Origin of the sequence: Streptomyces sp. 2-1 (assembly GCF_048564895.1) — a bacterium.
Taxonomy (GTDB): Bacteria; Actinomycetota; Actinomycetes; order Streptomycetales; family Streptomycetaceae; genus Streptomyces; species Streptomyces phaeochromogenes.
Window position 1 is genome coordinate 7,091,448 of sequence record NZ_CP183383.1, and the last position, 57,075, is coordinate 7,148,522.

Annotated in this window: 53 protein-coding genes (2 of these 53 running past the window's edge); 34 read left to right on the forward strand and 19 right to left on the reverse strand. The window is 69.9% G+C overall.

Annotated features, from left to right (window positions below):
- From ACN20J_RS31310 to ACN20J_RS31320, 3 genes are all read left to right on the forward strand, one after another.
- Positions 1-858: the 3' portion of an anti-sigma factor RsbA family regulatory protein gene (locus ACN20J_RS31310; protein ID WP_419667325.1), read on the forward strand. Its footprint begins 30 nt before the window's first position; 858 of the gene's 888 nt are visible here — the last part of the coding sequence; its start codon lies off the left edge, out of view; it ends in the stop codon at positions 856-858.
- Between the two features lie 151 nt (positions 859-1,009).
- Positions 1,010-1,495: an ATP-binding protein gene (locus ACN20J_RS31315; RefSeq protein ID WP_246575259.1), complete on the forward strand. Its 486-nt coding sequence runs from the start codon at positions 1,010-1,012 to the stop codon at positions 1,493-1,495.
- A gap of 191 nt (positions 1,496-1,686) precedes the next feature.
- Positions 1,687-3,147, forward strand: coding sequence for an Nramp family divalent metal transporter (locus tag ACN20J_RS31320; protein WP_419667326.1), 1,461 nt, complete (start codon positions 1,687-1,689; stop codon positions 3,145-3,147).
- 93 nt (positions 3,148-3,240) lie between these two features.
- Here the strand turns inward: ACN20J_RS31320 and ACN20J_RS31325 are convergent, their stop codons facing one another.
- Entirely contained in the window at positions 3,241-4,929 is a 1,689-nt protein-coding gene (locus ACN20J_RS31325; protein WP_419667327.1) for a chitinase, read from the reverse strand.
- A 377-nt stretch (positions 4,930-5,306) separates the two neighbouring features.
- Between ACN20J_RS31325 and ACN20J_RS31330 the strand changes: the two genes are divergently transcribed.
- From ACN20J_RS31330 to ACN20J_RS31400, 15 genes are all read left to right on the forward strand, one after another.
- Positions 5,307-6,182, forward strand: a complete 876-nt coding sequence (locus ACN20J_RS31330; protein ID WP_245697309.1) for a hypothetical protein — start codon at positions 5,307-5,309, stop codon at positions 6,180-6,182.
- Positions 6,183-6,373: 191 nt separating this feature from the next.
- A complete protein-coding gene (gene cpaB / locus ACN20J_RS31335; protein ID WP_364194842.1) occupies positions 6,374-7,087 on the forward strand; it encodes a Flp pilus assembly protein CpaB in 714 nt (237 codons plus the stop codon).
- 155 nt (positions 7,088-7,242) lie between these two features.
- The gene (locus tag ACN20J_RS31340) at positions 7,243-8,862 is read left to right on the forward strand and encodes an AAA family ATPase (RefSeq protein WP_419667328.1); all 1,620 of its coding nucleotides are present in this window, start codon (positions 7,243-7,245) and stop codon (positions 8,860-8,862) included.
- Entirely contained in the window at positions 8,862-9,236 is a 375-nt protein-coding gene (locus ACN20J_RS31345) for a TadE/TadG family type IV pilus assembly protein (RefSeq protein WP_362000261.1), read from the forward strand. Before ACN20J_RS31340 ends, ACN20J_RS31345 begins: the two co-directional genes overlap by 1 nt.
- Positions 9,237-9,277: 41 nt before the next feature.
- Complete coding sequence (locus tag ACN20J_RS31350) at positions 9,278-10,618, forward strand: CpaF family protein (RefSeq protein WP_359937574.1); 1,341 nt, start codon at positions 9,278-9,280, stop codon at positions 10,616-10,618.
- A gap of 67 nt (positions 10,619-10,685) precedes the next feature.
- The gene (locus ACN20J_RS31355; protein ID WP_189837393.1) at positions 10,686-11,627 is read left to right on the forward strand and encodes a type II secretion system F family protein; all 942 of its coding nucleotides are present in this window, start codon (positions 10,686-10,688) and stop codon (positions 11,625-11,627) included.
- Between the two features lie 16 nt (positions 11,628-11,643).
- Positions 11,644-12,534: a DUF5936 domain-containing protein gene (locus tag ACN20J_RS31360; protein ID WP_189837394.1), complete on the forward strand. Its 891-nt coding sequence runs from the start codon at positions 11,644-11,646 to the stop codon at positions 12,532-12,534.
- Between the two features lie 12 nt (positions 12,535-12,546).
- Complete coding sequence (locus ACN20J_RS31365) at positions 12,547-13,980, forward strand: sensor histidine kinase (protein ID WP_419667329.1); 1,434 nt, start codon at positions 12,547-12,549, stop codon at positions 13,978-13,980.
- Positions 13,973-14,734, forward strand: a complete 762-nt coding sequence (locus ACN20J_RS31370; protein WP_189837396.1) for a response regulator transcription factor — start codon at positions 13,973-13,975, stop codon at positions 14,732-14,734. Before ACN20J_RS31365 ends, ACN20J_RS31370 begins: the two co-directional genes overlap by 8 nt.
- Before the next feature lie 135 nt (positions 14,735-14,869).
- The gene (locus tag ACN20J_RS31375; protein ID WP_362000302.1) at positions 14,870-15,079 is read left to right on the forward strand and encodes a hypothetical protein; all 210 of its coding nucleotides are present in this window, start codon (positions 14,870-14,872) and stop codon (positions 15,077-15,079) included.
- Between the two features lie 41 nt (positions 15,080-15,120).
- The gene (locus tag ACN20J_RS31380; protein ID WP_419668998.1) at positions 15,121-15,684 is read left to right on the forward strand and encodes a pilus assembly protein TadG-related protein; all 564 of its coding nucleotides are present in this window, start codon (positions 15,121-15,123) and stop codon (positions 15,682-15,684) included.
- A gap of 15 nt (positions 15,685-15,699) precedes the next feature.
- Complete coding sequence (locus ACN20J_RS31385; RefSeq protein WP_419667330.1) at positions 15,700-16,296, forward strand: hypothetical protein; 597 nt, start codon at positions 15,700-15,702, stop codon at positions 16,294-16,296.
- Between the two features lie 2 nt (positions 16,297-16,298).
- Entirely contained in the window at positions 16,299-16,925 is a 627-nt protein-coding gene (locus ACN20J_RS31390) for an OmpA family protein (RefSeq protein ID WP_079053226.1), read from the forward strand.
- Between the two features lie 26 nt (positions 16,926-16,951).
- On the forward strand, positions 16,952-17,824 hold the full coding sequence (locus tag ACN20J_RS31395; RefSeq protein WP_190229663.1) for an LLM class flavin-dependent oxidoreductase: 873 nt from the start codon (positions 16,952-16,954) through the stop codon (positions 17,822-17,824).
- Positions 17,825-17,960: 136 nt separating this feature from the next.
- Entirely contained in the window at positions 17,961-18,773 is an 813-nt protein-coding gene (locus tag ACN20J_RS31400) for a class I SAM-dependent methyltransferase (RefSeq protein WP_190229664.1), read from the forward strand.
- A gap of 98 nt (positions 18,774-18,871) precedes the next feature.
- On the opposite strand, the gene ACN20J_RS31405 is transcribed toward ACN20J_RS31400, so the two are convergent.
- The gene (locus ACN20J_RS31405; RefSeq protein ID WP_419667331.1) at positions 18,872-20,032 is read right to left on the reverse strand and encodes a winged helix DNA-binding domain-containing protein; all 1,161 of its coding nucleotides are present in this window, start codon (positions 20,030-20,032) and stop codon (positions 18,872-18,874) included.
- A 67-nt stretch (positions 20,033-20,099) separates the two neighbouring features.
- On the opposite strand from ACN20J_RS31405, the gene ACN20J_RS31410 reads away from it, so the two are divergent.
- From ACN20J_RS31410 to ACN20J_RS31430, 5 genes are all read left to right on the forward strand, one after another.
- Positions 20,100-20,498: a winged helix-turn-helix transcriptional regulator gene (locus ACN20J_RS31410; protein ID WP_190229665.1), complete on the forward strand. Its 399-nt coding sequence runs from the start codon at positions 20,100-20,102 to the stop codon at positions 20,496-20,498.
- A 777-nt stretch (positions 20,499-21,275) separates the two neighbouring features.
- Entirely contained in the window at positions 21,276-22,049 is a 774-nt protein-coding gene (locus tag ACN20J_RS31415) for an isoprenyl transferase (RefSeq protein WP_189837403.1), read from the forward strand.
- 321 nt (positions 22,050-22,370) lie between these two features.
- Entirely contained in the window at positions 22,371-23,696 is a 1,326-nt protein-coding gene (locus ACN20J_RS31420) for a PhoH family protein (protein ID WP_189837404.1), read from the forward strand.
- Positions 23,697-24,115: 419 nt separating this feature from the next.
- On the forward strand, positions 24,116-24,832 hold the full coding sequence (locus tag ACN20J_RS31425; protein ID WP_361916685.1) for a transglycosylase SLT domain-containing protein: 717 nt from the start codon (positions 24,116-24,118) through the stop codon (positions 24,830-24,832).
- A 135-nt stretch (positions 24,833-24,967) separates the two neighbouring features.
- Positions 24,968-26,365, forward strand: a complete 1,398-nt coding sequence (locus ACN20J_RS31430) for an AI-2E family transporter (protein ID WP_419667332.1) — start codon at positions 24,968-24,970, stop codon at positions 26,363-26,365.
- A gap of 174 nt (positions 26,366-26,539) precedes the next feature.
- Here the strand turns inward: ACN20J_RS31430 and ACN20J_RS31435 are convergent, their stop codons facing one another.
- The 6 genes from ACN20J_RS31435 to ACN20J_RS31460 form a co-directional block, all read right to left on the reverse strand.
- The gene (locus tag ACN20J_RS31435) at positions 26,540-27,073 is read right to left on the reverse strand and encodes an alkyl hydroperoxide reductase (protein ID WP_189837407.1); all 534 of its coding nucleotides are present in this window, start codon (positions 27,071-27,073) and stop codon (positions 26,540-26,542) included.
- 157 nt (positions 27,074-27,230) lie between these two features.
- On the reverse strand, positions 27,231-29,564 hold the full coding sequence (locus tag ACN20J_RS31440) for an ABC transporter permease (protein WP_419667333.1): 2,334 nt from the start codon (positions 29,562-29,564) through the stop codon (positions 27,231-27,233).
- Complete coding sequence (locus tag ACN20J_RS31445; RefSeq protein WP_189837409.1) at positions 29,561-30,247, reverse strand: ABC transporter ATP-binding protein; 687 nt, start codon at positions 30,245-30,247, stop codon at positions 29,561-29,563. Before ACN20J_RS31445 ends, ACN20J_RS31440 begins: the two co-directional genes overlap by 4 nt.
- Positions 30,244-30,768 (reverse strand): PadR family transcriptional regulator, encoded by a 525-nt coding sequence (locus tag ACN20J_RS31450; protein ID WP_143636691.1) that lies wholly within the window; start codon positions 30,766-30,768, stop codon positions 30,244-30,246. The genes ACN20J_RS31445 and ACN20J_RS31450 overlap by 4 nt, the downstream gene beginning before the upstream one ends.
- A 294-nt stretch (positions 30,769-31,062) precedes the next feature.
- Entirely contained in the window at positions 31,063-31,314 is a 252-nt protein-coding gene (locus tag ACN20J_RS31455) for a hypothetical protein (protein ID WP_189837410.1), read from the reverse strand.
- Positions 31,311-32,246 (reverse strand): SPFH domain-containing protein, encoded by a 936-nt coding sequence (locus ACN20J_RS31460; RefSeq protein ID WP_419667334.1) that lies wholly within the window; start codon positions 32,244-32,246, stop codon positions 31,311-31,313. Before ACN20J_RS31460 ends, ACN20J_RS31455 begins: the two co-directional genes overlap by 4 nt.
- A gap of 285 nt (positions 32,247-32,531) precedes the next feature.
- On the opposite strand from ACN20J_RS31460, the gene ACN20J_RS31465 reads away from it, so the two are divergent.
- Positions 32,532-34,901 carry a transglycosylase domain-containing protein gene (locus ACN20J_RS31465; RefSeq protein ID WP_419667335.1) on the forward strand — a complete coding sequence of 790 codons (2,370 nt, stop codon included), beginning with the start codon at positions 32,532-32,534 and terminating at the stop codon, positions 34,899-34,901.
- Positions 34,902-34,960: 59 nt separating this feature from the next.
- Here the strand turns inward: ACN20J_RS31465 and ACN20J_RS31470 are convergent, their stop codons facing one another.
- The 5 genes from ACN20J_RS31470 to ACN20J_RS31490 all read right to left on the reverse strand — a co-directional run bounded on the left by ACN20J_RS31470 (position 34,961) and on the right by ACN20J_RS31490 (position 43,255).
- Complete coding sequence (locus tag ACN20J_RS31470; protein ID WP_190229668.1) at positions 34,961-36,424, reverse strand: catalase; 1,464 nt, start codon at positions 36,422-36,424, stop codon at positions 34,961-34,963.
- Positions 36,425-36,593: 169 nt separating this feature from the next.
- On the reverse strand, positions 36,594-38,804 hold the full coding sequence (locus ACN20J_RS31475; protein WP_419667336.1) for a SpoIIE family protein phosphatase: 2,211 nt from the start codon (positions 38,802-38,804) through the stop codon (positions 36,594-36,596).
- Between the two features lie 366 nt (positions 38,805-39,170).
- Complete coding sequence (locus tag ACN20J_RS31480; RefSeq protein ID WP_361921676.1) at positions 39,171-39,863, reverse strand: DUF402 domain-containing protein; 693 nt, start codon at positions 39,861-39,863, stop codon at positions 39,171-39,173.
- Positions 39,864-39,936: 73 nt separating this feature from the next.
- Positions 39,937-41,322 carry a class II fumarate hydratase gene (locus tag ACN20J_RS31485; protein ID WP_419667337.1) on the reverse strand — a complete coding sequence of 462 codons (1,386 nt, stop codon included), beginning with the start codon at positions 41,320-41,322 and terminating at the stop codon, positions 39,937-39,939.
- A gap of 265 nt (positions 41,323-41,587) precedes the next feature.
- Positions 41,588-43,255 carry a fumarate hydratase gene (locus tag ACN20J_RS31490; protein ID WP_189837417.1) on the reverse strand — a complete coding sequence of 556 codons (1,668 nt, stop codon included), beginning with the start codon at positions 43,253-43,255 and terminating at the stop codon, positions 41,588-41,590.
- A gap of 156 nt (positions 43,256-43,411) precedes the next feature.
- Here ACN20J_RS31490 and ACN20J_RS31495 point away from each other — a divergent pair, with 156 nt between their 5' ends.
- On the forward strand, positions 43,412-44,113 hold the full coding sequence (locus tag ACN20J_RS31495) for a DUF1707 SHOCT-like domain-containing protein (RefSeq protein WP_189837418.1): 702 nt from the start codon (positions 43,412-43,414) through the stop codon (positions 44,111-44,113).
- A 163-nt stretch (positions 44,114-44,276) separates the two neighbouring features.
- Entirely contained in the window at positions 44,277-44,654 is a 378-nt protein-coding gene (locus ACN20J_RS31500; protein WP_055615018.1) for a WhiB family transcriptional regulator, read from the forward strand.
- A 210-nt stretch (positions 44,655-44,864) separates the two neighbouring features.
- On the opposite strand, the gene glpX is transcribed toward ACN20J_RS31500, so the two are convergent.
- Positions 44,865-45,896 (reverse strand): class II fructose-bisphosphatase, encoded by a 1,032-nt coding sequence (gene glpX, locus ACN20J_RS31505; protein ID WP_189837419.1) that lies wholly within the window; start codon positions 45,894-45,896, stop codon positions 44,865-44,867.
- Positions 45,897-46,074: 178 nt separating this feature from the next.
- On the opposite strand from glpX, the gene ACN20J_RS31510 reads away from it, so the two are divergent.
- Positions 46,075-46,593: a DUF4245 domain-containing protein gene (locus ACN20J_RS31510; RefSeq protein ID WP_189837420.1), complete on the forward strand. Its 519-nt coding sequence runs from the start codon at positions 46,075-46,077 to the stop codon at positions 46,591-46,593.
- A 68-nt stretch (positions 46,594-46,661) separates the two neighbouring features.
- Here the strand turns inward: ACN20J_RS31510 and ACN20J_RS31515 are convergent, their stop codons facing one another.
- The 4 genes from ACN20J_RS31515 to ACN20J_RS31530 form a co-directional block, all read right to left on the reverse strand.
- A complete protein-coding gene (locus tag ACN20J_RS31515) occupies positions 46,662-47,252 on the reverse strand; it encodes a malonic semialdehyde reductase (RefSeq protein ID WP_189837421.1) in 591 nt (196 codons plus the stop codon).
- A 188-nt stretch (positions 47,253-47,440) separates the two neighbouring features.
- On the reverse strand, positions 47,441-47,704 hold the full coding sequence (locus ACN20J_RS31520; protein ID WP_189837422.1) for an exodeoxyribonuclease VII small subunit: 264 nt from the start codon (positions 47,702-47,704) through the stop codon (positions 47,441-47,443).
- Between the two features lie 21 nt (positions 47,705-47,725).
- On the reverse strand, positions 47,726-48,934 hold the full coding sequence (gene xseA, locus ACN20J_RS31525; RefSeq protein WP_419667338.1) for an exodeoxyribonuclease VII large subunit: 1,209 nt from the start codon (positions 48,932-48,934) through the stop codon (positions 47,726-47,728).
- Between the two features lie 204 nt (positions 48,935-49,138).
- Positions 49,139-50,518 (reverse strand): APC family permease, encoded by a 1,380-nt coding sequence (locus ACN20J_RS31530; RefSeq protein WP_189837424.1) that lies wholly within the window; start codon positions 50,516-50,518, stop codon positions 49,139-49,141.
- Positions 50,519-50,624: 106 nt separating this feature from the next.
- Between ACN20J_RS31530 and ACN20J_RS31535 the strand changes: the two genes are divergently transcribed.
- Together ACN20J_RS31535 and ppgK are read left to right on the forward strand one after the other, a co-directional pair.
- Positions 50,625-51,641 (forward strand): 4-hydroxy-3-methylbut-2-enyl diphosphate reductase, encoded by a 1,017-nt coding sequence (locus ACN20J_RS31535; protein ID WP_189837425.1) that lies wholly within the window; start codon positions 50,625-50,627, stop codon positions 51,639-51,641.
- A 29-nt stretch (positions 51,642-51,670) separates the two neighbouring features.
- Positions 51,671-52,417, forward strand: coding sequence for a polyphosphate--glucose phosphotransferase (gene ppgK, locus ACN20J_RS31540; protein WP_419667339.1), 747 nt, complete (start codon positions 51,671-51,673; stop codon positions 52,415-52,417).
- A gap of 30 nt (positions 52,418-52,447) precedes the next feature.
- Here the strand turns inward: ppgK and ACN20J_RS31545 are convergent, their stop codons facing one another.
- Complete coding sequence (locus tag ACN20J_RS31545) at positions 52,448-52,861, reverse strand: DUF6542 domain-containing protein (RefSeq protein ID WP_308437136.1); 414 nt, start codon at positions 52,859-52,861, stop codon at positions 52,448-52,450.
- 309 nt (positions 52,862-53,170) lie between these two features.
- Here ACN20J_RS31545 and ychF point away from each other — a divergent pair, with 309 nt between their 5' ends.
- The 5 genes from ychF to ACN20J_RS31570 form a co-directional block, all read left to right on the forward strand.
- Positions 53,171-54,259 carry a redox-regulated ATPase YchF gene (ychF, locus tag ACN20J_RS31550; protein ID WP_055614036.1) on the forward strand — a complete coding sequence of 363 codons (1,089 nt, stop codon included), beginning with the start codon at positions 53,171-53,173 and terminating at the stop codon, positions 54,257-54,259.
- Between the two features lie 209 nt (positions 54,260-54,468).
- Positions 54,469-55,629 (forward strand): sensor histidine kinase, encoded by a 1,161-nt coding sequence (locus ACN20J_RS31555; protein ID WP_259333328.1) that lies wholly within the window; start codon positions 54,469-54,471, stop codon positions 55,627-55,629.
- The gene (locus tag ACN20J_RS31560; RefSeq protein ID WP_189837429.1) at positions 55,626-56,294 is read left to right on the forward strand and encodes a response regulator; all 669 of its coding nucleotides are present in this window, start codon (positions 55,626-55,628) and stop codon (positions 56,292-56,294) included. The genes ACN20J_RS31555 and ACN20J_RS31560 overlap by 4 nt, the downstream gene beginning before the upstream one ends.
- A gap of 143 nt (positions 56,295-56,437) precedes the next feature.
- The gene (locus ACN20J_RS31565) at positions 56,438-56,653 is read left to right on the forward strand and encodes a hypothetical protein (protein ID WP_189837430.1); all 216 of its coding nucleotides are present in this window, start codon (positions 56,438-56,440) and stop codon (positions 56,651-56,653) included.
- A 5-nt stretch (positions 56,654-56,658) separates the two neighbouring features.
- On the forward strand, positions 56,659-57,075 hold the 5' portion of the coding sequence (locus ACN20J_RS31570) for an MMPL family transporter (RefSeq protein WP_419667340.1). It continues 1,800 nt past the right edge of the window; only the first 417 of its 2,217 coding nucleotides appear in the window; the start codon lies at positions 56,659-56,661; the stop codon falls past the right edge of the window.

Here is a 57,075-nt window from a genome sequence, read left to right on the forward strand (position 1 = left end):
GTCGCGGCGGCGCTCCCCTTCCTGGCGGAGGGCCTGGCCGCCCCGGACGAACCGCCGCCCGTGGCCATCGCCGACCCCGGGAGGCTCGCCCTCCTGCGGGACGCGCTGGGCACGGACGCGAAGAGCGTCACCTTCGTGCCGCACACCGAGTGGTACACGGGCTCGGCGGCCAACGCCGTTGCCCAGAGCGCCGGTTACCTCGCCGCGAACGCGGGACCCGGCGGCCGTATCCACCTCCTCATGGAGCCGCACTGGGCCGGCCGCGCCGGGCGTTCGGCGCGCGAGACCACCGAGTGGATCCGCTACGAGTCGCTCGCCAACCTCCTCTTCGCGCCGTTCGCGACGACTGCCCTGTGCGCGTACGACACCCGTACCGCGGGCCCCGCGATCATCGACGCCGCCCGCCGAGCGCACCCCGACACCCCGGTGTACGAGCAACCGGCTCGCCTGGTCCACGAGTTGGACTCCGTCCCCCTGCCCCCACCGCCACCGGACGCCGAGCGCCTCACCGCCCCGGACCGCGACACCCTCCGCGAGCGGGCCCGGGCACGCAGGCTCGCCCCCGAGGACGCAGACCTGTTCGCGACGGCGGTCACCGAGGCGGCGACCCCGTACGCACCCCTGATCCCCGCCTCATCCCTCCCCGAGGTCCTGCTCTGGGGCGAGGCGCCCGCCTGTGTCTGCGAGCTGCGCGTCCCCGAGCGGATCACCGACCCGCTCGCGGGCTTCGTCCCGCCGCAGGCCGAGGGTCCGGCGCCGGGCCAGGGCCTGTGGTTCACCCGCCAGGTCTGCGCGTACGTGGACATCCGGGAGGCGGAGCCCGGCGAGGGCTCACTGATCCGGGTCCAGTACGCGTAGGACACCGGGGCCGCATGGTTCCCGTACGAGCGCGTACGGCGAAGGCACCCGCATGCTCCTGCCCCATAACCGGTGCGAACGCACGTTTTCAGGTAGGTATTCAGGTAGTCCTCCCCGTGTCGACGAGCCGCGGGGAGCCGAAGCTTTGGACATGCTGGAACTCTCCGGAGGACATCTTCCGGATCCCGACGCCGCGTACGGCTGGTACCCCCAACCACCCTTGGGGGCGGGCCACTCGAGCGTCGTGTACGACCCCCGTCCCGTCGCGGCGGCCGAGGCGCGCGCGGAGGTCAGGCGGCGGCTGGAGGGCTGGGGGCTCGCGGAACAGAGCGACACGGCGGAGCTCCTCGTCAGCGAACTCGTCACCAACTCCCTGATACACGCGGCGAGTCGCCTCCGCCTCACCCTCTCGGCCGCGCACGGAGTCCTGCGCTGCGAGGTCTCCGAGGCGGGCCGCCGCCCCGCGGAGGTGCCCCGGGAGGGCGCCGTGGCGGGCACCGCGGTGGGCGGCTGCGGGATGTTCCTGGTGGATGCGCTCGCGAGGCGCTGGGGCTGCCACCAGGACGGGCCGGGCCGGACCCTCTGGTTCGAGCTCGGCACGTGCGGGTCCGACGGCTGTGGTCGGCGACAGCCGTAGTGCCCCGCGAGTTCCGGACGAACCGTTGTCAACCTCCGGAACCACAGCCCGGGCCCCGGTGGCACGCGCTGCCGCCGGGGCCCGCCCGAACACCTTCTCGTCCCTGTGCACACTCCTCACCTGTGCACATCGGGTGGGGATCGCCGCACGCCCTCTTGTGCGCCCGTTCTCTTTACGCTTTCTTGATCCGCATGGCTGACACCTCTGGGAACGCGGACACCACTGGAAGCACGGCCACGGGGAACACGGGAGAGACGGGGAAGGCCCTCTCCGGTCCCCGCAAGTCCAGTTGGAAATACATCGGCCCCGGCATCGTGGTGGCCGCGACGGGTGTCGGCGCCGGCGACCTCGTCGCCACGCTCATCGCGGGCTCGAACTTCGGCTACACGCTCCTGTGGGCCGCCGTCATCGGCTGTCTCGTCAAGATCTCGCTGGCCGAGGCGGCGGGCCGCTGGCACCTGTCCACCGGCCGCACGCTCTTCGACGGCTGGGCGAGCCTGGGCCGCTGGACGTCGTGGTTCTTCGTCGTGTACGTCGTGATCTGGGGCTTCGTCTACGGAGCCGCGGCCATGTCCTCGTCGGGCCTGCCGCTGCAGGCGCTCTTCCCGGACGTCATGGACCTCGAATGGTGGGCCGTCCTGACGGGTCTGGTCGGCCTGGTCTTCGTCTGGTTCAACAAGTACGAGGTCTTCGAGAAGGTCATGACCGTCCTGGTCGGCGTGATGTTCGTCGTCACGGTCTACCTGGCGATCCGCGTCACCCCGAACCTCGGCGACGCCTTCGCGGGCCTGCTCCCGGTCCTTCCCGACGAGAAGGACTCGATCCTCAACACGCTCGGTCTGATCGGCGGTGTGGGCGGCACGATCACGCTGGCCGCGTACGGCTACTGGGTCAACGCGAAGGGCTGGACGAACACCGGCTGGATGAAGGTGATGCGCCTGGACAACCGCGTCGCGTACATCACCACCGGCATCTTCGTCATCTCGATGCTCTTCGTCGGCGCGGAACTGCTCCACTCCTCCAACGTGGCCATCGCGAGCGGTGACAAGGGCCTCATCCAGCTCGGCGACATCCTGGAGGACGAGTACGGAACGGCGACCGCCAAGTTCTTCCTCATCGGTTTCTTCGCCACGTCCTTCACATCCCTGATCGGCGTCTGGCACGGCGTGAGCCTGATGTTCGCGGACTTCGTGGAGCGCTACCGCAAGGACAGGGCAGACCGCGCGACCGGCGAAGGAAAGCCCCCGGCCGGAAAGACGACGTCCGGCGAGGGGCCGACGTCGAGCGAGGGGTCGGTGTCGGGCGAGGGGTCGGCGCCCAGCGAGGGGTCGACATCCGGCGAGGAGGTGGCCTCCGGCGCCCGCGAGCGCTCCTGGCCCTTCCGCGCCTACCTCCTCTGGCTGACCTTCCCGCCCATCGTCCTGCTCTTCCAGGGCGAGCCCTTCCGCCTGATCATCCTGTACGGAGTCCTGGGCGCGGCCTTCCTCCCCTTCCTCGCCCTCACCCTGGTCTGGCTCCTCAACTCCTCCCGCACCCCCACGGAATGGCGCAACGGAATCCTCAGCAACTCCATGCTGACGATCGCGGGCCTGATCTTCGTCATCCTGTGCGTGAAGCAGATCTGGGACCAGCCCTGGTCGGAGTTCTTCTAGCCGCGGCCGTGCCCGGGCGGACACACGGAAGCGCCGCCGCCGGATCGGCGGCGGCGCTGGCCCGTTGACGAGCCGGACGTACTCCAGACGTACCTACGGAAGCCCGTGCACGTGCGGCCCCACCGCGTTCGACCAGGCGTTGCCGGCCGTCGCGTCCCAGTTTGTTGACCAGGTCATCGCGCCGCGCAGGTCCGGGTAGGTCCTGGAGGGCTTGAAGGAGCCGCAGTTGGTGGCCTTGGTGAGGCAGTCGAGGGCGTTGTTCACGATGGTGGGGGAGACGTAGCCGCTGCCCGCGCCCCTCGTCGAGGCCGGCAGGCCTAGGCCCACCTGGGACGGGGCGAGGCCGCCCTCCAGCTGGATGCAGGCGAGGGCGGTGAGGAAGTCCACCGAGCCCTGGGAGTACACCTTGCCGTCGCAGCCGAGCATCGAACCGCTGTTGTAGTACTGCATGTTGACGACCGTGAGGATGTCCTTGATGTTCAGGGCCGTCTGGAAGTAGCCGTTCGACGTCGACTGCATGTCGATCGTCTGCGGGGCCATCGTGATGATCAGCGAGGAGCCCGCCTTCGAGGACAGCGACCGCAGCGCCTGCGTCATGTACGTGGCGTTGATGCCGTTCTCCAGGTCGATGTCGACGCCGTCGAAGCCGTACGTCTGCATCAGGGAGTGGACGGAGTTGGCGAAGTTCGTCGCGGAGGCGGAGTCGTTCACCGAGATCGTGCCGCGCTCGCCGCCGATCGAGATGATCACCTTCTTGCCCGCGGCCTGCTTGGCCCGGACGTCGGCCTTGAACTGGTCGACGGTGTAGCCGCCGAGGCCCGCCGAGTCGAGGTTGAAGGCCACCGCGCCGGGAGTGGTCGTGGCGTCGGCGAAGGCCACCGCGATGATGTCGTACTGGGACTGGACGTCGGAGATCTTCTGGACGGCCGCGCCGTTGTTGAAGTTCTGCCAGTAGCCGGTCACCGCGTGCTTGGGCAGCGCGGTCCCGCCGCCCGAGTTCGCCTTGGTCGTCCCGGTGACCGCCGTCGACTTCACCGACTCACCGGCCGAGTTCGTCGCGGTGACCTGGAAGGAGTACGAGGTGGAGGCGGCGAGGCCGGTGACCGTCGCCGAGGTGCCGCTCACTGCGAGCACCTTCGTACCGGCGCGGTAGACGTTGTAGCCGGTCGCGCCCGAGACCGTGTTCCAGGCGAGGGAGACGGAGGAGGAGGTCGTGGACGCCACGTTCAGACCGGCCGGTGTCGAGGGGACGACCGGATCGGGGTCGCCGCCCCCGCCCCCGTCGGGCCCGAACACGGACACGTCGTCGGCGAAGTAGGCCGCCTGTCCGTACCAGCCGTGCGTGTAGACGGTCACGGACGTCGTGGACGAGCCCGTCGTGAAGGACGTCGTCAGCTGCTTCCAGGAGGAGGAGTCCGGGGTCCAGGTCGACACGTCCGTCGTACCCGTGCCGCTCGCCCCGAGGTACGCGTACCCGCCCTGCACCCACGCGCTCAGCGTGTACGTCGAGTTGGGCTTCACCGCCACGGTCTGGCTGCACCGGGCGTTGTCCTGCCCGGCGGGCGTGGCCTTGAGGGCGGACGCACCGCCGTGCACGGGGGAGGAGACGGCGGCGCCGCTGCCCGCCGAGCAGGTCCAGTTGGAGAGCCCCGACTCGTAGCCGGCGTTCTTGGTGTTGTTGACGTCGGCGGCCGAGGCCTGGCCGGCTCCGGCGAGGGAGAGGACGGACGCCGCGAGCGCGGTGGCGAGGGCTGCCGCCCAGGTCCGTCTGCGTCTGGGCATGCCTGGTACGCGGTCCACTGGGGCCTCCGGTGGGGGAGTGGGAGTCAAAAGTGGGGGACGACTACGGTGGCCACCGCTGGAGGTCCAAGGTGGTCCAGACCAATCCGGTTGTCAAGACCTCTGACGGAGGTCAACGCCCTTGCCGTACCGTCGAGTTGAGGCATATGCGCCTCACTCTGTGTGGATCACCTACGCACCTTGTGTGAGGTGATCTCGCGGATCCGGTGTTGAGCGGCCCATGCCGTGGATAAGGTGCAGTTGCAGAAGGGCGCACAGTGACAAATTCGCGTTCTTCCGTGAAGGTTTGATGGCGAAATCAGGGGCGATCTGAGGCGGTGGTTGACCACCCCGCCGCAGTGAACGGGGTGGTGTGCAGCGTGCCGACCGCGATAGCCGTCACCAGTTCCGATCTGGTGCTCCCACCGCACGACCGGCAGACCCCGCCCGCCGCCGTCCAGCCCCTCGAAAGCCTCGAAAGCTCCCTCACGGGAATGCACGCGCTCATCGAGCAGCACGGGTATGTGATCGCGCTGTACCCGGCCTCCACGCCGGGTGACGTCACCCGGCGGCTGCACGCCGTGCGCTCCGTCCTGGAGAGCGACCGCATCGCGCTGCTCGGTCTGGACCTGCCGCCGCTCGGACTCGCCCTGCTCGCCCAGCAGTTGCGCCAGCTCTCCGTCTGCGACTTCAGCCCCGGCGTGCTCGCCTCCTCCGCGCGGCTGCTCGCCCACTACATCTACGCGGGTGCGCTGCTCGGCTCGGTCGCCAAGCTGGATCGCATCCCCGTCTCCCTGAAGTCGCACGCCAAGTCATGGGTGCCGGGCGCCCAGTTCGCCGTACTGGCCAATCCGCGGCCCCAACTGGTCCGCGTCGGCCAGGAGGAGCTCACCGGGCCCGAGTTCGGGACACGGATGCTCGTCGCGGCCGGACAGCTGCCCGCCGAGTGGCTCACCGGGACGCTCGCGCCCGCCTGGCGCGTCCAGGGCGTCACGACCGTGCCCCTGCCCGCCGAGTCCACCCGCTGGTGGGGCACGGGCAAGGTCGCCGAGTTCGCCACCGGGCTCTACGACGTGTCCGTGCTGTACCAACTCGTCTCGTCCGTACGGCGCGAGGAGTGTCACTGGTGCGGTCTTGAACTCATCGGCGACCGCTGCGGATTCTGTGCGGCGCCTTTGCCACCGCCCCAGGAGCTTCCGAGGGCCACGGTGCGGGCAGCTTCTTCGGTACGTGCCCTGCCCCGAGGGGCTTCGTAAACCACGTCAGTCATGTACGTACACCTGAATAACGGTGCACAACAGGCACGTTGAACGAGACACGTAGAACGAGCTACGTAGAACGAGATACGAGGCACACGCAGCACCAGGCACGCAGAACGAAGCACCAAGCACCAGGCACAACCGCTCGACCCCGCTGTCCCCGCCCCCCGATCGAGGTTGTCCGCGTCATGAATTCACGCCAGCGCCGCGGCGTCATCCTGCTGGTCCTCTCGGCCCTGTGCGCCCTGGGCGCCTTCGCCGGAGTGCTCTCGGTGATCCGCGACGTGAACTCGAAGGTCGGCCCCGAGGTCGCGGCGTACCGGCTGAAGGACGACGTCGCGCCCTACCGGGAGCTGACCTCCGACCAGTTCGAGAAGGTCTCGATGCCCGAGCGGTGGCTTTCGTCCACCGCCGTCACCAATCTCTCCGAGATCCGCGGCAAGATCGCGGTGACCCGGCTGGAGAAGGGCTCGCTGCTCCAGAGGGACATGATCGTGAACCGGCCCGAGCTGGAGGCCGGCCAGCAGGAGATCGCGATCATGATCGACGCGGCGACCGGTGTGGCGGGCAAGATCAACCCGGGCTCACGGGTCAACATCTACGCCACGTTCAAGGACGAGACCGACAACGGCAAGGACCAGTCGAAGGTCATCGTCGAGAACGCCCGCGTCATCGACGTCGGCAAGCTGACCGCCCTCGACCCGGGCCAGTCCAGCAACGACCGCCGCCGCACCGCGAACGAGGCGGTCCCGATCACCTTCGCCCTCGACACCGCCGACGCCCAACGCGTGGCGTACGCCGAGTCGTTCGCCGAACACGTCCGCCTGGCGCTGGTCGCGGGCGGCACCGACGCCACCGTCGCCCCCGGCGACCGCACGTACACCCTCGACGAGGACAAGTAGGAGGCCGTGATGCGCTCAGCCCCCACGTGGCCAGGCCGAGGGACGGACAAGCCGGACCGAGGGACGGACAGGCCGGGCCGACAGCCGGGCGGTCCGGGCCGGGAGTCCGACAGGCCGCGCCGAGAGCCCGCCGCACCAGGCCGAGGGACCGGCCGATGACCATCCGTATCCTGCCCGCCGTCGGCGACATCGACTCGGCCCGCGCGCTCACCACGCTGCTGAGCCAGCTCGCCGACGCCGAACCCGCGCCGCCCGTCGCGGACACCACGGCCCTGCTGGACACCCTGGCCCGCCTCGCCGCCGAGTCCCTGGACGAGCTGCCCGAGGTCGTCCTCGTCCACGAGCGGATCGGCCCGGTCCCGGCGCTCGACGTCATCCGCGACCTGGTGCTGAGCTTCCCGGCCGTCGGCGTCGTCCTCATCACCGCCGACACCAGCACCAACGTGCTCACCGCCGCCATGGACTCCGGCGCCCGCGGCATCATCGGCCTGCCCCTCGGCTACGACGCCCTCGCCGAACGCGTCCACGCCGCAGCCGCCTGGTCCATGGGCATGCGACGCCATCTCGGCAGCGGCACACCCGAGCTCTACACCGGCCCGGGCGGCCGGATCGTCACGGTCACCGGCGCGAAGGGCGGCGTCGGCGCCACCGTCGCCGCGGTCCAACTCGCCCTGGCCGCCCAGGCGTCGGGCCACTCGGTCGCCCTGCTCGACCTGGACCTCCAGTCGGGGGACGTGGCCTCGTACCTGGACGTGCAGTTCCGCCGCTCCATCGCCGACCTCGCCGGGATCAGCGACATCAACCCACGCGTGCTCCAGGACGCCGTCTACACCCACGACACCGGACTCGGACTCCTCCTCGCCCCCGCCGAGGGCGAACGCGGCGAGGAGATCACCGACCGGGTGGCCCGCCAGGTACTCGCCGCCCTGCGCTCCCGCTACGAGGTCGTGGTCGTCGACTGCGGCGCCCAGCTGAACGCCGCGAACGCGGCGGCCGTCGAACTGGCCGACCAGGCCCTGCTGTTGGTGACTCCCGACGTGGTCGCCGTCCGCGCCGCCAAACGCATGGTCCGCATGTGGGACCGCCTCCAGATCCGCAAGGCCGAGGAGACGCTGACCGTCGTCAACCGCTTCTCCCGCGGTACGGAGATACAGCCCTCCCTCGTCGAACGCGTCACCGGCACGAAGGTCGCCCGTTCCACGGTGCCCGCCGCCTTCAAGGAGCTCCAGTCGGTGGTGGACGCGGGGCGGATGCAGGACCTGGACGCCCGCTCCACGGTCAAGCAGGCGCTGTGGGCCCTGGCGGGCGAGCTGGATCTGGTGGTCCAGCAGGAGGGCGGTGGCGGCGGCCGGCGTCGTAAGACGTCCTCGGACCGGGGAGCCCTGGCCCTGCGCCGCAAGGGCGGCGACCGAGGAGCGGTCACCCTCGAATTCGCCGGGATGTTCCCCATCCTGCTGGTCGTGATGACGATCCTCTGGCAGTGCGTGCTGTACGGCTACACGTACTCCCTCGCGGGGAACGCGGCGGACGAGGCGGCGCGGGCCGCCACCGCGGCCAACTCGGTGACTCCGGGGGCGTACGCCGGTGCCTGCGCGGACGCGGGAAGCGAGCACCTCCCGGACTCCTGGCAGGGCGCGACCATCAACTGCGGTGAGGACGGCACGGTCATGCGGGCCACGGTCACCGCCCAGGTCCCGCTGTTCTTCCCGGGCTTCGACGCGGGCTGGCAGGTCCAGGCCGAGGCGGGCGCGGCCCTGGAAGGGGAGGACGACTGATGAGCGTGCTCCGCAGGATGTGGCGCAGAGCCCGGGACGACCGAGGCGTCTCCATGCTGGAGTTCGCCGGATTCCTGCCCGTCCTGCTGCTCATCGGGATGGCCACCATCCAGCTGGGCCTCGTCGGATACGCCGCCAACCAGGCGGGCTCCGGAGCCCGGGCCGCCGCGCGGGTCGCCTCGCAGGACGGGGCGGGGGAGGCGGCCGGCCAAGCCGCCATGAGCGACTGGCTGGACGCGAACGTATCCGCACCCAAGGGCGGCGACACGACCACCGCCACCGTGACCGTGCAGGTCCCGCTCCTCCTCCCGTTCGTGGGCGAGGGCTGGACCGTGACCAAACGCGCCACGATGCCCAATGACAACGACGACTGAACCCGTGCCGAACCGACCTCCCCCGGAAGGGAGTTGAAGACATGAGCCTCAGGGCCCGTATCGCCGCCCCCGAAGAGGGCGGATCAGGCCGCGAGGACGGCCACCTCGTCGCCGTCTACCGTGCCAAGCTGCTCGAAGAGATCGACCTCGCCGAGATGTCGAGCCTCGCCGCGGCCGAGCGGCGGATGCGGCTGGAGCGCGTGCTCGGGCACATCATCAGCCGCGAGGGCCCGGTCCTGTCGTCGGCCGAGCGCTCCCAGCTGATCAGAAGGGTCGTCGACGAGGCGCTGGGCCTCGGCGTCCTCGAACCGCTCCTCGCCGACGCGTCGATCACCGAGATCATGGTCAACGGACCGGACTCGATCTTCGTGGAGCGGGCCGGACGCGTGGAGCAGCTCCCGATCCGGTTCGCCTCGAACGAGCAGCTGATGCAGACCATCGAGCGCATAGTCTCGACGGTCAACCGCCGCGTGGACGAGTCGAATCCGATGGTCGACGCCCGCCTGCCCACCGGCGAGCGCGTCAACGTCATCATCCCGCCGCTCGCCCTCACCGGCCCGACCCTCACGATCCGCCGCTTCCCCCGCGCGTACACCCTCCCGGAGCTGATCGGCCTCGGCTCGCTCGACGAGCAGATGCTGATGCTGCTCGCCGCGTTCGTCCGGGCCCGCTTCAACGTGATCGTCAGCGGGGGTACGGGCTCCGGCAAGACCACGCTCCTGAACGCGCTCTCCGGCCTCGTCCCGTCCCACGAGCGCATCATCACCATCGAGGACTCCGCCGAACTCCAGCTCCAGCAGGAGCATGTGATCCGCCTGGAATCCCGCCCCCCGAACGTGGAGGGCAAGGGCCAGATCACCATCCGCGACCTGGTCCGCAACTCCCTGCGTATGCGCCCCGACCGCATCATCGTCGGTGAGGTCCGCGGCGGCGAGACCCTCGACATGCTCCAGGCCATGTCGACGGGCCACGACGGCTCGCTGGCGACCGTCCACTCGAACTCCGCCGAGGACGCCCTGATGAGGCTCCAGACCCTGGGCTCGATGTCCGAGGTCCAGATCCCCTTCGAGGCGCTCAAGGACCAGATCAACTCCGCGGTCGACGTCGTCGTCCAGCTCACCCGCCACGCCGACGGCTCCCGCAAGGTCACCGAGATCGCCCTGCTCGTCTCGCACGGCCGCGAACAGTTCCGTGTCGTCCCGGTCACCCGCTTCGTGCCCCGCCCGACGGGCCCCGACCGCGTCGTCCACGGCCACTTCGAGCACCTGCCGCTGCCCCGCGCGGTCGCCGAGAAGCTGTACGTCGCCAACGAGCCCCTGCCGCCCGCCTTCGGGGTCGCGGAGGCCTTCGACGTCCTCAACACGAGGCAGGCCATCGGATGACCGGACGGACACGCGGCCGGATGCCCCGCACCACCGGGACCGACAACAAGACTGAGAGGAGCGAGCCGTGAACAACCAGGCCCTGCTCGCCCTCGGCGGCACCGTCCTGTGCGGCACACTCGCCGTCGCGGGCGTGCACACGTACGCGTCGGGACGCGCCCAGCGCCAGGCCCTCGTCGACCGTCTCTCCGGCGGCGGCCCGCTGCGCACCGCGGCCGGCCGCGCCCGCCGCTTCGCCGCCGTCGACCGCCGGCTGCGCCGCACCCGCCTCGGCCGCACGATCCAGCTGCGCCTCTCGGCGACGGGACTCGACCTGACCGCGGGCGAGTTCTTCACGTACGTCGCCGCCGTGGTCGTCGGCCTCTGGCTGATCGCCGCCGCCGCGCTGGCCCCCTTCTTCGGTCCCATCGCGGGCCTGGCGGGCGTCTGGAGCGCGGCGATCTTCCTCAACTGGCAGCGCCAGAAGCGCATCGAGGCCTTCATCAATCAACTCCCGGACGTGGCCCGGCTGCTGGCCAACGCGGCGGCGGCCGGCCTCGCCCTGCGCACGGCCCTCGCGATGGCGGCGGAGGAGCTGGAGGCGCCGGCGGGCGAGGAACTGGCGCGGGTGGCCGACCAGTTGACCATGGGCCGCTCGGTCGACGACGCCCTCGGCGAACTGGCCGAACGCCTCCCGTCCCGCGAACTGGTCGTCCTCGTCACGACCCTCGTCCTGTCCAACAAGGCGGGCGGCTCGGTCGTCAACTCACTGCGGAACCTCACCCAGACCCTGGAGGACCGCAAGGAGACCCGCCGCGAGGTCCGCACCATGCTCTCCGAGGTCAACGCGACCGCCTTCACGGTCCCCCTCCTCGGCGTCGGCTCGCTCCTCCTCATCAACTCCTCGAACGAGGGCGCCCTCGCCAAGGTGACCGGCTCCCCGCTCGGCCAGACCCTGGTGCTCATCGCCATGGGCCTCTACACCATCGGCTTCTTCGTCATCCGCCGCCTCGGCAAGATCGAAGTATGAGGAGGAGGGGATTACGTTGCTGGCCTTGCTCCTTGCCGCACTGACCGGCCTCGCCGTCGGGGGCATGCTCCTCGGCATCCGCATGTACCGCGCGGAGGCCAAGCTCCCCGGCGACATGGCGCTCGCCCTGGAGGTCGGCGCCACCCGCGTCTCGAAGACCGACTCGGCCGTCGACCGCCTCGGCATGCGGTTCGCCCCGCTCGTCCTGCGGCTGATGGGCCCCCGCCGCGTCGACGCCAAGCGCCGCCGCATCGACATGGCGGGCAACCCCGGCGGCCTGACCCTGAACCGCTACGCGGCCCGCCGGGCGGTGTACGGGGTCTTCGGCGTCCTGCTCTTCCTGATCTTCCTCACCAACGGGCAGCTCCTCTTCGCCCTGATGGCCCTCGCCTTCGGCCTGCTCGCCGCCGACGCCCTCATCTGGCAGGCGATCCGCGAACGCAAGGAGGTCATCGACCGCACCCTCCCGGACTTCCTGGACGTCCTGGCGGTCGTGGTCTCGGCGGGCCTCGGCTTCCGCCAGGCCCTGGACCGCGTCGCGGACCACTACGAGGGCCCGTGGGCGGACGAACTGCGCATCACCCTGCGCCAGATGGACATGGGCGTCAGCCGCCGCCAGGCCTTCGACGAACTGCGCAAGCGCAACTCCTCCGAACAGGTCGCCCAGTTCGTCTCCGCGCTCCAGCAGGGAGAGGAACTGGGCTCCCCGATCGCGGACACCCTCATCCAGCTCGCCACGGACATGCGCCGCACCGACGCCCAGAACTCCCGCCGCCGCGCCGCCAAGACGATCCCCAAGGCCACCATGGTCACCCTGGTCTTCATGCTCCCGGCCACGATGATCCTCATCGCCACAGGCATGTTCCTGGGCTCCGGCTCGAACTTCGGCTCGATCCTGGGGCGCTGAGAGATGACGGGGATGTGGAAGCGCGCGCGCCGGGCAGCGCCCCGCAAGGGGCGTTGTCAGGGGCGCGGGGAACTGCGCACCCAGCAACGACCGACCCGCACCCAACGACCAACCGTTCCCCCAGGCGGCTCAGCCAGGTGGGCGTGGGCCACAGGCTACTTCGCAGACGACGCGGCAGCGCCCGGCAGCGTCCGCCTCCAGCTCAACGCCCTCCAGGCCCTCTGCCGCCAGGCGTTCGCGGTCAGGCTCACCCTGATCGCGATCGGCGCCCCCTTCGCGACGGCCAACGCGACGGACGGCCCGCCCCGATACGGCGTCCTCGCCGCCGCGGTCCTCGGCGTCATGGGCTCGTACGCCATGCTCAGGGACTGGGACCGCTTCGCCCCCCGCCTCCTCGCCCACCCCACCCTCATGGCGGTGGACCTGGTCTTCGGCGCGATACTCCTGCTGACCGCGTCCCCCGCCTCCCCCCTCGCGTACGCGGCCGTCTGCACCCCGCTCCTGGCGGGCCTGCTGTACGGCTGGCGCGGCTCCGGCGTCTTCACGGGGCTCCAGCTCGTCGTGCTGCTCACGGTGTTCAGAGCCTGGGAACACCGTCCGGGCGCCGGCGCCAGTACCCTCCTGGTCGCCGGTTTCTGCATCGCGGCGGGCATCGTCGGGGTCACCCTGCGCAACCTGATGTTCCGTTTCGGCACGGCCAGCCAGGCCCTCGCCGAGGCCAACTCCCGGCTGGCCGTGGCGGAGGCGGTCGAGTCCGAACGGGCCCGCCTCGCCCGCGAGATGCACGACTCCGTGGCGAAGACCCTGCACGGTCTGGCCCTGGCCGCCGAGGCCCTCGCGGTCGCTGCCGACCACGACACGGACCCACGCGCCCTCAAGTCCCAGGCCACGGCGGTGGCGGGCGCGGCCCGTCGCGCGGCGGCGGAGTCCCGCGACCTCCTGACGGACCTCCGCCACCACACGGCACTGTCGACCCCGCCCATGGACCTCGGAACGGAACTGACGACGAGGGCGGCGGACTTCACCGGCCGTACGGGCATCAGGGCGAGCGTCGGTTACCAGGCGCCCCCCACGCTCGTACTCCCGCCCGAGGCGTCCCGCCACCTCCTGGCGATCCTCTCGGAGGCACTGGAGAACACGCACCGCCACGCGACGGGGGCGACCCGGGTGGACGTGACCCTCCGGGCCTCGCCCTCCGCCCTCCACCTGACCGTGCGGGACGACGGAACCGGCACGTCCGTATCCCTCGATGACGTACAACACCTGGCGAAATCCGGCCACTTCGGTCTGCTGGGCATGCTGGAGCGCGCGGCCTCGATGGGCGCGGGCCTCCAACTGCACCGAGCCGAGCAGGGCGGCACGGAGGTCAAGGTCGACCTTCCGCTGGTCACCGCCCTGCCGGTATCCCCCTCACACACTCCTCAAGAGGAGGCCGCACATGCCTGACCAGGCACTTCCCGGCCCGCCCCTACGAGTGCTCGTGGCCGACGACAACCCCGTCGTCCGGGCGGGCCTGGCGGCCCTGCTCGACGCCCACCCCGACATCCGGGTCACGGCCCGGGCGTCGAACGGTGCGGAGGCGCTCACGGCCGCGACCCGCCACCGTCCCGACGTGATCCTGCTGGACGTCCGCATGCCGGGCACGGACGGCCTCACGGCACTGCCTTCGCTGGCCGGGCTGGCTCCCGTGATGATGCTGACGTACAGCCGTGAACCCGAGGTGGTGGCCCGGGCGTTGCGCCTGGGAGCCGCCGGTTACCTCGTGCACGGCGAGTTCACCACGGACGAACTGATCACCGCCGTCCGCGACTTGAGTGACGGAAGGGCCACCTTCACGGCCTCCGCCGCCGAGGCCGCCGCCGTGTCGGATTCGCTCGGTGTTTCGTACGAACCGAACGAAAACTCTTCGCATCTGCAATCGGTTGTGGCACAGTCGTCGAAGGCTCGACCCGCCTCCGCGACGGGACTTCACCGCCGCGGCGGCAACCCACTGGAATTCGGGCTGAGTTCACGGGAGGTGGAGGTCATGGATCTCATCGCGGCCGGCATGAACAACCGGCAGATCGCCGCCACGTGCTTCATCAGCGAGAAGACCGTGAAGAACCACATCAATCGCATCTTCGCAAAGCTGCACAGTTCAACGCGCAGCGAAGCGATCGCCCACTGGCTGGGCACGGCCCACGGGGGGTGGAACCGGTGACTCCGAACTCGGGAAGTTGGGTCCCTGGACCCACCCGGAGTAGGCGTGTTCTCACGTACGGTGCGCGGGAAGGTAGTGGTTTTGGGTGGGAGGGAAGGGATCACTGTGACCAAGAGCCTGCGTTCGGAGACGTCCATGAGGACGAAGCGAGCGGTTCGGGGGTGGGTCCGCACCGTGGCCTCCCGAACACGAGGACGGGACCGGGACGCGGGAGCGGGCTTCGTGGAGTACGCGGGCCTGATGATCCTGATCGCGGGAATCTTCACGCTGATCGACGGGCTGGGGCTCGACGGCCTGATCTCGGGTGCGATCCTCACAGCAGTCACCAGCGTCGTCGGGGGCTGACCCCCGCCCGTCTGCGAAGCGACCGAGGGTCGACTCTCCCCATCTACATCTGGCTGACGGGGATTCTGCTCTTCGCCGCGTTCGCGTTCTTCGCATTCGCTCAAGCGGCGTCCGCCCGGAACGGAGCTCAATCCGCGGCGGACGCCGCTGCGTTGGCTGCCGCGCAGGACGCCCGTGACGAGCTGATGGAAGGCCTCGGAACCGCCATCGGCGCGGACGACAATTGGCTGGACTGGCTCGACGGCGACCAGTTCGAGGGCGTCGGAGCCACGGCCGCGGCACAGCAACTGGCCGGCGAGAACGACTCGACCGTCCAGGGCGGTGCTCAACCGACCACCATCGGCGGCTTTCCCGGGTTCCAGGTGACCATCGAGACGAACTACACGGTGGGCGACTCGATCATTCCGGGCACGGAGACCACGCACGCCAACGCGGATGCCACGGCCGTCATCGAACCGCGGTGTGATTTCCCCGTGGACGCCGATCCCGCGGAGCTCGTCACGCTCGACTGCGACGGCGAAGTGGTGAACATCGACCCCGAAGATTTCGATTTGGACGACCTTCCGGACGCGTCCGTGCTGTTCTCTGTGCAACTGGCCGAGTGAAAGGAAGCCGTACCGATGAACATTCGGCGCACCACGAAGGGCCGCACGGTAATGACCGCGGTGGCGATCACGACTGGGCTGGTCCTCACGGTGGCCGGCTGCGGCGGCGGGGGAGACGACGGCGGTTCGGACAAGAAGACGTCGTCCTCGTCGCCTGCCAAGAACGATGACGGGGGCGACGACAAGGAGCAGTCTCAGGCCCCTCCCGCCAAGGAGGCGCTGGCGGAGGTCAAGGCCGGTGGTCTGACCCTGGCCGTCACGTCGGCCGTCCGCGACGACGGCGGCTTCGTCACCGTCGAGGGAACGGTGACGAACGGCAGCGGCAAGCCCTGGGTCGCCGCGGACTGGCGGGGCGACGAGAGCGAACTGGCCAAGAACGGCGGGTCGATCGCCGGCGCGAGCCTGGTCGACCAGACGGGCAAGAAGAAGTACCTCGTCCTGCGCGACACGGAAGGGCGCTGCCTGTGCACCCGGTTCACCGGGGGTGTGCTGTCGGGTGACACCGCGGACTGGTTCGCCCAGTTCCCCGCCCCACCCGAGGACACCACCAAGGTCTCCTTCCAGGTCGGCTCCATGCCCCCCGCCGCCGTCGAACTCTCCGAGGGCGAGTGACAATGTCCCTCACCCTCCGCACGACCGCGATCACCTTCACCGCCCTCACCACCCTCGTCTTCCTGACGCCGCTCACCCCGGCCCAGGCGGACGACGAGGACCCGAGTGCTCCGCCGGGCAGTGTGAGCAGTTCCCCACCCCCCGAAGTGGACGCGAACAGCCCGGGGCTGAAGCTCGCCGACGGCGCCACGCTCGCGCCCGCCCGGGTGCTGGACATCAAGTCGGTCGTCGAGGACCTCGGTGGCGAGGAACGCCGCGTGGACACCAACGAGGACGTGACGTTCGCGCTCCAGGCGGAGGTCCTCTTCCCGAAGGACAGCTCGAAGCTGAACCCCGAGGCACGTTCCCGCATCCAGGCGATCGCGGACGAGATCAAGGCCCAGAACGCCACGAACGTCCGCGTCTTCGGCTTCACCGACAACCTCGGCTCGTACGCCCACGGCCTGACCCTCTCCAAGAACCGCGCCGAGGTCGTCCACGAGGAACTGGCCTCCGCCCTCGGCGACACGAACGTCACCTTCGCGGTACGCGGCTACAGCGAGGACTACCCGATCGCGGACAACACCTCGGAACAGGGCCGCCGCAAGAACCGCCGTGTGGAGGTCACCTTCCCGAAGGGCGAGAATTAGCCCCCGGGCCCGGGTAGGAAGGCCCCATGACTGCACTAGGTGCCGTGTTCCGGCCTCAGCTGCCCCCAGAACGTCTGCGCGCGATGGTCCGTACGGCGGAGGACGCGGGGCTGGAGGAGCTGTGGCTGTGGGAGGACTGTTTTCTGGAAGGGGGGATCTCCGCGGCGGCGGCAGCGCTGGCCTGGTCGGAACGGCTGCGGGTGGGAGTGGGGCTGCTTCCCGTGCCGCTGCGGAACGTGGCCGTGACGGCGATGGAGACCGCCACCCTGCACCGGCTCTTCCCGGGCCGGGCGATCGTGGGCGTCGGTCACGGCGTACAGGACTGGATGGGGCAGGTCGGAGCGCGGGCCGAGTCGCCCGTGACGCTGCTGCGTGAGTACCTCGTGGCGTTGCGGGCACTGCTGCGGGGCGAGCGGGTGACCACGGACGGCCGGTACGTGAAGCTCGACGACGTCGCCCTCGACTGGCCCCCGCAGACACCGGTGGAGATCCTCGCGGGAGCCACCGGCCCGCGTACGCTCCGGCTCTCGGGCGAGTTCGCGGACGGCACCATCCTCACCTCCAGTACGTCCCCGGAGGGCGTGCGCAAGGCGCGCCAACTCATCGACGAGGGGTGGAAGTCGGGCTCCCGCGACGGCACGCACGAGGTCGTCGTCTACCTCCTCACCGCCACCGGCCCGGACGCCGCCGACCGCCTCCGCGCCGAGCTGGAGGCGGACGGCGTGGCAACCGTCCCGGACCTCGGAGTCGCCGGGAACGCGGAAGCCGTCGCCAAGGCCGTCCAGCGTCTCGCGGACGCCGGCGCCGACACCGTGATCCTCCAGCCGACCGCCGACGAACCGGACCCCGAGGGCTTCGTACGCTTCACCGCCGAGGACGTACGCCCCCTGGTCCCGTAGGAGGCCCGAGCCGTCGCCGCTCATGCCGGGGCCGCCTGTCGGTCCCCGCTGCCAGATCCCTCGGCATGAGCGAAACCGCACACGCACAGCCCGGAATTCGGTCGCGGCAACGAACCCCGCCTGCCACCATCGCCCGATGAGCCCGACCACCCCCTCGACCCCGTCCACGCCCTCCACTCCACCCGCGTCCTCCAGCCCCTCCTTCGAAGAACTCGTCGCCGAGGCCGCAGCCGCTCCCACCGAGGGCTGGGACTTCTCGTGGTTCGAGGGGCGGGCCACCGAGGATCGGCCCTCCTGGGGATACGCGCGGGCGATGGGCGAGCGGCTGGCCACGGCGGAGGCCGCTCTCGACATCCAGACCGGTGGGGGCGAAGTCCTGGCGTCGGCACGGGAGTTGCCGCGGCTGACCGTCGCCACCGAGGGCTGGCCGCCGAACGTGGCCAAGGCCACCGCCCTGCTCCACCCGCGCGGCGCGGTGGTCGTCGCCTCCCCGGAGGACGCCCCGCTGCCGTTCGCCGACGCGGCGTTCGACCTCGTCGTGAGCAGGCACCCGGTGACGCCGCACTGGACGGAGATCGCCCGCGTCCTCGCCCCCGGAGGCACCTACTTCGCCCAGCACGTGGGCCCCAGCAGCGCGTACGAAGTCGTCGAGTACTTCCTCGGCCCGCAGCCGGAGGCCAACCGCAACGCCCGCCATCCGGACAGCGAGCGCGCCGGAGCCGAGGCAGCCGGTCTTGAGGTCGTCGATCTGCGCGCGGAGAGGCTGCGGATGGAGTTCCACGACATCGGGGCCGTCGTGCACTTCCTGCGGAAGGTGGTGTGGATGGTGCCCGGCTTCACCGTGGACCAGTACCGGACCCGGCTCCTGGACCTGCACGAGCGAATCGTGGCCGACGGCCCGTTCGTGGCCCACAGCTCCCGCCACCTCGTCGAGGCCCGCCGGCCGTAGAGCGCGCGGCGAGTGTGGCGAGTGTGGCCGGCATGGAGAGCGTGGCGAGCGTGGCGCGAACAAGTCCCCGAGAGCCGGGCCGAGTTGACGTCCGCCGGTTACGCGTGCGCGCCCGCCGTCACCTTCCCCACCACCAGCTCCGGCCCGGCCTCCAGCACTTCACCGACCCGCTCCACCTGTTTCCCCAGCTCCCGCTCCTGCGCCCGGGTCAGCCGGTCCAGCGGCTCCACCGTCACCGTCGTCCGCTTCCCCTGCCGCCGCTGGTGCCAGACCCCCGCCACCACACCGTCGACGAGCAGCACCGGAAAGTTCCCCGCCTGCCCGCCCGCCAGGGCCCGCTGGTACGCCGCGCCGGGGAACATCCGCTCGCGGGGCTGCGCGGCGATGGCGTACGCGTCGAAGTAGGGGAGCAGCCGCACCCCGCGTACGGCCTCCGTCGGGAAGTCCGTGTCGCCCGTCACCACCCAGGCCGGCGCCCCCTCGAAGTCGACCTCCTCGATCCCGCCCGAGGAGGCCAGCGAGGCGAAGAGGTCGGCGGCCCAACCCCTGGGCGCGGCGGCCCACTTGGCGAAGTGCTGCGGCGTCGCGGGACCGTACGCGTGCAAATAGTGGCGTACGAGCGTGGCGAGCGCCTCGTCCGCGGGGAGCGGGTCGAAGTGCGGCGGGCGGGTGTAGGCCGCCTTGCGGCCGCGGTTGGGGGCGAAGCACAGCGCGCCCGACTGGCCCGCGCGATGCATGACCTGACGCCAGCGCGGCCACTTGCCCTGGAACGCCTCCATCACCAGGTCACCGGCCCAGGGGCCGGTGCGGGCCACGACCTCCTCGGACAGCTCGTCGATGGTCAGCTGCCGCCCGTCGAGGGCGTCACCGATCGCGGCGACGACCTGATCCTCCTGGCCGGGCGTCATCCGCACGCTCGGCGGGGCGCTCGCGGTGCCGGGCACGGCGGTCAGCGCGGCGCTCCAGAAGGGGAGTTCGGTGGCGGCGAGGAGATGGATCGTGCCGCGCGGCCCGTACGTCTTCACCAGACTCCGGTCGTCACTTCGGTCCTCCCACAGCGCCGCGCGCACGTCCTGGCGGGTCGCGCCGTCGAGCCGCAGGCCGACGGAGAGCTCGGCCGCCGACAGGACCTGCGCGTGCGTGGCGAGCAGCGTGGAGACGACCTCCGCGACAGGCGTGCCGGCCGGCGCGGGAGCCCTCAGCAGTTGCCGCTCATAGCGCCGCGCGCTCGCCTCGTCCCATGTGATCCTCGATGTCATGGCGGCGACGGTAGACCCGAATTAGGTCAGATCCTGTCCGCTGCCCCGGTCTTGGGAGGAGTCGACCATGTCGAAGGGCAAGGGGCCCTACAGCTGTGGCCTGGACGCGGCCGTGGACGTCGTGGGCGGCAAGTGGAAGCCGATGATCCTCTGGGAGCTGCACGTGGGCGGCACCCTGCGCTTCGGGGAGCTGCGCCGGAACATCGGGGGCGGGCACTCCCCGGGAATCAGCGAGAAGGTGCTGAGCCAGCAGCTGCGCGAGCTGGAGGCGGACGGAGTGGTGCACCGGGAGGTGTACGGCGAGGTGCCGCCCCGCGTGGAGTACTCGCTCACCGAGCTGGGCAAGGCGCTGAACACCGCACTCCTGCCACTGGGCGAATGGGGTGATCTGCACATGAAGGAAATTGTCGCCCGTAAACACCCAGGCCTGAGCAAAGAGCCTCCGGTCGCCGCCCAGTCCGGGTGAGGCCCCTCACGAAAATCCCGGAAACGCTCACAGAGTTTCCACATCGTTACCCCGGATGGTCCGTCGCACCTCTCCGGCTCACGTAAATTCGAAGCAAGGTAATTCGCGTGAGCAAATCTGCGCGGGACGGTACCGCGCGGAGGAGGGGGCCGCGCGGTGCCCTGCCGACAGTGCCGGGGGGCGCGTTCGGAAGTTCCGTGCCGGGGCTCCGGTCCGGCCGGGGTCGCGGACCGGCGGCGGTCGCGAATCCATCCTTGGCGTCAAGTGGACGTTCCCGAGGGCTTCACCCTTGGGGCGTACGTCCGAGGCGGATGGCCCAGTGCCCCAGAACCGCTCGGAAACCCCCTGGTTCCCTCCGGATTCGGCTCCGCCGCCTTGGAATCCGCTGTGATTCGGCCATGTTCTGCCCTTGAATGAACGCTTCCGCACCCACCCAGGCGTTGTCGGGCGACTGCGGAGAGTAGTTGTGGCACGCCGATGCACGCAGCATCACTTACGAAGGGTTATGGTGGAAACCCCCCTCGGGCCGGTCCGTCTCCCCCCCACGGACCGGCCCGTTTTTTGTGCGCTCACACGCCCCGGCGTACGCCCCTGAGGTGCCGTCGTCGACGCTGTCGCCCGTGCGGTCGTCCCGCACGGCCCGCCCTCGCCCCGTACCGCCCGGAGAGCGGGCCCGGAGAGCAGAAGGCCTTGCACCCCAAGGGGGAGAGGCGCTCCAGCAGCGGTAGGGTGTCGCCCTCGGGGGACCGTTATCTGCACGGAGGGGCTGACGAAAACGTGAACCTGCGCGACAACCTGCGCCGCTTGCTGGTCAGGTTCTATGCACGCAGGGTGGAAGGCCACCTTGACCACGACCAGGTGCCCAAGCACATCGGGGTCATCATGGACGGCAACCGGCGCTGGGCGAAGGCGGCGGGCAGCACCGCCGCCCAGGGACACCGGGCCGGGGCCGACAAGATCGAGGAATTCCTCGGCTGGTGCTCCGAGACCGACGTCGAGGTCGTCACCCTCTGGCTGTTGTCCACGGACAACTTCGACCGCCCGGAGGAAGAGCTCGTACCGCTGCTCGGCATCATCGAGAACGTCGTGAGCTCGCTCGCCGCCGACGGCCGCTGGCGCGTGCACCACGTCGGCACGCCGGACATCCTGCCCTCCCGGATGCAGACCGTCCTGAAGGAGGCCGAGGAGTCCACCGCGCACGTCGACGGAATACTCGTGAACTGCGCCATCGGCTACGGCGGACGCCAGGAGATCGCCGACGCCGTGCGCTCGATGATCCTCGACCACGCCGAGAAGGGCACCTCGATGGAGGAGCTCGCCGACCAGGTCGACACCGACATGATCGGCAAGCACCTCTACACCAGCGCCCAGCCCGACCCCGACCTCGTGATCCGTACGAGCGGTGAGCAGCGGCTGTCCGGGTTCATGCTCTGGCAGACGGCCCACTCCGAGTACTACTTCTGTGAGGTCTTCTGGCCGGCCTTCCGCAAGGTCGACTTCCTGCGCGCCATGCGTGACTACGCGGCGCGACACAGGCGCTACGGCGGCTGAGATTTCGGGTGGCCCCGCTCGCAGGGGGCGCCATCAGGGACGTACGTCATCTGGTGTTAACGAACGCGCCGTCATCGCTCTTGGCATGGCATCGCGCGTTCGAGGGCATAAGCCTTGCAGGTCGACACCCGAACCACGGGTGTCGTATCTCAGCGGACGGCACGGGGCCGTCCGCCCGGGAGGCCCTTTGCACCAGCCCGACCGTGCGGTCAGTACGGACGAAGCGGAGAGGGCCGGTAGTCGGCCCGTGCATCGCGGCCGGACACCGGTCCAGCTCTCCTCCGTCGCTCCCCGACCTCATCCGAGGGGGTACGTCCTTCCGTGGTGACCAGCACAAAGCGCCGTATGCCAGACCGGCGCACCTATGTTCTCGACACCAGCGTCCTGCTGGCCGACCCGCACGCCATGAACCGCTTCGACGAGCACGAAGTAGTGCTTCCGATCGTCGTGGTCACGGAATTGGAGGCCAAGCGGCACCATCCCGAACTCGGCTACTTCGCCCGGCAGGCCCTGCGCCTGCTGGACGACTACCGAGTGAAGTACGGCCGTCTCGATGCCCCCATCCCCACCGGGGAACTGGGCGGGACCGTACGTGTCGAGCTCAATCACTCGGACCCCAGCGTGCTGCCCAGCGGCTATCGCCTGGGGGACAACGACTCCCGCATCCTCGCGGTCGCCCGCAATCTGCAGGCCGAGGGGTTCGACGTCACAGTCGTGTCGAAGGACCTGCCGCTCAGGATCAAGGCCTCCTCGGTCGGGCTTCTGGCCGAGGAGTACCGGGCCGAGCTCGCCATCACGGGCTCCTCCGGCTGGACCGGAATGTCCGAACTGACGCTCTCGGGCGAGCAGGTGGACCTCCTCTTCGACCAGGAGACCCTGTACGTCCCGGAGGCGTCCGACTTCCCGGTCCACACGGGCCTGATGATCCAGTCCGAGCGTGGCAAGGCCCTGGGACGCGTGACGGCCGAGGGCAACGTCCGGCTCGTACGGGGTGATCGGGAGGCCTTCGGCATCAAGGGCCGCAGCGCGGAGCAGCGCATCGCGCTGGATCTGCTGCTCGACCCGGACGTCGGGATCGTCTCGATGGGCGGCCGGGCCGGCACCGGAAAGTCGGCGCTCGCCCTGTGCGCGGGCCTGGAGGCCGTGCTCGAACGGCGCCAGCACCAGAAGGTGATGGTCTTCCGTCCGCTCTACGCGGTCGGTGGGCAGGAGCTCGGCTATCTGCCCGGCTCCGAGTCCGAGAAGATGGGCCCCTGGGCGCAGGCGGTCTTCGACACGCTCTCCGCGGTCACCAGCCGCGAGGTCATCGAAGAGGTCACCGCACGCGGAATGCTGGAGGTCCTGCCGCTCACGCACATCCGGGGCCGCTCCCTCCACGACGCGTTCGTGATCGTGGACGAGGCCCAATCCCTGGAACGGAACGTCCTGTTGACCGTTCTGTCCCGAATCGGCGCGAATTCACGGGTGATCCTGACTCATGACGTGGCCCAGCGGGACAACCTCAGGGTCGGCCGGTACGACGGAGTCGTGGCCGTCGTGGAGAAGCTGAAGGGCCACCCGCTCTTCGCGCACGTCACACTCACCAGGTCCGAGCGATCCCAGATTGCGGCGCTTGTGACCGAAATGCTGGAGGACGGGCACATCTGATCCCACCTGCCACCACCTGTGGCGTCTGTCCAACGGGTGGTGGCTACACGGTAATTGACGCCGTCCGGCAAAGGCTGAAGAGCCTAGCCGGGCGGCGTCTTGGCGCGTGCTCGTTTCCGGAAAACTCCTGGGGCAAACGAGGTGTGAGCTTTCACACCCGGCACAGAATTGCCCTCCGGCGTCGGGGTGCGGCAGAGTCTCACTCCTGTCAGGCCCCGCATACGACACACCTGTGCCCCCAGCGGTACGGCACCACAGAAGTATCCAGAACTCCATAACGCCGTCGTATGCCGCCCGAGCACCACGCGGCGCTCCCCTCGCGGGAGTTGCCCATCGGGCCCGCGCCTCCCGTGACCCCGCAGTTGGGAGGCCAGCGTCAAGGGCACGATTGCGTCCGCGAGGGTCACCTGTAGCGGGCGATGCTGGAAGGAAACCGTGTGAGCCGGATTTCGGTCCGGGGATTCGCAGTGGCCTCGGCCACCGCGGTCACCGCTGTCGGCGCTGTCACCGGTGTTGCCTCGGGCAACACCGCGTCCTCGAGCGACGACGCGGAGGCAACGGCAGCAGGCGCGACGCTTCTCGCGGACATACCCGCGGGTGCGCAGGCGCAGGTGCAGACCGCATCCCTGACTCAGCAGGCCGACTCGCAGGCCATCGCGGCCGACGCGACCGCCAAGAAGGACGCCGAGGAGTCTGCGCGCAAGCAGGCCGCCAAGGACGCCGTCGCCAAGCAGAAGGCCGCGGAGAAGGCCGAGCAGGAGGCGAAGGAGCGGAAGGAAGCCCTCAAGGTTGCCAGCCGTTCCGCCACGCGTGACGCGTCCAGCTTCCCGACGCAGTCCTCGTACAGCGTCGCGGAGATCCAGGCGATGGCGCGCCAGATCGTCCCGGCGGACCAGTTCCAGTGCTTCAGCACCATCGTGGACCACGAGTCCAGCTGGAACTACCGGGCGGACAACCCCACCTCGGACGCCTACGGCCTGATGCAGGCGCTGCCCGGCTCCAAGATGTCCTCCGCCGGCGCGGACTGGGCGACCAACCCGGCCACCCAGATCAAGTGGGGCCTCGGCTACATGAACGACCGCTACGGCAGCCCGTGCGAAGCCTGGAACTTCTGGCAGGCCAACAACTACTACTAGGCCGACAGCCACTCGGTCCTCTCAACCTTTTCGGAGCCCCTCACCGTCCTACGGTGAGGGGCTTCTGCCATGTACGGTCGATGCCGACGACTCCAGGGGGGAGTGGTGGGGCACGACGGGGAAAAGGGACGGATCATGTCGAGAGTGCCAGGGTGGCTCGGCCGGCTCGGCGCCGGACTCACCGAAATGGGCGACCGGTTGAACGCCCGCCGCGCGCAGGCCGAGAAGGACGACGACTTCGGCGAGGGCGACGACTTCGGCCGGAGCAACGGCATCGACCAGAACGGCAAGGACGGCGCCGAAGCTCGGGTCGCGTCCACCGCCAACGGGACCGGCACACCGCCCCGGCCTCCCTCCCCTCCCTCGGACACTCTCGTGGCCGCCCCGGCCCCCGCCGCCCGCCCCGACCCGGCCGCGGCCGTCCCCTGGGGCATGCGGGTCGCCGCCGAGGCAGGCTGGCGGCTGCTCGTACTCGCGGGCACCGTCTGGGTGTTGATGCGCGTCATCAGCGCCGTGCAGCTCGTCGTCCTCGCCTTCGTCGCCGCGCTGCTCATCACCGCGCTGCTCCAGCCCACCGTGGCGCGGCTGCGGCGGTACGGGGTGCCGCGCGGGCTCGCCACCGCGCTGACCGCGACCCTCGGCTTCGTGGTCATGGGGCTCGTCGGATGGTTCGTGGTCTGGCAGGTCATGGAGAACATCGACAACCTCTCCGACCAGATCCAGGACGGCATCGACGAGTTGCAGCGCTGGCTGCTCAACAGCCCGTTCCACGTCACCGAGGACCAGATCAAGGACATCGCCAAGAGCCTGCGCGAGGCCGTCGGCGCCAACACGGACGAGATCACGTCGGCGGGCCTGGAAGGCGTCACCGTCATCGTCGAGGCCCTCACCGGCATCCTCCTCACGATGTTCTCCACGCTCTTCCTCCTCTACGACGGCAAGCGCATCTGGCAGTGGACGCTCAAGCTGGTGCCGGCGGCGGCGCGGCCCGGGGTGGCGGGGGCGGGCCCGCGTGCCTGGCGCACGCTCACGGCCTATGTCCGCGGGACGGTGATAGTCGCGTTGATCGACGCCATCTTCATCGGCCTGGGCATCTTCTTCCTGGACGTCCCGATGGCTGTCCCGCTGGCCGTCTTCATTTTCCTGTTCGCGTTCATCCCGCTGGTCGGTGCCGTCGTCTCGGGCGCGCTGGCGGTGGTGGTCGCGCTGGTGACACAGGGCGTCTTCACCGCGGTCATGGCGCTGCTCGTCGTGCTCGCCGTCCAGCAGATCGAGGGCCACATCCTCCAGCCGTTCATCCTCGGCCGGGCGGTTCGGGTCCATCCGCTCGCCGTCGTCCTCTCCGTCGCGGCGGGCGGGATGGTCGCGGGCATCGGCGGCGCGGTCGTCGCGGTACCGCTCGTCGCCGTCACCAACACGGTGGTCGGTTACCTGCGTTCGTACTCCCAGGAGCCGGCGTTGCGTACGTCGCCGGTGCCGCGGGGGGCGACGGCGACGGGGGTGGCCCCGGTGGAACACCGCCCACCGTCGTAGGCCACCCCCGCCCCTAGGTTTTCAGGGGCGCGGGGAACTGCGCAGTCCAGCCACGACTCACCCGCACGCATCCCACCCCGCAAGCCCCCGCCCACCCAGCCCCTCCGGCGTTTGAGGAGCGGGGGTTCGGGGGCGGAGCCCCTGAGTAAGGGACGACGGTGAAGGCCGGCGGAGCTACTCCGCCAGGATCGCCTCCGCGTCGAGGGTGACCCCCACGGCCTGGACGACCGAAGCGATCTTGAACGCTTCCTGAACGGTCTCCCGGTCGACACCCGCCTTGCGAAGCACCCGCTCATGGGAGTCAAGACACCGCCCACACGCATTGATCGCGGACACGGCGAGCGACCACAACTCGAAGTCGACCTTCTCCACCCCAGGGTCGCCGATCACGTTCATACGGAGACCGGCCCGCAGGTTCCCGTACTCCGGATCGGAGAGCAGATGCCGCGTGCGGTGGAAGACGTTGTTCACCGCCATGACGGCCGCGGCGGTCTTGGCCGCCGTGTACGCCTCCGGAGAGAGCTTCGCGTTGGCCTCCTCCTCCAGCTCACGCAGCACACGGGGTGACCGCGAGGCGATGGCGCAGGCGAGCACCGTCCCCCACAACTGCTGCTGGGGAAGCCCGGAGTCGCCGATCACCGAACCGAGGTTCAGCCGAAGGTCCTTGGCGTAGTCCGGAATCGCGGACTTCAGCGCGTCGAGCGACATCGGTCACTGGCTCCTCTTGGGCACAGAGAAAGGTCGCTTTGTGACCTTTGGCTCTCGTTCGGACGTCGCCAAGCCTGCCATGGAGTAACTGCTCAGTCACCTTCTGGCCGCTGAGCGAGCACTCCATGGGGCCACACCGTGGGCCTCCTCCGTGGGCCTACTCCGTCCGCAGCCCGTCCGGCCGCATCAACCGCAGCAGCGGCGGCACGCTGAGGGCCGTCACCACGAGGACGACCGCCGAGCCGATGCCCGTCATGGCCAGGACGCTCAGCCAGTCCACGGTCACCTTGGTGTCCGTCATCTTCAGCAGGACCGCGCCCAGGGTGAGGCCCACCACCGAGGCGAGGAGCAGGCCGAGGGCGACCGGGATCGCGGTCTGCCACAGCACCGACAGGCTCAGTGTGCGGCGCCGGGTGCCGAAGGCGACGAGGACCGACAGGAGCTTCTTGCGCTCGCGCAGCTGCTCCAGCTGTGAGACGAGCAGGCTCGCCCCGATGAGCGCGAGAACGCAGGCCGCTCCGACGAACAGCCCGGTACGGATGGAGCCGAAGGTCTCGGAGCGCTCGCTAGCCGAGTACGACCAGGGGCTCGCGAGCGGGTCCACCTTCGCCGCGGCGTTGCGTACGAGTTCGCGGACGTCCGGGACCGCCAGGTCGAGCTGGAGGTAGATCTGCCCGTCGAGGGTCGAGGCCGCCGCGGTGGGCAGCGCGCTCGGGGTGAACAGGAAACCGCCCCGCTCCCAGCCCTTCGGGTCGTTGCGCGTGCCGGCCTTCTTGATGTCCCGCGGCACCGTCCAGGCGACCTCCTTGCCCTTCTCGGAGTCGCTGTAGGAGGGGTCGATGTAGAGCTTTCCGCCAGGTGCGGCGAGCTTCGGGGTGTCCGTGTCGTACTCGGCGCCGCGCACGGCGAAGACGTCACCCTCGCGGCACGAGGGCAGCTTCGCCACCTCGCGCAGGGAGGCGCAGTCGCCGACGGTCAGCCCCGCGGACTTCTCGGGGTCCTTCCTGCCCTCGCCCAGCCAGCCGTCGGAGAGCGCCATGGCCTCGCGCACACCGCGGGTCCCGGCGAGGGATTCCCTGGCGTCGGCGAGTGAGGCGGTCCTCGGTACGGACATCTGCATCTGGGCGCGCGAGAGGTCGTTGCCGGTGGACTCCGTGTAGTCGCTCTGGACTCCGGCGAACAGCATCTGCAGGGCGATCGCACCGGCCACCGCCACCGCGATGCCGTTCACCATGCGGGCCGCCGTACCGCTGCTCAACTGGAGCCTGCGGACCGCCAGTTGCCAGGAGACCGAGCCCGAGTTCAGCCGCGCCACGACGGCCTCCACGATCCACGGCAGCAGCGCGGTGATGCCGACGAGGAGCAGGATGACGCCCCCGGTCACCATGTACTCGTTGAAGTTCCCGTTCTCGGTGCCCTTCCCGATCATCGGGACGAGCAGGCCGATACCGCCCAGCGGCAGCAGCAGTCGCCACCACAGGCGGCGTCGCGCGGGCCTGGCCGTGCGCACCACGCCGAGCGGCTCGATGACCACACCGCGCAGGGCGAGCAGCGTCACCGCGACCGCGGCGGCCGGGACCGCGACGGCGATCAGGACGGCGAGTACGGGCGTCGGGTTGAGGTAGCTCGGGAAGACGCTGAAGCCGAAGATCTCGACGGAGCCCGCGATCTGGCGGCCGATCAGGAAGAAGCCGGTGCCGAAGAGCAGCCCGAGCACCGCCCCGGAGAGCGCCTCGCCCGCGGCGATCCGGCGGGTCATCCGGCTGTCCGCGCCGACCAGCCGCAGCGCCGCGAGCCTGCGGTCGCGCCGCTCGCCGCCGAAGCGTACGGCCGCGGCGATGAAGACGCCGACCGGCATCAGCAGCACCACGAAGACCGTGAGGACGAGCAGCAGGAGGACCGGGTCCATCTCCTCCGAGGGCGGCGCCTCGCCCTGGAAGGTGTCGATACGCGTGACGTTGGGGCCGCCGTGGTACCGGGCCAGGTTGTCGCCGCCCGAGTAGAAGGCGAGTTCGGCCGAACCGATGAGGCCCGGCTCGCTGATCGTGCCGGTGATCCGCTCCGGCAGCCGCTCGCGCAGCAGCTTGGCGTCCTTGGACTCCAGCAGCTTCTTGAGCGCGGGGGAGACGACCATCTCGCCCGGCGCGGGGAACTTCTTCAGCCCCGGCGGCAGCGGTGCCCGCAGACCCTCGGGCTCCAGCTGGCGGCCGCGGATGTCCTGGGTGCGGAACTCGGTGTCGACGTTCGCGACGAGCACGGTTTTGTCGGATTTGGCCGGCTCGGAGTCGCTGTACACGACGTCCATGCGCGAGTACTCGCGGTCGGACCGTGCCTGCATCGCGTTCGGTATCGCGGTGGTGAGCAGCAGCAGCGCCACCCCGAGACCGACGCCCACGCCCGTGAGCAGGACGCGCACCCAGCCTTCACGGCCTCCGGTGAACGCGAACTTGGCGCCCATGGCCAGGTCCTTCGACCACTGGCGTGCACTCATACGACGCGCTCCATGTCCCGGGACTTGCCGTCGCGTACGACGATCTCGCGGTCCGAGTAGGCGGCGACGCGGGCCTCGTGGGTGACGAGGACGACGGCGGCGTTGGCGGAGCGGGCGGCGTCGGTGAGCAGCTCCATCACGCGTTCGCCGTTGAGGGAGTCGAGGGCGCCGGTGGGCTCGTCGGCGAAGAGCACGCGCGGGTCGGTGACCAGGGCGCGGGCGACGGCGACGCGCTGGCCCTGGCCGCCGGAGACCTCGCCGGGCCGCTTGGCCTTGAGGTCGTCGACCTCCAGCTGTTCCATCCGGGCCAGGGCGGTGCGCTCGGCCTCCTTGCGGGAGGCACCGTTCAGCCGCAGCGGCAGAGCCACGTTCTCCACGCAGGTCAGCTCCGGTACGAGCTGGCCGAACTGGAAGACGAAGCCGAACTGGGAGCGGCGCAGCGCGCTGCGCTGGGCGTCGTTCATCGTCGCCATCTCCTGGCCGCCGTACATGATCGAGCCCGAGTCGGGCGTCACGATGCCGGCCAGGCAGTGCAGGAGGGTCGACTTGCCGGAGCCCGAGGGGCCCATCACGGCGACGACCTCACCGGGGTGGATGTTGAACCCGGCGCCGTCCAGGGCGTTGGTGGGGCCGTACGCCTTGCGCAGGTCGTGGGCCACGAGCAGGGAGCCTGCGGGGGTCATCGAGTCACCGCCTCTGCGAGCTTGCCGAGGCGCGCGGCGGTGAGTTCCAGCCAGCGCAGGTCGGCTTCGAGATGGAAGAGTGCGTGGTCGCAGATCAGCTGGTCGGCGAGGTCGCCCTTGCGCTTGCGGTCGGTGAGCATCCGCATCATGCGCAGGTGCTCCGCGCGCTGGGTGTCGAGGATCCCGGACGCGTCGCGGTGCGTCAGGAGGGCGAGGACGACCTTCGTGTAGAGGGTCGACTGGAGGTAGGGCTCGGGCTTCTCCGGTGTGGCGAGCCACCGCTGGACGTCGGTGACGCCCGCCTCGGTGATCGCGTACCGCTTGCGCTCGGGGCCGTCGCCCGCCTCTATCCCGTCGACCTCCACGAGGCCGTTCTTCAGCAGCCGGGACATCGTCGAATAGACCTGGCCGTAGTGGAGCGGCCGGTCGTGACCGAACTTCTCGTCGAAGGCCCGCTTGAGGTCGTAACCGTGGCGGGGCCCGGACTCCAGGAGTCCTAGGAGCGTGTGACCGATGGACATGCGGAGCACTGTACACAGGGCGTATACACCGCGTGTATACGCACCGTGGATAGCTGCGTTCGAGGCGTACGGATTCGCAGGTCAGGCTTGATTGTCACGGTTCTGTCACTGGGGTGGCGGACCTTTCTTCGCCCCCGCCGCCCCTACCCATTCCCGTCCCTTTTCAGGGGCTCCGCCCCCGAACCCCCGTGCGCAGTTCCCCGCGCCCCCAAAAATGGGGGCGCGGGGAACTGCGCGGCCGGCGACAGCTGACCCGCACCTATATCCCAGCCGCGGCAGCGCCCCCGTGGGCACCTACTCCTCGGGCTCCCCGGAAGCGGGAGGCCGCCCCCGTCGGGGAATCGGCCCCGCCCCGCCCGGCAGGCGCCCCGTCTCCGCCAGGGCCCTCCGCAGGAGGAACTCGATCTGCGCGTTGGCGGAGCGCAGCTCGTCGCCGGCCCACCGCGCGAGCGCCTCGTACACGAGCGGATCCAGCCGCAACAGCACCTGCTTGCGCTGCTGCTGAGGCCGCCGCTGGGGGGAAGCCCCCTCGGAAGGTGAGGTCACTGGTAGAGGGATCCCGTGTTGAGGACGGGCTGCGGGGCGCGGTCGCCGCACAGGACCACCAGCAGGTTCGACACCATCGCGGCCTTCCGTTCGGAGTCCAGCTCGACGATGTCCCGCTCGGTGATCCGGGCGAGCGCGTCCTCGACCATGCCGACCGCACCGTCCACGATCTGCCGCCGCGCGGCGACGACCGCACCCGCCTGCTGCCGCTGGAGCATCGCCGAGGCGATCTCGGGAGCGTACGCGAGATGCGTGAAGCGGGACTCGATGATCTGCACACCCGCGGCCTCCACGCGCGCGTGCAGTTCGACGGCGAGCTTCTCGGTGATCTCCTCCGCGTTGCCCCGCAGCGACAGACCGTCCTCGTCATGGGCGTCGTACGGGTACTCGATGGCGATGTGCCGCACCGCCGCCTCGGTCTGGGTGGCGACGAACTCCAGGAAGTCGTCCACCTCGAAGCTCGCCTGCGCGGTGTCCTCGACCTTCCACACCACGACCGCGGCGAGCTCGATCGGGTTGCCGTAGGCGTCGTTGACCTTGAGGACGGCCGTCTCGTGGTTGCGTACCCGCGTCGAGATCTTCGTACGGGACGTCAGCGGGTTCACCCAGCGCAGGCCGTCCTCGCGAATCGTTCCGCGGTAGCGGCCGAAGAGCTGGACGACGCGGGCCTCGCCCGGCGCCACCATGTTGAGACCGCACATGGCGACGAAGGCCGCGAGGCCGATCAGGATGCCGGACACGATCAGCGCGGCCTTGCCGCCGGTGGAGCCCACCGCGGTGGCGCTGACGACCATTCCGGCGCCCGCCAGCAGTCCGACCAGTCCGAGCAGCAGCGCGAGCCCGCCGCCGATGCTGTGCGCGACGGACTCCCGGACGCGTGGTGCGGGCATCTCGGGAACGTCGGCGATGTGTGGTGTGTCGTGCGTGGACATGGGTGATCCCCCGTTTCGTGGTGCGGTGATTCGTGGTGCCGGGGCTCGTCGTGCGAGCGCCTAGCTTCACACTATCTAAGTGATATCACTTTACCCGTCACAGCAACCTTCTACGCATCCGAATCGTCGGTTCCATAGGGACAGGTGGTGACAGGTGCTGATTGTCACGTCCGCAAAAGACGGGATCGACCGTCCTATGTCCCCACGCGCGGTGTTAGTTTGCTGAGCTGACCTGACCGGTGAACCTGTGAGACACGAGAGACGGAAGCGGAGCGGATCGGACCCATGGGACGAGCGGAAGAAAGACGAGCGCGGCAGCGCGGCGGCGGCCACCGCGCCGCGCCGAAGCGCTCGTCCAGAGCCGGCGCCAAGGGTGGTGCCACGGCCGGTGCCAAGGCCGATACGAAGGCCGGTGCGAAGAGCGGCATACGTCGCCTCTTCACCTGGAAGAAGCTCCTCGGTACGTTCTTCGGCCTCTGTCTCCTCGGGATGGCGGCCTTCATCGGTCTGTACCTGATGATCGACGTTCCCAAGGGCAACGCCGCCGCGGTCCAGCAGAGCAACATCTACAAGTACAGCGACGGCAAGACGCTCGCCCGCGACGGCGCCGTCAACCGCGAGCTCGTCGACCTGGACCAGGTCTCCAAGGGCGTCCGGATGACCTTCGTCGCCGCCGAGAACAAGTCCTTCTACGAGGACGCCGGCGTCGACCTGAAGGGCACGGCCCGCGGTCTGCTCAACACCCTCTCCGGCAAGGGCAAGCAGGGTGGCTCGACGATCACCCAGCAGTACGTCAAGAACTACTACCTGACGCAGGACCAGACCGTCACGCGCAAGCTGAAGGAACTGGTCATCTCCCTGAAGGTGGACCGCCAGGAGTCCAAGGACGACATCCTCGCGGGCTACATCAACACCAGCTACTACGGCCGCAACTCGTGGGGCATCCAGGCCGCCGCGCAGGCGTACTACCGCGTCGACGCGGACGAGCTGTCCGTAGGGCAGGGCGCGTACCTCGCCGCGCTGCTCCAGGCGCCGAGCCAGTACGACTGGGCGGTCGCGAGCAAGACCAGCAAGAAGCTGGTCACCGCCCGCTGGAACTACGTCCTGGACAACATGGTCGAAGAGGGCTGGCTGAGCTCCGCCAAGCGCGACGGCATGAAGTTCCCCGTGCCGAAGGACCCCCAGGGCGCGCCCGGTCTGCAGGGCCAGGCCGGCTACCTGGTGGAGGCCGCCGACACCGCGCTGAAGAAGCAGCTCGTCGCGCAGGGCACGGCCGCCGACATGGACGAGGCCGAGACCATGGTCAAGGCCGGCGGCTGGACCATCACCCTGAACATCGACAAGAAGAAGCAGGCCCAGCTGGAGAAGTCCGTCAAGAGCCAGCTGACCGGCAAGCTGGACGCCGAGAAGCGGGACATCGACGCCGACGTCCAGGCCGGTGCCGTCTCCGTCGACCCGAAGACCGGCAAGGTCGTCGCGATGTACGGCGGCGTGGACTACGTGAAGCACTACACGAACAACGCGACGCGCCGCGACTACCAGCCCGCCTCCACCTTCAAGCCGCTGATCCTGGCCGCGGCCGTCGACAAGGACGCCGAGACGCAGGACGGCACGCCGGTCACGGCGAAGACGATCTACGACGGCACCAGCAAGCGTCCTGTCGTCGACGACGGCAAGAAGGTCGGCTTCGCCCCGCCGAACGAGGACGACGTCGACTACGGGGACGTCACCGTCCAGACCGCGATGAACAAGTCCATCAACTCCGTCTTCGCCCAGCTGGGCGTCGACGTCGGCATGGACCAGGTCATGAAGACCGCGGGCGAACTCGGCATGGACGTCGAGGGCGCCAAGTCGGTGCCCGCCCAGACCCTCGGCACGATGGGCGCGAGCCCGCTGGAGATGGCGGGCGTCTACGCGACGCTCGACAACCACGGCAAGAAGGTCACCCCGGCCCTCGTGAAGTCCGTCGAGCACAAGGACCGCGCGGTCAAGTTCTCGGACGCCATCGGCGAGCAGGTCATCAGCCGCGAGGCCGCCGACACGGTCACCTCGGTGCTGACCGGCGTGGTCGACGACGGTACGGCCAAGACGTCCGTACGCGACAACCCGGCCCGTGACGGCCAACAGGTCGCGGGCAAGACCGGTACCTCCGACTGCAACAAGTCGGCCTGGTTCACCGGCTACACGCCCAAGCTCGTCACCTCGGTGGGCGTCTTCGGCGAGGCGGCCAAGGCGGGCACCACCCGCTGCGGCAAGGAGAAGCCGGTCAAGGTCAAGGCGTTCAGCCAGGTCACGCTGCAGGGCGCGGCCGGCGGCGGCCGGGTCAACGGCGGTGGCTTCCCGGCCCAGATATGGGCGACGTACACCTTCGGCGCGATGGGCGGTGTCTCCAAGTTCGACCTGGAAACCGACCAGGGCGCGGCCGTCCAGCCGACGGACACACCGACGACCACTCAGCCGCCGGCGACCCCGTCCGACGAGCCGACCACCGAGGACCCGACGACGAAGCCGCCGACGACCAGTGCGCCGCCGGAGAGCAGTCCCGAGGAGACCCCGACCGAGAGCGATCCTCCGACGCCGACGACCAGCGCACCGTCACCACCGGACGGCATAGAACTGCCGACGGACCCGGACGACCCGCAGTCGGATCCGTAACCGGCGATCACGAGTTCCCCGCGCCCCTTGAAGGGGGCGCGGGGAACCAGTAGCGGCCCTCAGTCCCCGTTGACCGAGTGGGCGATCCGGTCACCGATCTCCTTGTCGATGTTCCGCCAGTACTGCAGCGCACGCTCCAGCACGGGCCGGGACACGTCGGCCTGCAGATGCCCGCTGACGTTCGACACCAGCCGTTCACGCTGGTCGTCGTCGAGGACCTGCCGGACCATCGTCCCCGCCTGCCCCCAGTCGTCGTCCTCCCGGTGCGGCTTGTATGCCTCGCGCACCAGCTCCCCGGCCGTCTGCCAGCTAGCAGGGTCGCCGAACTGCCCGTAGTCGGCCGCGGGTCCGCCGTAGGAGTTGGGCGCGTACGGGCGGGCCGCGTTGGACGCCTCGTACCGCATGGGGCCGTCCTTGGCGTACGAGTTGACCGGTGAGTGCGGCCGGTTGGGCGGCAGCTGCGCGTAGTTGGGGCCGATCCGGTACCGGTGGGTGTCCGGGTACGAGAACAGCCGGCCCAGCAGCATCTTGTCCGGCGAGGGGCCGATGCCCGGCACCAGGTTGGACGGTTCGAAGGCGGCCTGCTCGATGTGGATGAAGTAGTCCTCGGGGTTCCTGTCGAGGGTCATCCGGCCGACGTCGATCAGCGGGTAGTCGGCGTGCGGCCAGACCTTCGTCAGGTCGAACGGGTTGAAGCGGTAGTCCGCCGCGTCCTCGAACGGCATGATCTGGACCTTGAGCGTCCAGCTCGGCGCGTTCCCGGACTCGATCGACTCGTACAGGTCCCGGCGGTGCTTGTCCGCGTCCGAACCGGCGAGCTCGTCGGCCTCGTCCTGGGTGAGGAAGTCGATGCCCTGGTCGGTCTTGAAGTGGTACTTCACCCAGAACCGCTCACCGGCGCCGTTGATCCACATGTAGGTGTGGGACGAGTAGCCGTTCATGTGGCGGTACGTCTTGGGGATGCCGCGGTCGCCCATCAGCCAGGTCACCTGGTGGGCCGACTCGGGCGAGAGCGTCCAGAAGTCCCACTGCATGTCGTTGCTGCGCAGCCCGGTCGCCGGGTGGCGTTTCTGCGAGCGGATGAAGTCCTGGAACTTGATCGTGTCACGGACGAAGAAGACCGGGGTGTTGTTGCCCACCAGGTCGTAATTGCCGTGCTCGGTATAGAACTTGAGCGCGAAACCGCGGGGGTCGCGCCACGTGTCTGGCGAGCCCTGCTCACCGGCGACGGTCGAGAAGCGCGCCAGCATCTCCGTGCGCTTCCCGGGCTGGAATAGATCGGCCTTGGTGAACTGGCTGACGTCATTGGTGACTTCGAAGAATCCGTACGCGCCACTGCCCTTGGCGTGCACCACCCGCTCGGGGACCCGCTCCCGGTTGAACTGGGCCATCTTCTCGATGAGGTAGTGGTCCTGGAGCAGGATCGGGCCGTCGGGACCGACGGTGAGCGAGTGTTCGTCGCTCTCCACCGGAATTCCTGCGTTGTTCGTGGTGTACGGAGCCTTCTGGGGTGCCTGCGTCACGAGCGTCCTCCCGTCGAGAAGAGAGTCGTTAGGTCGCTTCGGCCACCCCAGCAGTCAACTCCGCCGACGGGATGTCGGCAACATTTGGACGCGGTCCAATTCCGGTTCGATTCTCACCCGGCTGCCGGGGGGCGCGTCCCCCCTGGGTACCCCTCGATCAGGGATCGACTCAGCCGTGGTTCAACTCGAACCAGACCACCTTTCCCGTGCTGAGCCGGGTCGCGCCCCACCGCCTGGCCAGCTTGTTCACCAGGTAGAGCCCGCGACCGCCCTCGTCCGTGGCCCGCGCCTGCCGCAGCCGCGGCAACTGCGGCACGTCGTCACCGACCTCGCAGCGCAGCACGTCCGTACGGAGCAGACGCAGCGTGACCGGCCGTGACGTGTAGCGCACGGCGTTCGTCACGACCTCGCTGACGAGCAGCTCGAGGGAGTCCGTGAGCTCCTCCAGGCCCCAGCGGGAGAGCGCCTTGCGGGCCAGCCGACGGGCCCGGCCGGGCGCTGCGTCCTCGGGGTCCAGATGCCAGAACGCGACATCGCTCGGCGCGATCCCGTCGAAGCGGGCGGCGAGCAGCGCGATGTCGTCGTCCCGGTCGCCCGGGCCGAGCATGTCGAGCACCTCGTCGCACAGCGCCTCGAGGGGCGGCGGATGGTCGGCGCCGGTCAGCTGCGCGGTGGCGGCGAGCTTCTCGCGCAGCTGTTCTATACCGGTCCAGACGTCACGCAGCCGCGACTCGACCAGACCGTCGGTGTAGAGCAGCAGGGTGGCACCGGCGGGCGCGTCCAGCTCGACCGCCTCGAAGTCCACCCCGCCCACACCGATCGGGGCGCCCGGCGGTACGCGCAGGACCTCGGCCCGGCCGCCCAGGTGGAGCAGGACGGGCGGGGGATGGCCCGCGTTGGCGATGGTGATGCGGTGCGCGACCGGGTCGTACACCGCGTACAGGCAGGTCGCCATGCGGTCGGTGCCGAGGCGCTGGGCCTGCTCGTCCAGGTGGTGCAGGACCTCCTGCGGCGGCAGGTCGAGCCCGGCGAGGGTCTGCGCGGTCGTCCGCAGCTGGCCCATGATGGCCGCCGAGGTCATGGAGTGGCCCATGACGTCACCGACGACGAGGGCGACCCGGCTGCCGGGCAGCGGAATCGCGTCGTACCAGTCGCCGCCGACCCGGGCGGTCTCCGCGGCGGGCAGATACCGGGACGCCAGCCGCACACCGGTCGGGCGCGGCAGCGTCTCGGGCAGCATCGTGCGCTGCAGCTCGTCAGCGATGTACGCCTCGCGCCCGTACAGCACGGCCTTGTCGATGCCGAGCGCGCTGTGCGTGGCGAGCTGGGCCGCGACGAGCAGGTCGTCGGTCTCGAAGGCGGGCCGGTCCGGGCGGCGCAGGAACAGCGCGGCGCCGATCACCCGGCGGCGGCCCCGCAGCGGGGCGAGGATCGCGCGCTGGCCGCCGGGGACGGTCAGGTCCTCGCCGATCAGCTCGGGCAGCGCGGCCCGGGCGGCGGGCGCGTCCGCGAAGACGGGCCGGACACCGCGCAGCACCTCGTTCAGCGCGCCACCGGGCCGTACGGTGCACAGCTCGGCGGTGATCCCGAGGTCGGGCTCGGGCTGGAGCGCGGGCAGCAGGAAGCCCTCGGTGTCCCGGTCCTCGGGGATCCGGTCCGTGCGCCGCAGCCGCAGTACGACGGGCCCGGTGGGCCGCTCGTCACCGACGGGCAGCGGGTCGCGCAGATAGACGAGGATCGCGTCCGAGAAGGTCGGCACGGTGGCCCTGCACAGGCCCATCACGATCTCGTCGAGGTCGATGCCGCGGGCGATCCGCCGGGTGGCGGCCCCCACGAAGCGCAGCCGGTCGCCGTCCCGGCGCATGGGCATGGGAGTGCCCGGCGCGGGCCCCTGCCCCGTACGCCGCTCCTTGCCGCTCTGGACCACGGACGCCTCGGCACCCGACTGGGCCGGGATGCTCTCGGGCGCGGGCCGCGGGCGATGCGGATCCGGCTCGGTCACGGACGGCTGGGAATGCTCGGATCCCGAGCCGCTGGGCGCGTCCGTCGGGCCGTGGCCGCCGGAGGGCGCGGGCGGGCCCTGGCTGCCGGCCGGGGTCCCGGACGCGGCGGGCGTGCCCGTGGCGGCGGCGAGGGCGCCCGAGGGCGTGGGGGAGCCGGTCGGGCACTGGCCGTCGGAAGCGGGCGCACCCGGGGTCCCGGGCGAGGCGGGGGCCTCGGCCGGCCGTCCCTGTGCGGGTAAACCGGTGGAACCCTGCGCCGGAGGCTCCGGGGTACGCAGAAGCGCCCCGCGGGGGTCCGCGGGGGCGGTGGGCCGGGCAGCGCTTGGCTGGCGGCGCTCGTGGGAGGTGGGGTGCTCCGTCACGCGTGTCGAATCCATCCGTCCGGTGCTGCGCGCCGTGCGTGCAGTTCGTCCCGCAGAAATCCCGATACCCGGAATGCGTGCCCCAGGAACGGAATAACCGCGTGGTCAGACAGCCTCTCAGAAGAGGGGCCGTCGGGCACCGGCGGGAACAGCCCGTCCGGCCGTCTCCTGACCGTACCGCTGTGGCCCTCGTACCCCTCGCTCACGTCCTGCCGCCCCTCGGTGACGTTCGGTCAAGCCCAGCGTGTGCTCCGGGAGTTGTCGCCTCGCGCCCGCCCGCCACCCGACCACCACTCCTCAACGACGGTGCTGCGCACCGACCGTGACTGTTCGTTGCGGAGGACGATCCTACGGTTCTACCACGGGGGCACATCAAGGGTCTCACGTGGACACGTGCGCGGGCGTACGATCCCAGTCGTCCGGAAGAGAGGGTACGGACCAGGACGGATCCGGGCGCCAGTGCTGCCAGCCGTCCGAGAACGGCGGGCCCCAGGCGCGGATCACCTCCACGGCGGCCCGGCCGGCCTCCCGCACCCGCGCGGCCAGTTGGGCGTCCATCAGGCCGTCCCGCTGGGCCTGCGCGAACTCGTCCTCGTCGCGCCAGTCCCAAGTCCGGTCAGGGTTCACCGAGATGTCGAGGAAGTGGTCCTCGGAGTCCACCCCGCCGGCCCATCTGGCCAGCGGTTCCTCCAAGTTGACGTACCAGTTCTTGAACTGCCAGCCCGGCTCCCAGAACAGCCACACCGACCACGGCTCACCGGGCCGGGCCAGCTTCAGCACACCGGTGCCGAACCAGTGGCCGCGCTGCACGGTCCGCGGCTTGGTGTAACGGGACTCCAGCGGCTCCACGTGCACGGGCGTGCCGTCGGCGAGGACGGGCTTCACGCACTCCGTCCCGGGGGCCAGCCACACGGCGAGCAGCTCCTCGTCGTCCCGCACGACCGTCGCGGGGCGCACGATGTGGAAGCGCTCGCCGGCGTTCTCCCGGTAACGCCACAGGATGCGACTCCCGGGGTTCCAGTACGCCGCCGACCCGCCCGCTTCCACGTGTGTCACCGCTCCACCCTCTGCCATGAACAGATATTAGGTGCCCATGGCATACGACGCTGCGGCGCGCGTCACGGTTCGCGCGCCGGGCCGAATGACGTTACGGGCGCGTCATCCGCAGGACATCCAGGGCCTCGTCCAGCTGCTCCCGGGTGAGATCACCACGCTCGACGTAGCCCGACTCCAGGACGACCTCACGGATGGTCTTCCGCTCGGCGAGGGCCTTCTTGGCGACCTTCGCGGCCTCCTCGTACCCGATGTACTTGTTCAGCGGCGTCACGACGGACGGCGACGACTCGGCGTACTCCCGCGCCCGCTCACGGTTGGCGGTGATCCCGTCGACGGTCCGGTCGGCGAGCAGCCGCGAGACGTTCGCGAGGAGCCGGATCGACTCCAGTACGTTCCTGGCGATGACCGGCAGCATCACGTTGAGCTCGAAGTTCCCGGAGGCTCCGGCGGTGGCGATCGTCGCGTCGTTGCCGGTCACCTGCGCGGCGACCATCAGTACGGCCTCGGGAATGACCGGATTCACCTTGCCGGGCATGATCGACGAACCGGGCTGGAGGTCGGGAAGGCTGATCTCGGCCAGACCGGTGCGGGGCCCGGAGGCCATCCACCGAAGATCGTTCGCGATCTTCGTCAGCCCGACCGCGATGGTCCGCAGCTGCCCACTGGTCTCGACGATCCCGTCCCGGGCCCCCTGCGCCTCGAAGTGGTCGCGCGCCTCGGTGAGCGGCAGCCCGGTGCTCCGCGCGACCTCGGCGATCACGGCGGCGGAGAAGCCGGGCGGGGTGTTGATCCCGGTCCCCACGGCGGTCCCCCCGAGCGGCAGCTCGGCGAGCCGCGGCAGGGAGGCCTGAAGCCGCTCGACCCCGTACCGCACCTGGGCGGCATACCCGCCGAACTCCTGCCCGAGCGTCACCGGCGTCGCGTCCATCAGATGCGTACGCCCGGACTTCACGACGTCGGCGAACTCCTCGGACTTGCGGGTGAGCGCGTCCGCGAGGTGCTCAAGGGCGGGGACGAGATCGCGGGTGACGGCGGCGGTCGCGGCGATGTGGATGGACGAGGGGAAGACGTCGTTGCTGGACTGGGAGGCGTTCACGTGGTCGTTCGGGTGTACGTCCCTGCCGAGCCGTTCCGTCGCCAGCGTGGCGATGACCTCGTTCGTGTTCATGTTGGACGAGGTGCCGGACCCTGTCTGAAAAACGTCTACGGGGAAATGCTCGTCCCACTTCCCGTCCACGACCTCCGCGGCCGCCTCCTGGATGGCCTCCGCGACGTCCTTGTCGAGCACCCCGAGCCCGGCGTTCACCTTGGCCGCGGCCGCCTTGATCCTGGCGAGGGCCTCGATGTGCGCCCTCTCGATCCGCTGCCCGGAGATGGGGAAGTTCTCGACGGCGCGCTGGGTCTGCGCCCGCCATTTCGCGTCCGCGGGCACGCGGACCTCACCCATGGAGTCGTGTTCGATCCGGTAGTCGCTCATGAGACGTACAGCGCCCCCGCCGCCCCTACCCATTCCCGTCCCCTGGGGGCTGCCGCCCCCAGACCCCCGCATCGGCCTAACGGCCTCGTCCTCAAACGCCGGACGGGCTGGATTTCTGCGGCCCGGGCCGACACATTCAGCCTGTCCGGCGTTTGAGGACGAGCGCGTTCAGCGCGATACGGGGGTTCGGGGGCGGAGCCCCTGAGTAAGGGACGGGAATGGGTAGGGGCGGCGGGGGCGAAAAAACTCCCGCAGCGCCCCCGGGCTAACCCAGCCCAGGCCCCCGCACAGGAATCGACGTGAACGTCGGAGCAGGCGCCGGGTCCTTGAAGAAGTCGTTGCCCTTGTCGTCAACGACGATGAACGCCGGGAAGTCCTCGACCTCGATCTTCCACACGGCCTCCATCCCGAGCTCCTCGTACTCGACGACCTCGACCTTCTTGATGCAGTCCTGCGCAAGCCGCGCGGCGGGGCCCCCGATGGAGCCGAGATAGAAACCACCGTGGGCGTCACAAGCGTTGGTGACCTGTGCGGACCGGTTGCCCTTGGCCAGCATCACCTTGGACCCACCCGCCGCCTGGAACTGCTCCACGTACGAGTCCATCCGCCCGGCGGTGGTGGGCCCGAACGACCCGGACGCGTACCCCTCGGGAGTCTTGGCCGGCCCCGCGTAGTACACGGGGTGGTCCTTCAGGTACTGCGGCATCTCCTCGCCCGCGTCCAACCGCTCCTTGATCTTGGCGTGCGCGATGTCCCGCGCCACGACGAGCGGCCCGGAGAGGGACAGACGGGTCTTCACCGGGAACTTGGTGAGCTCGGCGAGGATGTCGTCCATGGGCTGGTTCAGGTCGATCTTGACGACGTCCGACGCCTCGTCGAGGTGCTCGTCCGTGGTCTCCGGCAGGAACCGCGCCGGGTCGGTCTCCAGCTGCTCCAGGAAGACGCCCTCAGCGGTGATCTTCGCGACGGCCTGCCGGTCGGCGGAGCAGGACACGGCGATGGCGACCGGGCAGGACGCCCCGTGCCGCGGCAGCCGCACCACACGCACGTCGTGGCAGAAGTACTTGCCGCCGAACTGCGCGCCGATCCCGATCCGCTGCGTCAGCTCGAAGACCTTCTCCTCCAGCTCCTTGTCCCGGAAGCCGTGCCCGAGCTCGGAGCCCTCGGCGGGGATCTCGTCCAGGTAGTGCGCGGAGGCGTACTTCGCGGTCTTCAGGGCGTACTCCGCGCTCGTCCCGCCGACGACGATCGCCAGGTGGTACGGCGGGCACGCGGCCGTGCCCAGCGAACGGATCTTCTCCTCCAGGAACTTCATCATGGAGGCCTCGTTCAGGACGGCCTTCGTCTCCTGGTAGAGGAACGACTTGTTGGCAGAGCCGCCGCCCTTGGCCATGAAGAGGAACTTGTAGGCGCCGCCGTCGGTCGCGTACAGCTCGATCTGGGCCGGCAGGTTCGACCCGGTGTTCTTCTCGTCCCACATGGTGAGCGGGGCCATCTGCGAGTACCGCAGGTTGAGGTTCAGGTAGGCGTCGTAGATGCCGCGGCTCAGCGCGGCCTCGTCGCCGCCCTCGGTGAGCACGTTCTGCCCGCGTTTGCCCATGACGATCGCCGTGCCGGTGTCCTGGCACATGGGCAGCACGCCCGCGGCGGCGATGTTCGCGTTCTTCAGGAGGTCCAGCGCGACGAACTTGTCGTTGCCCGACGCCTCGGGGTCGTCGATGATCCGCCGCAGCTGGGCGAGGTGCGCCGGCCGCAGATAGTGCTGGATGTCGTGGATGGCCTCGGCGGCGAGCGCGCGCAGAGCCTCCGGCTCCACCTTGAGGAACGTGCGCCCGTCGGCCTCGAAGGTGGAGACACCCTCGGAGGTCACCAGCCGGTAGGGGGTGGTGTCCTCTCCCTGGGGGAGCAGATCGGTGTACGCGAACTCAGGCATCTCGCCAAATCCTTCATCGACAGACAGCGGCCGGCCTCCGTTGGCGGGCGCACACCAGCGTAGAACCTGCTACCGACACCAAGCTTGTGAGGTAAGGCTCAGTTCGCCGTCCACACCCTCTAGTCGCGATCTATCGCGTTTGGGTACGCTGCTGTCGTGGACCTAGAGAAGCGCACCTCACCCGCACCCGACCTTCGGAAGCAGACCGACCTCCGGGCGTCCGACGCCGACCGCGACCGGACGGCGGACATCCTGCGCGAGGCCCTCGCCGAGGGCCGCCTCACCGCGGAGGAGCACTCCGAGCGGGTCGAGGACGTCTTCCGCGCGAAGACCGTCGGCGAGCTGGAACCCCTCGTGGCGGACCTGCCGGTGGCCCACCGGTCCCGCCCGGCGGCGGCGTTCGCCCCGGCGCCGAACCGCCCCACCCCGGGCACGGTCCCCCCGGTCGCCGAGGAGAACGTGGTGGCGGTGTTCAGCGCGGCCGTCCGCAAGGGCCGCTGGCGCATCGGCCGCCGCACGCACGCGTACGCGATCTTCGGCAGCGTGGAGATAGACCTCAGCGAGGCGGTCTTCGAGCACCAGCAGGTCGTGATCAAGGCGATAGCGGTCTTCGGCAACGTCGAGATCCGGGTCCCGGAGAACGTGTCGCTGCGCGGCAACGGCGGCGGGGTCCTCGGCAACTTCGAGGTGGACACGCTCGATTCGGCCGACCACGACGCACCCGTGGTGTACGTGGACGGACTGGCCGTACTGGGAAATATCGAGGCAAAACCCAAGCGGGGCAAGCTGATCGAGGACATCCTCGACCGGGTCGGGGACCGGGTGAACGCCAAGTTGCGCAAACACCTCGGGCATTGACGGTCGCGAATTTCCCGGCGAGCGGAGGGTATTGGTCCAGTAGTGACGGTCCAGTGCCGGTCGGGATCTCCCGCGCTTCGGAACTGAGTGCATAGGCGCGCGTACAGCGGGTAGGCCTTGCTGCATCGTCTCTCGCTCGCGAAGCCGTCGTCAGGAGTAGACCGTGCTGCATCCGCCGCATCAGTCCCTGCAGGTCGCCGCCGTTCCGCCCCAGCCGGCACCGGTGCGCGACAGGGACCAGGACGCCCCTTGGCACACGGAGGCCGTGTGCCGCCGCGACGAGGCCGGGCTGTTCTTCGCGCCCTCGAAAGAACCCACCGCGGCCCGGCTGTCCCGGGAGGAGGCGGCCAAGAGGGTCTGCGCACGCTGTCCGGTGATGGTTGAATGCCGCGAGCACGCACTGCTGCAACCCGAGCCGTACGGGGTGTGGGGCGGCCTCACCGCCGCCGAGCGCCGCGTGGTCCTGGCCCGGCGCCGCCGCCGCGACCTCGAACTGCAGAAGGCGGCCCGCGCCACCGGCCCGATAGCCGCGGCCGGCTGACACTCACACCGATGGGGCGCCCCTCCGCACAAGGGGCGCCCCATCGGCGTACAAGAATCAGCCGTTGTCGTACGCGCCGGCCAGGTTGCGCCCCTTCAGGGACGCGGGGAACTGCGCAACAGCCCCCACGGACCCGCAGCCGCCCAAGGACCCGCAGCCACCGACGGTCCGCATCGCACGCTCGACCAGCGAACTACCTCGACCAGCGAACTACTTCGCGCGGTCGAAGTCGATCGCGCTGTACGCCCGCAGCTTCGCCAGCCGGTGCTCCGAGTTGATCTGCCGCACCGTCCCCGACTTGGACCGCATCACGATCGAGTCGGTCGTCGCGGTCTCGGGCCGATAGCGGACCCCCCGCAGCAGCTCACCGTCGGTGATCCCGGTCGCGACGAAGAAGACGTTCTCGCCGGAGACCAGGTCGTCGGTGAACAGGACCCGGTCGAGGTCGTGGCCCGCGTCGACGGCCCGGGCGCGCTCCTCGTCGTCCTTGGGCCACAACTTGCCCTGGATCGTGCCGCCCAGGCACTTCACCGCACAGGCGGAGATGATGCCCTCGGGCGTACCGCCGATGCCGAGCAGCAGGTCGATGCCCGTGCCCTCGCGCAGCGCCAGGATCGAGCCCGCGACATCGCCGTCGGAGATGAGCTTGATGCGCGCGCCGGTCTCCCGGATCTCCTTGATGATGCCGTCGTGGCGCGGCCGGTCGAGGATGACGACCGTGACGTCCTCGGGCGTGACGCGCTTGGCCTTGGCGACCCGGCGGATGTTCACGGACACGGGCGCGTTGATGTCGACGAAGTCGGCGGCCTCGGGGCCGGTGACGAGCTTGTCCATGTAGAAGACCGCGGACGGGTCGAACATGGTGCCGCGGTCGGCGGCGGCCAGCACCGCGATCGCGTTCGTCATGCCCTTCGCGGTGAGCGTGGTGCCGTCGATCGGGTCGACGGCGATGTCGCACTCGGGGCCCGTCCCGTCTCCGACGCGCTCCCCGTTGTAGAGCATCGGGGCCTCGTCCTTCTCCCCTTCGCCGATGACGACGACGCCGTTCATCGAGACGGTGGAGACGAGGGTCCGCATGGCCCGTACGGCAGCGCCGTCGGCGCCGTTCTTGTCGCCGCGGCCGACCCAGCGGCCCGCGGCCATGGCGGCGGCTTCGGTGACCCGGACGAGCTCAAGGGCGAGGTTTCGGTCGGGGGCCTCGGACGGGACCTCGAGTTCGGACGGCAAGTGATGCTCGGTCATCGGAGCGCACCTTTCTGATACGAGACAAAAACTGCGCCCGTAGGGCGTCCTTGGAAGGGCGGTGGTGGGAGACGGGTGGGCGGCCGGTGAGGGTTCGGGCCGACTCTATCCTCAGTCCGACAAAATGAGCAGGGGGGCCCACGGATGAGCAGACCAGTACACCTGCGACGATGGGGGCGTGGCAGGTATGAAAGGCAAGCAGTCGGTCCGGGACATGGTGTTGTCCCTGGGCCTGATCGGCATAGTCGCGGGCTTCATCTACGTCTTCATTCCCAATGACGACTCGGAGCCCCCTCTCAAGCGGGTCGACTACCGCGTGGAACTCCTCACGGCACGCCGCGCAGCCGCCTATCCGGTGGCGGCACCCGAGGGTCTGTCCAAGCAGTGGAAGGCCACGTCGGTGCGGTTCCAGGGCGCCGACTTCGACGCGTGGCACCTCGGCTTCCACGACCCCGACGGTGAGTACGTGGCGATCGAGCAGTCCACTCAGAAGCCCGTCACGTTCATCGACGATGCGAGCCAGGGCGCCGAGGAGACGAACACGACGCAGCGCATCGGTGAGCGCTCCTGGCAGCGGTACGAGGGCGCGAAGTACGACGCCCTCGTCCTCCGGGAGAAGGGCTCCACGACGGTCGTGACCGGTACGGCGTCCTTCGCGCAGCTGACGAAGATGGCGCAGGCCCTGAAGACGGAGTAGGTCCCGCACGCATGACGACGGCCCCCGGCAGGAATGCCGGGGGCCGTCGTCATGTGTACGGGCGGGGCTCAGACCGTCGTGATGACCTGGTCGGCCTCGAGGCGCGGGGAGCGCGGGAACCAGGCGTTCTCGCCCGGCTTGCCGATGTTGACCACCATCAGCGGGGTGTGGTCGTCGTCCAGGAACTCCTTCTGGACGCCCGCGAAGTCGAAGCCCGTCATCGGACCGGCGGCCAGGCCGGCGGCACGGACACCGATGATGAAGTACGCGGCCTGCAGCGCGGCGTTGACGGTGGCGGCACCCTCGCGGACCGGGCGCTCGGCGAAGAAGACGTCCTTGGCCTGCGGGAAGTGCGGGAAGAGGTGCGGGAGTTCCTCGTGGAACTCGTTGTCCGCGGAGAGGATCGCGACGAGCGGCGCGGTGGCCGTCTTCGGCTGGTTGCCCTCCGACATGTGCTGCACCAGGCGCTCGCGGGCCTCGGCGGAGCGGACCAGGGTGATGCGCAGCGGGGACTGGTTGAAGGCGGTCGGGCCGAACTTGACCAGGTCGTAGATCGCCTGCACCTGCTCCTCGGAGACGGGCTCGTCGGTGAAGGCGTTCGCGGTGCGGGCCTCGCGGAAGAGCAGGTCCTGAGCGGTGGGGTCGAGGACGAGGGACATGAATCAACCTTTTCGGGGGAGTGCGTCGAACCCTGTGGGGGATCGCCTTGCACTCCCGAAGGTACGTCGATGAAGTTTAGGATTCAACCAAAACTGGAGCATGGTGATCCGGTTCACAGGCCGCGGGGGTTGGTGATGCGGATGTGAACGTGAGCGGGAAGGGTGTTTTCGGGAGGGGGCTTCCTGCGCTACTCGGTGTCGGAGCCGGTGTCGGAGCGGTTGCCGGACCCCTCGGCTTCCTCTCCCTCCTCCGCCCCCGCGAGAGCCGCGTCGAGGCGGGCGCGGGCGCCGTCCAGCCACCGCCGGCACACCTTCGCCAACTCCTCGCCCCGCTCCCACAGGGCGAGCGACTCCTCAAGTGTCGTACCGCCCGCCTCCAGGCGTCGTACGACCTCGATGAGCTCGTCCCGTGCCTGCTCGTACCCGAGCGCCTCGTCCGTCCTGCTGGTCATGCGCCCACCCTAGGGTCTTGCTCAGACATCGACTCGTACCGTGAACTCGCCCTCGGCGACCCGCGCCCGCAGGGACTCCTCCGCCGTCACCTCGTCCGGGGACCGGACCGCGTAGCCGTCGGACTTCTGCAGCACCGCGTATCCCCGCTTGAGGGTCGCCGCGGGGGAGAGGGCCACCACGCGTGCGTGCGTGTGCGTCAGCTCCGAGTCGGCACGGTCGAGGAGGTGCCCGAGCGTGCGGCGACCGCGGTCGAGCAGCGAGGCGACATGGTCCGCGCGCTCGTCGACCATCCGGTGCGGATCCTCTATCGAGGGGCGGGCCAGCGCGTGGGCGAGGCCCCTCTCCTCCCGGTCGATGAGGGACTGGACGCTGCGGCGGGCGCGGTCCCGCAGGAACTGGACGCGCTCGTACTCCTCGCCGACGTCCGGGACGACCTTCTTCGCCGCGTCGGTGGGGGTGGAGGCACGCAGGTCGGCCACATGGTCGAGCAGCGGGTTGTCGGGTTCGTGCCCGATGGCCGACACGACCGGTGTACGGCAGGACGCGACCGCCCGTACGAGCTGCTCGTCCGAGAACGGGAGCAGGTCCTCCACGCTGCCGCCGCCGCGCGCCACGATGATCACGTCCACGTCGTCGAGCCCGTCCAGTTCCTTCACGGCCTGGACGACCTGGGGGACCGCGTGGACGCCCTGCACGGCGACATTGCGCACCTCGAAGCGGACGGCGGGCCAGCGGTGGCGCGCGTTCTCCAGCACGTCCCGCTCGGCCGCGGAGGCACGGCCGCAGACGAGCCCGATGAGCTGGGGCAGAAAGGGCAGCGGCTTCTTGCGCTCGGCCGCGAACAGCCCCTCGGCGGCGAGGGACTTCTTCAACTGCTCCAGCCGGGCGAGCAGTTCACCCACACCCACGGGCTTTATCTCGGCGGCCCGCAACGACAGCTGCCCCCGCGGCGCGTACCACTCGGGCTTCGCGAGTACGACGACACGGGCGCCCTCGCTCACCACGTCGGCGACCGAGTCGAACACCTGGCGGTAGCAGGTCACGCTCACCGAGATGTCGTACGACGGATCACGCAGCGTCAGAAACACGACCCCCGCCCCCGGCCGCCGCGACAACTGGGTGATCTGCCCCTCCACCCACACCGCCCCGAGCCGGTCGATCCATCCCCCGATGAGCCGCGACACCTCACCGACGGGGATGGGGGCGTCCGAGGACGTATTGAGAGCCATACGCCGAGCGTAGCCGCAGGCTGTGACAGAGCGGCCGTGAGTCTGGGCGAGTTGGGCGGGCGCGGATTGGCCGGGGCTGAGAGCGCAGTTCCCCGCGCCCCTTTTTAGGGGCGCGGGGAACTGCGCAATCTTTTGGGGGTTCGGGGGCGAAGCCCCTGAAAAGGGAAGGGAATGGGTAGGGGCGGCGGGGGCGAAATCCTCGGGTCAGCCGGCCGCAGGGGCCCGCCCCCGCTGAACCACCAACACCACCGCCCCAATAACGAGCCACACCGCCCCCACCACCTGCGCAGTCCCAGACGCCTCCACGATCACGGCCACAGTGATCGCCGCCCCCACAACAGGCATCAGCACATGCCGCCACCACACCACAGCCCCACCCAGCCGCCGCACGGCGAACCACCCGACCACACTCGCGTGCAACAGCGTGAACGCGGTCAACGCCCCGATGTCGACCACCGACACCAGATGGTCCATCCCGTCGTCACGCCGAGCGGCCCACACCGCGGCCACCATCGTGATGACGGCGGCACAGAGCAGCGCCACCCGAGGCGTCCCGGAGTCGGTCCGGGACAGAACCCGCGGCAGCCGCCGGTCCCGGGACATCGCGAACAGCAGCCGCCCGGCCGCCGCTTGCCCGGCCAGCGCCGCGAAGGCCGCCCCGATCGCCTTGCTGACGGCCACCAGGTCGTGCAGCCACGTCCCGACGGAGACGTCCACGGCGTCGTAGAACGCCGACCCCTGCTTGACCGGATCGGCGGCGAGCTCCGCGGACGACAGCGGTTCGAGCAGGGCGATGAGATACGTCTGCGCGATGAACAGCACGCCGGCGAGGGCGAGACAGAACAGCACGGCCCTGGCCACCTTCTCCGAACTCCCGGTCACCTCCTCGGCGAAGGAGGCGATGGCGTCGAAGCCGAGATAGGAGAGCACCGCGATCGACACGGCCCCGACGACGGCGGACAGCGCGAACGCCCCCTGGGAGCCGTCCCCCGACAGCGGCGACAGCCACCCCCGCTCGGCCCCGTCGCGCGCGAGGACGACGACCGCCGACACGACGAAGACAAGGAGGACCACGATCTCCATCGCGAGCACCAGGAAACCGACGCGCGCGGCGGCCCGTACGCCCCACAGGTTGAGCAGTGTCGTGACGACGACGGCGAGCGCGGTCCACACCCACCGGGAGACCTCCGGGACCAGGGAGTTCATCGCGATCCCGGAGAAGAGGTACGCCACCGCGGGGATGAGGAGGTAGTCCAGCATCGCCATCCAGCCGGCGACGAACCCCGCCTCCTTTCCGAGCGCCGCGCGCGCGTAGGCGAACACCGAACCCGCCTGGGGGACCACGCGCACCATCTGGGCGTAGCTGAAAGCGGTGAACGCCATCGCGACCGTGGCGACGACGTAGACCAGCGCGACCGCCCCGTGCGACTTGGCGTCGAGGGTCCCGAAGATGCCGACCGGCGCCATGGGGGCGATGAACAGCAGCCCGTAGACGACCAGATCACGGAAGCCGAGATCGCGCCGCAGTCCGTGTCCGCCGTGTTCGTCGTCGGCCCGCGCGGCCGAGGTCTCCGTGCCGGACATCCGTACCTCCCGAGAGTCGCGCCTTGTCCCACCCCTCCCAGCTCCCCAGCTGCCCGACCAGTCTCCCCAAGGCGGCGATCTTTGACGCGCCGGGCGCGGCCTTACGATGGGATGCATGACTGCTTCGACTGGCCGCCGTGTCCTCCTCGCCGCCCCCCGTGGCTACTGCGCGGGAGTCGACCGTGCCGTGATCGCCGTCGAGAAGGCCCTTGAGCAGTACGGGGCCCCGATCTATGTCCGCCACGAAATCGTCCACAACAAGTACGTCGTGCAGACCCTGGAGAAGAAGGGCGCGATCTTCGTCGAACGGACGGCGGAGGTCCCCGAGGGGTCCATCGTCATGTTCTCGGCGCACGGCGTCGCCCCGGTCGTCCACGACGAGGCCGCGGCGGGCAAGCTCGCCACGATCGACGCGACCTGCCCGCTGGTCACCAAGGTCCACAAGGAAGCCGTCCGCTTCGCCAAGGAGGACTACGACATCCTCCTGATCGGGCACGAGGGCCACGAGGAGGTCATCGGCACGTCCGGCGAGGCGCCCGAGCACATCACGCTCGTCGACGGCCCCGAGGACGTCGCCAAGGTCGAGGTGCGCGACCCCTCCAAGGTGGTCTGGCTCTCCCAGACCACGCTGTCGGTCGACGAGACCATGGAGACGGTCGACGCCCTCAAGAACAAGTTCCCGCAGCTCATCTCCCCGCCCAGCGACGACATCTGCTACGCCACGCAGAACCGCCAGATCGCGGTGAAGAAGCTCGCCGAGGACGCCCAGCTGGTGATCGTGGTGGGCTCGAAGAACTCCTCGAACTCGATCCGCATGGTCGAGGTCGCCCTGGACGCCGGCGCCGCCGCCGCGCACCTGGTGGACTTCGCCGCCGAGATCGACGAGGCCTGGCTGGAGGGCGTCACCACGGTGGGCCTGACCTCCGGCGCCTCGGTCCCGGACGTACTGGTGGACGGCGTCCTGGAGTGGCTGGCCGAGCGCGGCTACGGGGACGTGGAGACGGTGAAGACGGCCGACGAGTCCATCACGTTCTCCCTCCCCAAGGAACTCCGCCGTGACCTGCGCGCGGAGGCCGCCGCCCTGGTGGCGGACCGCACCGGTGGCACCCCCTCGGCGGAGTGACTGTCCGTCGTACGACGTAACGTAGAGCCATGCAGATCTTCGGTGTGGACATCGGCGGCTCAGGGATCAAGGGCGCTCCCGTGGACCTGGACGTGGGCGACCTGGCGGAGGAGCGCTACAAGGTGCTCACGCCGCACCCCGCGACCCCGGACGCGGTGGCGGACGGCGTGAAGGAGGTCGTCGGCCACTTCGGCTGGACGGGCCCGGTCGGGATCACCTTCCCGGGCGTGGTCACCGGCGGCGCCACCATCCGCACGGCCGCCAACGTGGACAAGGACTGGATCGACACGGACGCCCGCGCCCTGCTCGGCGACCGGCTGGGCGGACTGCCGGTGACGGTGCTGAACGACGCGGACGCGGCGGGCGTCGCCGAGATGCAGTTCGGCGCGGGCCAGGGCCGCCAGGGCACGGTCTTCCTGCTCACGTTCGGTACGGGGATCGGCAGCGCCCTCTTCGTGGACGGCATCCTCGTGCCGAACACGGAGCTGGGCCACCTGGAGCTGAACGGCCACGACGCGGAGAAGCACGCGTCCACCAAGGCCAAGGAGGACCACGACCTCTCCTGGGAGCACTGGGCCCACCGCGTCCAGAAGTACCTCGCCCATGTGGAGATGCTCTTCTCGCCCGAGCTCTTCATCATCGGCGGCGGCGTCAGCCGCAAGTCCCACAAGTTCCTGCCCCTGATCGAGGGCATCAAGGCGGAGATCGTCCCGGCCCAGCTGCAGAACAACGCGGGGATCGTGGGGGCGGCGATGAGCGCGGCGAAGGCGGGCTAGCGGACCGACCTGCCCGGGCGGTCCCTGGTCTCAGGCGGCTGCCCGGCGCCGCTGCGCCGCGCGACGGCTCATCATCCGCACCTTGCGCACGGTGACGATGATCCCGGCGACCAGCGTGCCCCCGTACAGCCATCCCGCGTGCAGCGCGAGAGCGGTGACCAGCCCCATCACCCGCCCGAAGATCCCCCCGTCACTGTCGGCGATCGGCAGCAGTCCGACGGCGAAGGCGATCGGTACGGCGACGACCGCCGTGACGAGGTCGGCCCGCCGCACCCACACCGCCGTCAACGCGCACACCGGCAGGAACAGCACCCCGTAGACGACGAGCGAGGACCCGAACAGCAGCGCGTCCAGACAGGCCAGCGCGAACATCACCGCGGCACAGAACAGCCCGCTGCCCAGCCCGGTGAGCCGGGGGTTGGGGAACCGGCGTACGGCCTGCACCAGAGGTGACCCGGCCGTCGCGGGCCTCGGGACACCGGCCCCGGGCTGCCGGGCCGTGCGGGTCCCACCCCGTCCGGCCTGCGGGGGGAGGGGCGCGCCGCGTCGCTGCGGCGGTGACTGAGGGGGACGAGTTCTGTGTTGCTCCACAGGTCCAACTTAGGTCGGGTTATGTGCGGAATAGGCCCTGGGACACGCGCTTTGGCCGACCTTGAGCAAGCGTTCGATACGTCGCCGGTGCGGGGCGCGGAACGCCGTAGACTGGTGGATCGTCTGGATCGTCCTCCACCCTTACGTACGGGAAGTCGCAACGTGTCGCTCACGATCGGAATCGTCGGTCTGCCGAATGTCGGCAAGTCGACCCTGTTCAACGCCCTGACCAAGAACGACGTGCTGGCGGCCAACTACCCGTTCGCCACGATCGAGCCGAACGTCGGCGTGGTCGGCGTCCCCGACGCCCGGCTGACCAAGCTGGCGGAGATCTTCGGCTCTCAGAAGATCCTCCCGGCCACGGTCGACTTCGTGGACATCGCGGGCATCGTGCGCGGCGCGAGCGAGGGCGAGGGCCTCGGCAACAAGTTCCTCGCGAACATCCGTGAGTCGGACGCGATCTGCCAGGTCATCCGCGCCTTCAAGGACGAGAACGTCGTGCACGTGGACGGCAAGGTCTCGCCGAAGGACGACATCGAGACGATCAACACCGAGCTGATCCTCGCCGACCTGCAGACCATCGAGAAGGTCCTGCCGCGCCTCCAGAAGGAGTCGCGGATCAAGAAGGACGTCGTGGCGAAGGTGGCGGCGGTCGAGGCGGCCAAGGAGATCCTGGACGGCGGCCAGACCCTCTTCGCCGCGGGCATCAAGCAGGACTCGGACCAGGAGGCCCTCCTCCACGACCTGCACCTGCTCACCGTCAAGCCGTTCCTGTACGTCTTCAACGTCGACGAGGACGAGCTGACCGACGACGCCTTCAAGGCCGAGCAGAGCGCGCTCGTCGCCCCCGCCGAGGCGATCTTCCTCAACGCCAAGCTGGAGGCGGACCTCGCCGAGCTGGACGACGAGGAGGCCCTCGAGCTCCTCCAGTCCGTCGGAGTCGAGGAGCCCGGCCTCGCCACGCTCGCCCACGTCGGCTTCAACACCCTCGGCCTGCAGACCTACCTCACCGCCGGCCCCAAGGAATCCCGAGCCTGGACCATCAAGAAGGGCGCCACCGCCCCCGAGGCCGCCGGAGTCATCCACACCGACTTCCAGAAGGGCTTCATCAAGGCGGAGGTCATCTCCTTCGAGGACCTCGTCGAAACGGGCTCAGTGGCCGAGGCCCGAGCCAAGGGCAAGGCCCGCATGGAGGGCAAGGAGTATGTGATGCAGGACGGGGATGTTGTGGAGTTCAGGTTCAACGTGTAGCCGCTGACATATCATCACGTCGCTGATCTGGTAAACGTGCAGGTCAGGAGGGGTCCGACTCTTCGGGGTCGGGCCCCTGGTGTTTTCCCGTGCCGGGATCGTGCCGGGATGGGATGAGGGCGCCTGTGCCGGGTCGTGCGGTGCCGGGCCGGCTGTTCCACCGGACTGCCTGGAACGGTTCGGATCGGCATCACGGGCAGAATGCACTCGTGCCGCCTTTCACCCAGACTCGCTTCCGGCTGCCGCGTGGCGCTCGTGCTGACGCCGCGCTGGCTTCGGGGACGTTCGTGTTGGTGGCGATCGCCGAGGGGCAGCGGCTGCGCGGCGGCGAGGGCTCGATGCCCTCGGTGATCGTGTCCTGGCTGCTGATCGTCGCGGTGTGCGGCGCGCTCTTGTTCCGGCGCCGCGCCCCGGTGGCGGTGGGCTGGTTCACGGTGCTGGCCACCGGCGTCTACTACGTGCTGAGTGCCGTCGACGGGCCGCTGGTCCTGGTTCCGATCGTGGCGTTGTACGTCATCGCGTCCCAGGGACGCATGCAGGCGGCCATCGCCATGGCGGCGGCGATGGTGATCGGCGTCGGCGTCGGCGCCCTCATGCCCGAGAGCGATGTCACGGGTACGGCGGTGTTCATGCTCACCGGATGGCTGGTCGCTGTCGTGGCGCTCGGCAGTGTGCGGCACGGCCGGGTGGCGTACGCCGAGGAGGAGGCGCGGCTGCGGGCGACCGAGGAACGGCTGCGCATCGCCCGCGAGTTGCACGATGTGATCGGGCACAACATCTCGATGATCAACGTGCAGTCGGGCGCGGCGCTGCACCGGCTGAAGAAGGACCCCGCGCAGGCCGAGGCGGCCCTGAGCGCCATCAAGGCGGGGAGTCGGGAGACCTTGCAGGAGCTGAGGGCCACCCTCGACGTGCTTCGCCGGGTCGACGAGGACGCACCCAGGGCACCCGCGCCGGGTCTGGCCCGGGTGGACGCGCTGGTGGCCTCGGCAGAGCTCGCGGGGCTCGCGGTGCGGATCGAACGGACCGGAGGTGAGCGCGCCTTGCCCGCCCCGGTCGACCTGGCCGCGTACCGGATCATGCAGGAGTCGCTCACCAACGCCGCCCGGCACAGCGGTGCCGAGCACGTCGCGATCCGGATCGCCTACGGGGACCGGGATCTGACGGTGGCCGTCGAGGACGACGGCCGGGGCTCGGCAGCCCGCCCCGCCAGGCCGGGCGGCGGCAGCGGCATCGCCGGCATGACGGAGCGGGCGCGGGCCTTGGGGGGCGAACTGGTCGCGGGCCCACGGCCCGAAGGCGGATTCGCGGTGCGGGCCCGGCTACCGTACGGGACCGCAGGACAGCCGACGGAGTGGAGCAGCCGATGATCAGGGTCCTGCTGGTGGATGACCACTGGCTGGTCCGGGCAGGGTTCCGGTCGGTCCTGGAGGACGAGTACGACATAGAGGTGGTGGGCGAGGCCTCCGACGGGCGAGCCGCGGTCTCGGCCTGCCGCGAGCTGAAGCCGGACGTGGTGCTGATGGACATCCGGATGCCGGAGATGGACGGTCTGGACGCCACCGTGGTCATCACGGAGGACGAGCGGCTGGCGGCGGTGAAGGTGGTCATCCTGACGACCTTCGATCTCGACGACTACGTGTACGGGGCGCTGCGTGCCGGGGCGACCGGCTTCCTGGTGAAGGACACCGAGCCGGAGGAACTGCTGCACGCGGTGCGGGTCGCCGCGCGAGGCGATGCCCTGATCAGCCCGTCGGTCACCCGGCGGCTCATCGCCGAATTCGCGAGCCGGGTCAAGGGCCCTCGGCCGGACCCCCGGCTCGATGTGCTCACCGACCGGGAGCGCGAGGTCATGCAGCTGGTGGCCGCGGGGCTGACGAACGACGAGATCGCCGAGCGGCTGGTGCTGCAGGTGTCGACGGCGAAGACGCACGTCAGCCGCGTTCTGACGAAGCTGGGTGCACGGGACAGATCGCAGCTCGTGGTGATGGCGTACGAGTCCGGCCTGGTCAGCCCCGGCTGGCTGGAGGACTAGGAGGCAGGCCCGCCCTGGTCGGCCGGCTGCCGGTGGACGCCCCCTACCTCCGGGGTACCGCGTCGCATACATCTCCCGAGGTACGTCCGGTGTCGTCCCGGGACTGACGATTTCGACCCGGCCGCACGCGCACGATCAGGGGCATGGACGCACCTCCCTCTCCCGGACGGGTCACGACCACGCTCGTCGGCGCGCTCGTCGGCGCTGCCGCCGGAATTCTGCTGGTCTCGGCTGCCGGGGCCCTGGCCTTGGAGATCGACGGCGTGTTCGCCATCCCGGCGATCGGCGTACCCGCCCTGTGCGGCGCTGTGGTGGGTGCGTTCGTCATGCCTGGCAACTCACGCTGGAATCAGAGGTAGTCACCATGTCTCCCACCCGCGGCACACCCGCACCCCTTGCCCCACCCGCACCGCCAGGCCGACGGGTCGAAGCAGGCGTCGGCCGGTTCGGCGCCGTGGCCGGCTGGGCCCAGCGTCATCGCTGGGCCGCCCTGCTGATCTGGGTGGCCGTCCTGGCCGCCGTCACTCTGGGCTCGACGGCCGCAGGCTCCGCGTACAAGAACGACTTCGCGCTGCCGGGCACCGACTCGCAGACGGCCACGGACCTGTTCACGAAGCACGGTTCCGGCCAGGCCGGGGACAGCGTCGACATCGTCCTCAAGGACAGCCAGGGCATCGACCGGTCCAAGGCTGCCGTGGAGAAGACGCTGGCCGAGGTCGAGCAGCTGCCGGGCGTCGCCGAGATACGCAGCCCGTACGTCGACGCCTCCGCCGTGTCCAAG

Bases quoted from the DNA above. Each gene is read 5' to 3' on its own strand.
- ACN20J_RS31315 (WP_246575259.1), top strand. From the start codon at position 1,010: ATGCTGGAACTCTCCGGAGGACATCTTCCGGATCCCGACGCCGCGTAC.
- ACN20J_RS31320 (WP_419667326.1), top strand. From the start codon at position 1,687: ATGGCTGACACCTCTGGGAACGCGGACACCACTGGAAGCACGGCCACG.
- ACN20J_RS31325 (WP_419667327.1), bottom strand. From the start codon at position 4,929: ATGCCCAGACGCAGACGGACCTGGGCGGCAGCCCTCGCCACCGCGCTC.
- cpaB (WP_364194842.1), top strand. From the start codon at position 6,374: ATGAATTCACGCCAGCGCCGCGGCGTCATCCTGCTGGTCCTCTCGGCC.
- ACN20J_RS31340 (WP_419667328.1), top strand. From the start codon at position 7,243: ATGACCATCCGTATCCTGCCCGCCGTCGGCGACATCGACTCGGCCCGC.
- ACN20J_RS31345 (WP_362000261.1), top strand. From the start codon at position 8,862: ATGAGCGTGCTCCGCAGGATGTGGCGCAGAGCCCGGGACGACCGAGGC.
- ACN20J_RS31350 (WP_359937574.1), top strand. From the start codon at position 9,278: ATGAGCCTCAGGGCCCGTATCGCCGCCCCCGAAGAGGGCGGATCAGGC.
- ACN20J_RS31365 (WP_419667329.1), top strand. From the start codon at position 12,547: ATGTGGAAGCGCGCGCGCCGGGCAGCGCCCCGCAAGGGGCGTTGTCAG.
- ACN20J_RS31370 (WP_189837396.1), top strand. From the start codon at position 13,973: ATGCCTGACCAGGCACTTCCCGGCCCGCCCCTACGAGTGCTCGTGGCC.
- ACN20J_RS31375 (WP_362000302.1), top strand. From the start codon at position 14,870: ATGAGGACGAAGCGAGCGGTTCGGGGGTGGGTCCGCACCGTGGCCTCC.
- ACN20J_RS31385 (WP_419667330.1), top strand. From the start codon at position 15,700: ATGAACATTCGGCGCACCACGAAGGGCCGCACGGTAATGACCGCGGTG.
- ACN20J_RS31390 (WP_079053226.1), top strand. From the start codon at position 16,299: ATGTCCCTCACCCTCCGCACGACCGCGATCACCTTCACCGCCCTCACC.
- ACN20J_RS31395 (WP_190229663.1), top strand. From the start codon at position 16,952: ATGACTGCACTAGGTGCCGTGTTCCGGCCTCAGCTGCCCCCAGAACGT.
- ACN20J_RS31400 (WP_190229664.1), top strand. From the start codon at position 17,961: ATGAGCCCGACCACCCCCTCGACCCCGTCCACGCCCTCCACTCCACCC.
- ACN20J_RS31405 (WP_419667331.1), bottom strand. From the start codon at position 20,032: ATGACATCGAGGATCACATGGGACGAGGCGAGCGCGCGGCGCTATGAG.
- ACN20J_RS31410 (WP_190229665.1), top strand. From the start codon at position 20,100: ATGTCGAAGGGCAAGGGGCCCTACAGCTGTGGCCTGGACGCGGCCGTG.
- ACN20J_RS31425 (WP_361916685.1), top strand. From the start codon at position 24,116: ATGCTGGAAGGAAACCGTGTGAGCCGGATTTCGGTCCGGGGATTCGCA.
- ACN20J_RS31430 (WP_419667332.1), top strand. From the start codon at position 24,968: ATGTCGAGAGTGCCAGGGTGGCTCGGCCGGCTCGGCGCCGGACTCACC.
- ACN20J_RS31435 (WP_189837407.1), bottom strand. From the start codon at position 27,073: ATGTCGCTCGACGCGCTGAAGTCCGCGATTCCGGACTACGCCAAGGAC.
- ACN20J_RS31440 (WP_419667333.1), bottom strand. From the start codon at position 29,564: ATGAGTGCACGCCAGTGGTCGAAGGACCTGGCCATGGGCGCCAAGTTC.
- ACN20J_RS31445 (WP_189837409.1), bottom strand. From the start codon at position 30,247: ATGACCCCCGCAGGCTCCCTGCTCGTGGCCCACGACCTGCGCAAGGCG.
- ACN20J_RS31450 (WP_143636691.1), bottom strand. From the start codon at position 30,768: ATGTCCATCGGTCACACGCTCCTAGGACTCCTGGAGTCCGGGCCCCGC.
- ACN20J_RS31460 (WP_419667334.1), bottom strand. From the start codon at position 32,246: ATGTCCACGCACGACACACCACACATCGCCGACGTTCCCGAGATGCCC.
- ACN20J_RS31465 (WP_419667335.1), top strand. From the start codon at position 32,532: ATGGGACGAGCGGAAGAAAGACGAGCGCGGCAGCGCGGCGGCGGCCAC.
- ACN20J_RS31475 (WP_419667336.1), bottom strand. From the start codon at position 38,804: ATGGATTCGACACGCGTGACGGAGCACCCCACCTCCCACGAGCGCCGC.
- ACN20J_RS31480 (WP_361921676.1), bottom strand. From the start codon at position 39,863: ATGGCAGAGGGTGGAGCGGTGACACACGTGGAAGCGGGCGGGTCGGCG.
- ACN20J_RS31485 (WP_419667337.1), bottom strand. From the start codon at position 41,322: ATGAGCGACTACCGGATCGAACACGACTCCATGGGTGAGGTCCGCGTG.
- ACN20J_RS31490 (WP_189837417.1), bottom strand. From the start codon at position 43,255: ATGCCTGAGTTCGCGTACACCGATCTGCTCCCCCAGGGAGAGGACACC.
- glpX (WP_189837419.1), bottom strand. From the start codon at position 45,896: ATGACCGAGCATCACTTGCCGTCCGAACTCGAGGTCCCGTCCGAGGCC.
- ACN20J_RS31515 (WP_189837421.1), bottom strand. From the start codon at position 47,252: ATGTCCCTCGTCCTCGACCCCACCGCTCAGGACCTGCTCTTCCGCGAG.
- ACN20J_RS31520 (WP_189837422.1), bottom strand. From the start codon at position 47,704: ATGACCAGCAGGACGGACGAGGCGCTCGGGTACGAGCAGGCACGGGAC.
- xseA (WP_419667338.1), bottom strand. From the start codon at position 48,934: ATGGCTCTCAATACGTCCTCGGACGCCCCCATCCCCGTCGGTGAGGTG.
- ACN20J_RS31530 (WP_189837424.1), bottom strand. From the start codon at position 50,518: ATGTCCGGCACGGAGACCTCGGCCGCGCGGGCCGACGACGAACACGGC.
- ACN20J_RS31535 (WP_189837425.1), top strand. From the start codon at position 50,625: ATGGGATGCATGACTGCTTCGACTGGCCGCCGTGTCCTCCTCGCCGCC.
- ppgK (WP_419667339.1), top strand. From the start codon at position 51,671: ATGCAGATCTTCGGTGTGGACATCGGCGGCTCAGGGATCAAGGGCGCT.
- ACN20J_RS31560 (WP_189837429.1), top strand. From the start codon at position 55,626: ATGATCAGGGTCCTGCTGGTGGATGACCACTGGCTGGTCCGGGCAGGG.
- ACN20J_RS31565 (WP_189837430.1), top strand. From the start codon at position 56,438: ATGGACGCACCTCCCTCTCCCGGACGGGTCACGACCACGCTCGTCGGC.